This is a genomic window from Cnuella takakiae (assembly GCF_001953305.1).
Classification (GTDB): domain Bacteria; phylum Bacteroidota; class Bacteroidia; order Chitinophagales; family Chitinophagaceae; genus Flavisolibacter; species Flavisolibacter takakiae.
In genome coordinates, this window is sequence record NZ_MTFE01000010.1 from 3,263,776 (window position 1) to 3,320,765 (window position 56,990).

At 48.5% G+C, this 56,990-nt stretch carries 58 protein-coding genes and 1 other RNA gene (1 of these 59 running past the window's edge); 20 read left to right on the plus strand and 39 right to left on the minus strand.

Annotated elements, in window-relative coordinates; translation table 11 throughout:
• Positions 1–163: 163 nt before the first annotated feature.
• Positions 164–616 (minus strand): VOC family protein, encoded by a 453-nt coding sequence (locus BUE76_RS14200; RefSeq protein ID WP_073041026.1) that lies wholly within the window; start codon positions 614–616, stop codon positions 164–166.
• A gap of 83 nt (positions 617–699) precedes the next feature.
• Here BUE76_RS14200 and BUE76_RS14205 point away from each other — a divergent pair, with 83 nt between their 5' ends.
• Positions 700–1,602: a CPBP family intramembrane glutamic endopeptidase gene (locus BUE76_RS14205; protein ID WP_073041029.1), complete on the plus strand. Its 903-nt coding sequence runs from the start codon at positions 700–702 to the stop codon at positions 1,600–1,602.
• Positions 1,603–1,779: 177 nt separating this feature from the next.
• Here BUE76_RS14205 and rnpB read toward each other — a convergent pair.
• From rnpB to BUE76_RS14260, 11 genes are all read right to left on the minus strand, one after another.
• Positions 1,780–2,171, minus strand: an RNA gene (gene rnpB, locus BUE76_RS14210) — RNase P RNA component class A.
• A 254-nt stretch (positions 2,172–2,425) separates the two neighbouring features.
• Complete coding sequence (locus BUE76_RS14215; protein WP_073041551.1) at positions 2,426–3,442, minus strand: Smr/MutS family protein; 1,017 nt, start codon at positions 3,440–3,442, stop codon at positions 2,426–2,428.
• Between the two features lie 110 nt (positions 3,443–3,552).
• Positions 3,553–4,077, minus strand: a complete 525-nt coding sequence (locus BUE76_RS14220) for a hypothetical protein (RefSeq protein ID WP_073041031.1) — start codon at positions 4,075–4,077, stop codon at positions 3,553–3,555.
• A 90-nt stretch (positions 4,078–4,167) separates the two neighbouring features.
• Positions 4,168–5,901 (minus strand): amino acid permease, encoded by a 1,734-nt coding sequence (locus BUE76_RS14225; protein ID WP_083596395.1) that lies wholly within the window; start codon positions 5,899–5,901, stop codon positions 4,168–4,170.
• Positions 5,902–6,147: 246 nt separating this feature from the next.
• Positions 6,148–6,780: an NUDIX hydrolase gene (locus BUE76_RS14230; protein ID WP_073041035.1), complete on the minus strand. Its 633-nt coding sequence runs from the start codon at positions 6,778–6,780 to the stop codon at positions 6,148–6,150.
• A 10-nt stretch (positions 6,781–6,790) separates the two neighbouring features.
• Positions 6,791–7,756, minus strand: coding sequence for a polyprenyl synthetase family protein (locus tag BUE76_RS14235; protein ID WP_073041037.1), 966 nt, complete (start codon positions 7,754–7,756; stop codon positions 6,791–6,793).
• A 277-nt stretch (positions 7,757–8,033) separates the two neighbouring features.
• Entirely contained in the window at positions 8,034–10,154 is a 2,121-nt protein-coding gene (gene rnr, locus BUE76_RS14240; protein WP_083596396.1) for a ribonuclease R, read from the minus strand.
• A gap of 5 nt (positions 10,155–10,159) precedes the next feature.
• Positions 10,160–11,233: a tetraacyldisaccharide 4'-kinase gene (gene lpxK / locus BUE76_RS14245; protein WP_073041039.1), complete on the minus strand. Its 1,074-nt coding sequence runs from the start codon at positions 11,231–11,233 to the stop codon at positions 10,160–10,162.
• On the minus strand, positions 11,223–11,789 hold the full coding sequence (locus tag BUE76_RS14250; RefSeq protein WP_073041041.1) for a 5-formyltetrahydrofolate cyclo-ligase: 567 nt from the start codon (positions 11,787–11,789) through the stop codon (positions 11,223–11,225). The genes lpxK and BUE76_RS14250 overlap by 11 nt, the downstream gene beginning before the upstream one ends.
• A complete protein-coding gene (locus tag BUE76_RS14255; protein WP_073041044.1) occupies positions 11,782–12,345 on the minus strand; it encodes an RsmD family RNA methyltransferase in 564 nt (187 codons plus the stop codon). Before BUE76_RS14255 ends, BUE76_RS14250 begins: the two co-directional genes overlap by 8 nt.
• Positions 12,333–13,121, minus strand: a complete 789-nt coding sequence (locus BUE76_RS14260; RefSeq protein ID WP_073041045.1) for a DUF3822 family protein — start codon at positions 13,119–13,121, stop codon at positions 12,333–12,335. Before BUE76_RS14260 ends, BUE76_RS14255 begins: the two co-directional genes overlap by 13 nt.
• Before the next feature lie 87 nt (positions 13,122–13,208).
• On the opposite strand from BUE76_RS14260, the gene BUE76_RS14265 reads away from it, so the two are divergent.
• On the plus strand, positions 13,209–14,555 hold the full coding sequence (locus tag BUE76_RS14265) for an MATE family efflux transporter (RefSeq protein WP_073041048.1): 1,347 nt from the start codon (positions 13,209–13,211) through the stop codon (positions 14,553–14,555).
• A gap of 48 nt (positions 14,556–14,603) precedes the next feature.
• Here BUE76_RS14265 and BUE76_RS14270 read toward each other — a convergent pair whose 3' ends face one another.
• From BUE76_RS14270 to BUE76_RS14300, 7 genes are all read right to left on the minus strand, one after another.
• Entirely contained in the window at positions 14,604–15,353 is a 750-nt protein-coding gene (locus BUE76_RS14270) for a tetratricopeptide repeat protein (protein WP_073041050.1), read from the minus strand.
• Positions 15,354–15,362: 9 nt separating this feature from the next.
• The gene (gene folB, locus BUE76_RS14275) at positions 15,363–15,725 is read right to left on the minus strand and encodes a dihydroneopterin aldolase (RefSeq protein WP_073041052.1); all 363 of its coding nucleotides are present in this window, start codon (positions 15,723–15,725) and stop codon (positions 15,363–15,365) included.
• Positions 15,726–15,860: 135 nt separating this feature from the next.
• Positions 15,861–16,808 carry a thioredoxin-disulfide reductase gene (trxB, locus tag BUE76_RS14280; protein WP_073041053.1) on the minus strand — a complete coding sequence of 316 codons (948 nt, stop codon included), beginning with the start codon at positions 16,806–16,808 and terminating at the stop codon, positions 15,861–15,863.
• A 169-nt stretch (positions 16,809–16,977) separates the two neighbouring features.
• Positions 16,978–17,856: a DUF4249 domain-containing protein gene (locus tag BUE76_RS14285; RefSeq protein WP_073041055.1), complete on the minus strand. Its 879-nt coding sequence runs from the start codon at positions 17,854–17,856 to the stop codon at positions 16,978–16,980.
• 113 nt (positions 17,857–17,969) lie between these two features.
• Positions 17,970–18,827, minus strand: a complete 858-nt coding sequence (locus BUE76_RS14290; RefSeq protein WP_073041057.1) for a sigma-70 family RNA polymerase sigma factor — start codon at positions 18,825–18,827, stop codon at positions 17,970–17,972.
• Between the two features lie 217 nt (positions 18,828–19,044).
• Entirely contained in the window at positions 19,045–20,214 is a 1,170-nt protein-coding gene (locus BUE76_RS14295; RefSeq protein ID WP_073041059.1) for a prolipoprotein diacylglyceryl transferase, read from the minus strand.
• A gap of 79 nt (positions 20,215–20,293) precedes the next feature.
• Complete coding sequence (locus tag BUE76_RS14300; RefSeq protein WP_073041061.1) at positions 20,294–20,710, minus strand: BrxA/BrxB family bacilliredoxin; 417 nt, start codon at positions 20,708–20,710, stop codon at positions 20,294–20,296.
• 202 nt (positions 20,711–20,912) lie between these two features.
• On the opposite strand from BUE76_RS14300, the gene BUE76_RS14305 reads away from it, so the two are divergent.
• Both BUE76_RS14305 and BUE76_RS14310 read left to right on the plus strand, forming a co-directional pair.
• Positions 20,913–21,359 (plus strand): Hsp20/alpha crystallin family protein, encoded by a 447-nt coding sequence (locus tag BUE76_RS14305; RefSeq protein WP_073041063.1) that lies wholly within the window; start codon positions 20,913–20,915, stop codon positions 21,357–21,359.
• A gap of 301 nt (positions 21,360–21,660) precedes the next feature.
• Positions 21,661–22,929, plus strand: a complete 1,269-nt coding sequence (locus BUE76_RS14310; RefSeq protein WP_073041065.1) for a hypothetical protein — start codon at positions 21,661–21,663, stop codon at positions 22,927–22,929.
• Positions 22,930–23,033: 104 nt separating this feature from the next.
• On the opposite strand, the gene BUE76_RS14315 is transcribed toward BUE76_RS14310, so the two are convergent.
• Entirely contained in the window at positions 23,034–23,486 is a 453-nt protein-coding gene (locus BUE76_RS14315) for a nuclear transport factor 2 family protein (protein ID WP_073041067.1), read from the minus strand.
• Between the two features lie 55 nt (positions 23,487–23,541).
• Between BUE76_RS14315 and BUE76_RS14320 the strand changes: the two genes are divergently transcribed.
• Positions 23,542–23,970: a hypothetical protein gene (locus BUE76_RS14320; protein WP_073041069.1), complete on the plus strand. Its 429-nt coding sequence runs from the start codon at positions 23,542–23,544 to the stop codon at positions 23,968–23,970.
• 57 nt (positions 23,971–24,027) lie between these two features.
• Here BUE76_RS14320 and BUE76_RS14325 read toward each other — a convergent pair whose 3' ends face one another.
• The 6 genes from BUE76_RS14325 to BUE76_RS14350 form a co-directional block, all read right to left on the minus strand.
• Positions 24,028–25,434, minus strand: a complete 1,407-nt coding sequence (locus BUE76_RS14325; RefSeq protein ID WP_073041071.1) for a type III PLP-dependent enzyme domain-containing protein — start codon at positions 25,432–25,434, stop codon at positions 24,028–24,030.
• 125 nt (positions 25,435–25,559) lie between these two features.
• Positions 25,560–25,904, minus strand: a complete 345-nt coding sequence (gene rplT, locus BUE76_RS14330) for a 50S ribosomal protein L20 (protein ID WP_073041073.1) — start codon at positions 25,902–25,904, stop codon at positions 25,560–25,562.
• A 58-nt stretch (positions 25,905–25,962) separates the two neighbouring features.
• Positions 25,963–26,160 carry a 50S ribosomal protein L35 gene (rpmI, locus tag BUE76_RS14335; protein WP_073041075.1) on the minus strand — a complete coding sequence of 66 codons (198 nt, stop codon included), beginning with the start codon at positions 26,158–26,160 and terminating at the stop codon, positions 25,963–25,965.
• Between the two features lie 208 nt (positions 26,161–26,368).
• Positions 26,369–27,499, minus strand: coding sequence for a lactonase family protein (locus BUE76_RS14340; RefSeq protein ID WP_143157230.1), 1,131 nt, complete (start codon positions 27,497–27,499; stop codon positions 26,369–26,371).
• A gap of 156 nt (positions 27,500–27,655) precedes the next feature.
• Positions 27,656–29,452, minus strand: coding sequence for a MutS-related protein (locus BUE76_RS14345; protein WP_143157231.1), 1,797 nt, complete (start codon positions 29,450–29,452; stop codon positions 27,656–27,658).
• Positions 29,453–29,509: 57 nt separating this feature from the next.
• Complete coding sequence (locus BUE76_RS14350; RefSeq protein WP_073041080.1) at positions 29,510–30,556, minus strand: nucleoid-associated protein; 1,047 nt, start codon at positions 30,554–30,556, stop codon at positions 29,510–29,512.
• Positions 30,557–30,662: 106 nt separating this feature from the next.
• Between BUE76_RS14350 and BUE76_RS14355 the strand changes: the two genes are divergently transcribed.
• Complete coding sequence (locus BUE76_RS14355; protein WP_073041082.1) at positions 30,663–30,872, plus strand: hypothetical protein; 210 nt, start codon at positions 30,663–30,665, stop codon at positions 30,870–30,872.
• An 11-nt stretch (positions 30,873–30,883) separates the two neighbouring features.
• Here the strand turns inward: BUE76_RS14355 and BUE76_RS14360 are convergent, their stop codons facing one another.
• Positions 30,884–31,153, minus strand: coding sequence for an acylphosphatase (locus BUE76_RS14360; RefSeq protein WP_073041084.1), 270 nt, complete (start codon positions 31,151–31,153; stop codon positions 30,884–30,886).
• 146 nt (positions 31,154–31,299) lie between these two features.
• Between BUE76_RS14360 and BUE76_RS14365 the strand changes: the two genes are divergently transcribed.
• The 3 genes from BUE76_RS14365 to BUE76_RS14375 all read left to right on the plus strand — a co-directional run bounded on the left by BUE76_RS14365 (position 31,300) and on the right by BUE76_RS14375 (position 33,611).
• Positions 31,300–32,061 carry a TerB family tellurite resistance protein gene (locus tag BUE76_RS14365; RefSeq protein WP_073041086.1) on the plus strand — a complete coding sequence of 254 codons (762 nt, stop codon included), beginning with the start codon at positions 31,300–31,302 and terminating at the stop codon, positions 32,059–32,061.
• Positions 32,062–32,105: 44 nt separating this feature from the next.
• On the plus strand, positions 32,106–32,471 hold the full coding sequence (locus BUE76_RS14370) for a LysM peptidoglycan-binding domain-containing protein (RefSeq protein ID WP_073041087.1): 366 nt from the start codon (positions 32,106–32,108) through the stop codon (positions 32,469–32,471).
• An 84-nt stretch (positions 32,472–32,555) separates the two neighbouring features.
• On the plus strand, positions 32,556–33,611 hold the full coding sequence (locus tag BUE76_RS14375) for an endonuclease/exonuclease/phosphatase family protein (RefSeq protein WP_073041089.1): 1,056 nt from the start codon (positions 32,556–32,558) through the stop codon (positions 33,609–33,611).
• Positions 33,612–33,701: 90 nt separating this feature from the next.
• Here BUE76_RS14375 and BUE76_RS14380 read toward each other — a convergent pair whose 3' ends face one another.
• Together BUE76_RS14380 and wrbA are read right to left on the minus strand one after the other, a co-directional pair.
• The gene (locus BUE76_RS14380; protein WP_073041092.1) at positions 33,702–34,457 is read right to left on the minus strand and encodes an acyl-CoA desaturase; all 756 of its coding nucleotides are present in this window, start codon (positions 34,455–34,457) and stop codon (positions 33,702–33,704) included.
• Between the two features lie 211 nt (positions 34,458–34,668).
• Entirely contained in the window at positions 34,669–35,289 is a 621-nt protein-coding gene (gene wrbA / locus BUE76_RS14385) for an NAD(P)H:quinone oxidoreductase (RefSeq protein ID WP_073041094.1), read from the minus strand.
• Positions 35,290–35,408: 119 nt separating this feature from the next.
• Here wrbA and BUE76_RS14390 point away from each other — a divergent pair, with 119 nt between their 5' ends.
• The 7 genes from BUE76_RS14390 (at position 35,409) to BUE76_RS14420 (ending at position 41,179) form a co-directional block, all read left to right on the plus strand.
• Positions 35,409–35,672: a hypothetical protein gene (locus BUE76_RS14390; RefSeq protein ID WP_073041096.1), complete on the plus strand. Its 264-nt coding sequence runs from the start codon at positions 35,409–35,411 to the stop codon at positions 35,670–35,672.
• A gap of 109 nt (positions 35,673–35,781) precedes the next feature.
• Positions 35,782–38,172: a TonB-dependent receptor gene (locus BUE76_RS14395; protein ID WP_073041555.1), complete on the plus strand. Its 2,391-nt coding sequence runs from the start codon at positions 35,782–35,784 to the stop codon at positions 38,170–38,172.
• A 118-nt stretch (positions 38,173–38,290) separates the two neighbouring features.
• A complete protein-coding gene (locus tag BUE76_RS14400; RefSeq protein ID WP_076026738.1) occupies positions 38,291–39,082 on the plus strand; it encodes a hypothetical protein in 792 nt (263 codons plus the stop codon).
• Between the two features lie 18 nt (positions 39,083–39,100).
• Complete coding sequence (locus tag BUE76_RS14405; RefSeq protein ID WP_073041100.1) at positions 39,101–39,703, plus strand: hypothetical protein; 603 nt, start codon at positions 39,101–39,103, stop codon at positions 39,701–39,703.
• 160 nt (positions 39,704–39,863) lie between these two features.
• A complete protein-coding gene (locus BUE76_RS14410) occupies positions 39,864–40,175 on the plus strand; it encodes a hypothetical protein (RefSeq protein ID WP_073041101.1) in 312 nt (103 codons plus the stop codon).
• A 97-nt stretch (positions 40,176–40,272) separates the two neighbouring features.
• Positions 40,273–40,545 (plus strand): hypothetical protein, encoded by a 273-nt coding sequence (locus BUE76_RS14415; RefSeq protein ID WP_073041103.1) that lies wholly within the window; start codon positions 40,273–40,275, stop codon positions 40,543–40,545.
• Between the two features lie 73 nt (positions 40,546–40,618).
• Positions 40,619–41,179 (plus strand): YciE/YciF ferroxidase family protein, encoded by a 561-nt coding sequence (locus BUE76_RS14420; protein WP_216820665.1) that lies wholly within the window; start codon positions 40,619–40,621, stop codon positions 41,177–41,179.
• A 208-nt stretch (positions 41,180–41,387) separates the two neighbouring features.
• Here the strand turns inward: BUE76_RS14420 and clpB are convergent, their stop codons facing one another.
• Positions 41,388–44,012 (minus strand): ATP-dependent chaperone ClpB, encoded by a 2,625-nt coding sequence (gene clpB / locus BUE76_RS14425; protein WP_073041107.1) that lies wholly within the window; start codon positions 44,010–44,012, stop codon positions 41,388–41,390.
• A gap of 64 nt (positions 44,013–44,076) precedes the next feature.
• On the opposite strand from clpB, the gene BUE76_RS14430 reads away from it, so the two are divergent.
• Both BUE76_RS14430 and BUE76_RS14435 read left to right on the plus strand, forming a co-directional pair.
• Positions 44,077–45,135, plus strand: a complete 1,059-nt coding sequence (locus BUE76_RS14430; RefSeq protein ID WP_083596397.1) for a serine hydrolase domain-containing protein — start codon at positions 44,077–44,079, stop codon at positions 45,133–45,135.
• 80 nt (positions 45,136–45,215) lie between these two features.
• On the plus strand, positions 45,216–45,566 hold the full coding sequence (locus BUE76_RS14435) for a hypothetical protein (RefSeq protein WP_216820666.1): 351 nt from the start codon (positions 45,216–45,218) through the stop codon (positions 45,564–45,566).
• A gap of 24 nt (positions 45,567–45,590) precedes the next feature.
• Here the strand turns inward: BUE76_RS14435 and BUE76_RS14440 are convergent, their stop codons facing one another.
• Together BUE76_RS14440 and BUE76_RS14445 are read right to left on the minus strand one after the other, a co-directional pair.
• Positions 45,591–47,507, minus strand: a complete 1,917-nt coding sequence (locus tag BUE76_RS14440; protein WP_073041111.1) for a DUF3857 domain-containing transglutaminase family protein — start codon at positions 47,505–47,507, stop codon at positions 45,591–45,593.
• Positions 47,504–49,501, minus strand: a complete 1,998-nt coding sequence (locus BUE76_RS14445) for a transglutaminase domain-containing protein (protein WP_083596399.1) — start codon at positions 49,499–49,501, stop codon at positions 47,504–47,506. Before BUE76_RS14445 ends, BUE76_RS14440 begins: the two co-directional genes overlap by 4 nt.
• Positions 49,502–49,664: 163 nt before the next feature.
• Here BUE76_RS14445 and queG point away from each other — a divergent pair, with 163 nt between their 5' ends.
• Positions 49,665–50,627, plus strand: coding sequence for a tRNA epoxyqueuosine(34) reductase QueG (gene queG / locus BUE76_RS14450; protein WP_245798317.1), 963 nt, complete (start codon positions 49,665–49,667; stop codon positions 50,625–50,627).
• A 57-nt stretch (positions 50,628–50,684) separates the two neighbouring features.
• Positions 50,685–51,179, plus strand: a complete 495-nt coding sequence (locus BUE76_RS14455) for a CYTH domain-containing protein (RefSeq protein WP_073041117.1) — start codon at positions 50,685–50,687, stop codon at positions 51,177–51,179.
• Here BUE76_RS14455 and BUE76_RS14460 read toward each other — a convergent pair.
• From BUE76_RS14460 to BUE76_RS14490, 7 genes are all read right to left on the minus strand, one after another.
• Positions 51,169–51,735 carry a hypothetical protein gene (locus BUE76_RS14460; protein ID WP_073041119.1) on the minus strand — a complete coding sequence of 189 codons (567 nt, stop codon included), beginning with the start codon at positions 51,733–51,735 and terminating at the stop codon, positions 51,169–51,171. The genes BUE76_RS14455 and BUE76_RS14460 overlap by 11 nt on opposite strands.
• Positions 51,736–51,740: 5 nt before the next feature.
• Positions 51,741–53,009: an LVIVD repeat-containing protein gene (locus BUE76_RS14465; protein ID WP_143157232.1), complete on the minus strand. Its 1,269-nt coding sequence runs from the start codon at positions 53,007–53,009 to the stop codon at positions 51,741–51,743.
• 91 nt (positions 53,010–53,100) lie between these two features.
• On the minus strand, positions 53,101–54,324 hold the full coding sequence (locus tag BUE76_RS14470; RefSeq protein WP_143313425.1) for a hypothetical protein: 1,224 nt from the start codon (positions 54,322–54,324) through the stop codon (positions 53,101–53,103).
• A 64-nt stretch (positions 54,325–54,388) separates the two neighbouring features.
• On the minus strand, positions 54,389–54,955 hold the full coding sequence (locus BUE76_RS14475) for an RNA polymerase sigma factor (protein WP_073041122.1): 567 nt from the start codon (positions 54,953–54,955) through the stop codon (positions 54,389–54,391).
• Positions 54,956–55,030: 75 nt separating this feature from the next.
• Entirely contained in the window at positions 55,031–55,495 is a 465-nt protein-coding gene (locus tag BUE76_RS14480; protein ID WP_073041124.1) for a hypothetical protein, read from the minus strand.
• A gap of 102 nt (positions 55,496–55,597) precedes the next feature.
• Positions 55,598–56,698 (minus strand): ABC transporter permease, encoded by a 1,101-nt coding sequence (locus BUE76_RS14485; protein ID WP_073041125.1) that lies wholly within the window; start codon positions 56,696–56,698, stop codon positions 55,598–55,600.
• A gap of 171 nt (positions 56,699–56,869) precedes the next feature.
• Positions 56,870–56,990 carry the final stretch of a 3-keto-disaccharide hydrolase gene (locus BUE76_RS14490; protein WP_073041127.1) on the minus strand. 617 nt of this gene lie beyond the right edge of the window, so only the last 121 of its 738 coding nucleotides appear in the window; its start codon lies off the right edge, out of view; its stop codon occupies positions 56,870–56,872.

Sequence of the window (56,990 nt, forward strand, 5' to 3'; positions counted from 1 at the left end):
AGTTGTATTTACGAAATTATCAGTAGGTTGTACACTACCCCTATATGGTACTATTTATTTGATTTTCATCTTTATCCAGTTTCGTTTTTTGAGTAGTAACTACTCGAAAACGAAACTGGATTCTTTTCTTTTACTACTCAAAAAACGAAAGCTATTCTATACCCTATTTCTGTTCATCATTTACCTCAAGCCAATGTCCATCGAGGTCTTTAAAATATATCTGGTGTACACCGTCTATGCGGGTAGTAATGCTAGAGGATTTACCGGGCCAGTCTTCGTAAGGCACACCAGCAGCGGAGAGTTTGCTAATCAGCGGCTGCAACTGTGGTACCGAAAAACAAAGATGGGTGTTCTTGTTTTGGTCAACCGGTGCGCCCAGGCCTTCTATCAGGTGGAGGGCAGCGCCGCCGCTGCCAATGGTAAACCAGGTATGCTTACCATCGTGGAAAGGTTCCGGGATGGTATCCAGCCCCAGCAGGTCGCGGTAAAAGCGGGTACTCTTTTCCAGGTTTTGGGTATAAAGGGCGATATGGTTGATACGGGGCGCGGATGTTTTCTGGCTCAGCGCGGCAAACGAACACAGTACAAGGGCAAGCACAAGGGTGAAGGAGCGCATAAAATGGTTTTGCTAAAAATAAGGAATATAGAAACCAGCGGCTACGAAGTCTTGCTGCCGCTTTTATCCGACATTCGCCGCGCATGAAAGCCATCCTTGGGTATATACGCGCTTACCTGGTGCAGGCCAACTGGCCGGTGCACCTGCTTACCCTTGCGCTGCTGGCAATGCTGGTGTTGATCAATTACCGGTGGGGACTCAACCAATGGCTTTACCAGCACTCCCTTCCCGGGCAAATGGCCGGCTGGTTTTGCCTGCTGTTGATCTCGCTCGGGGTACCTTACCTGTTGTACCGTTGGCTCGAGCCCCGCTCCTATCACCGGCACGCCACCTTTGCGGGTTTGCTGCTGGCGGCGCCACTCCTCTTTGCCTGGAAAATGACCTGGCCCATACACCCGTTCAGCAACCAGCCACATAGCTTATTTTGGAACCAGGTTATATATTTCCCCGCCAAAGTGTTGGGCATCTGTCTGGCCCTTTGGGTGGTTTGGCTGCTGGCAGGCAAAGACGAACGCTGGATGGGTTTGCGTACCCCCTCCACAAGCATGCAAACCTATTGGCTGATGCTCCTGGTAATGGTGCCACTGGTAATGCTTGCCGCCACCCAGCCCGACTTCCAGACTGTTTATCCCAAGCTGCAACATGCCTTTCCAAAAGGCAGCACTGCCAACTGGTACCAGGTGCTTCTTTTTGAACTGGCTTATGGCAGCGATTTCATCACCATCGAACTTTTTTTCCGGGGCTTCCTGGTCATTTATTTTGCCCGATGGGCTGGTGCCCAAGCCATCCTGCCCATGGCTGCCTTTTATTGTGTTATCCATTTCGGCAAACCTTTAGGAGAATGCATCTCTTCTTTTTTCGGGGGCATGTTGCTTGGTATTGTTTCCTATCGCACCCAAAGCATCTGGGGAGGCCTGGTGGTGCACTTGGGTATTGCCTGGTTGATGGAGGGAGCGCCTGGCCTGATAAAACCCCTGCTCTTCTAAAACACCTCCTGTCCTCCTAAAAGTGGAATTTGAGACGGAGCCCCTGCCCTATTTACAAACAGCTTAAGGTAGGTTTGGTACAATACAACAGCGCCCCTCTGTTCAGGAGGGGCGCTGTTGTATTTGAGACTGCTTTGACCTAAGTTTCCCCTTTGGTGGGACAAGGAGTGTTGTTTTAAAAACTGCAAGCCTGTAAGCCGGATTCTGTCATCCCGTTTGCACGGGTCCGTTATCATTTATCTGCGATGCCTGTTGCCAGACACCTGTATCTGCCTACCCTGAACCGTGTGCCGCCCGAAGGCTGCAGCGGGAACGGGCCGCTCCCAACCAGTTCTATACATGGCATTTCAGCACGCCAGGTTTACCCCCAATGGCTGTCTCCAACCATTGCCGTGGGCTCTTACCCCACGTTTTCACCCTTACCCTTACAAGAAGAGCGGTAATTTTCTGTGGCACTGTCTCGATCCCGTTTTACCAGGATGTCCTGCCGTTAGCAGGAGGCGCTGCCCTATGCTGTCCAGACTTTCCTGACCCTGCGCTAGGCACGGCCCGATAACGCGGCTTGCAGTGGGGCAAAGGTAATGAGGAATGGGTGATGAGTGATTAGTGAAGCGTTATTGGTGAGAAAAGGAATCATGGAAGGCCAACTTATTAAAATTTAGACATGGGCATGTCTTAGAAAAAACATGAAGCTTTTACTATTGCTTTAAAATTGAAAAACCTTAATCATTTTGGTACCCGGATGACAATAGAGGTTCATCATATTCAATATCCGCTACTCATTTCTAAATACTCCTCACCCTTCACTTCTCACTCATTCCTCCTAAAAATATATCTCCGTTGCCCCATAGCCATAAGCCGGGTGGTATCGGTTTACAAAAGATTTTACTTCACGTTTAAGGCGGAGCGCATCGTGTATTTCATCGCGTAGTTTGCCCGTACCCACACCATGAATCATAATCAGGTGCGGCAGGTGGTGTGCTACGGCAAGCTCATACCATTTTTCAAATTCACGGAGCTGGATATCGAGAATTTCGGCATTGGTAAGGTACTCCCAACTGTCCTCCAGTTTTTCGATGTGCAGGTCCACTACGGAGCGGGCGGGTGGCAGGTGGCGGCGTGCTTCTTTGGCGTTGTACACCTTCACGCCTTTGGCTACCAACGAGGAAAGATCAAGGCCAACGGGTTCTTCTTTCACTGCCTCGGGATAGTGCTCAAACAAGCGGTACTTGAATGTAGGCTCGCCTTTTTCCTGGATCTGTTGAATCTGCTGGAAGATCTGTTTGCCTTTCAGCTTGGTATTGGTTTCAAAAAACGGCGCCTTTCCTTTTTCAGGTTCGGGTAAGGAGAACTCGAACTGGAACTGCGGGTTATCGCTCATGTCGCCAAAAGGAATATCATGGAGGTAAAAATCCTGTTGCGGGTTGATCTCACCTTTCAGCTCAAATTCATTGTCTCCAAAAAACTGGAGCTTGTATTTGAATTTAAAAGTTCTTTCGGTTCGGTTAATCAGGTGCACTTTCAGCAGCTCCACCACATCATCGCCAAATTCATCGGTGTCAAAAACAGGCAGGAAAGACAACCAAACCCCATCGATGATCCTGGGTCCTTTTACCTTGTCTTTTGGCAGGTCTTCCACGTAGCGCTTTTCCTTCTTGGCACCAAACATCTTCTTTTCGCTGAAGCGTTTGAAATAAGGAAAATCGAGCTGGTCGATATAAGCAGGAAAACGTACGCCCCGCACTTCCACCATCACCATTTCCTTGTTGATGATTTCGATTACCTCGCCTTCTTCGTTGCTGTGCTTCACCAAAACCTTATCGCCTACCTGGAATTTCATTGTATGCTTTTTCTGTTGTTTGCCGGTATGCAACCGGCCGGTAAAATTAAGCACAAAAGGAGCGCGGAATAACCCGCGCTCCTTTTGTAAATGCTAATAATATTTTGTGCTTAACGGAAAGGTGCGTAAAACACACCATCGGTTACGTTATGGATATTTCCGTTGGCATCTGCCATCTGTCCTTTGAAGGTGCCCCGTACGGTGCCCGAGCTGATCTGGCTGATGGTAAGTTCAAAACCGCTGGCGGTGGGTACAAACAGGTTGGTAAATACGGTACCTATCGAATCGGTAAAGGCCATTGCCGGCGCGTCCCTGCCTGGAACTTCGGGATAGGTTTTCGTTATTACAGGTGGTTGTTCAGCCAGCACCAGCAGCATACCCGAAGGGTCGGTTGAAAGATCGGCCAAGCCCTGGATGATGATGGTTTCCAGACTTGGTTCCAGGCGCCGCTCGGCAAGGATATTTTCCTTGTAATCCTTGGCCTGCCCATCGAGGGTAAAGCGGAAGAAATAGCCCGTATCCAATCCTTCTTCCTGCGACACTTCTTTGGAGCAACCCGTGCTGAAGAACAGGAGTCCGCAACCGGATAAAACCAAAATCAAGGGCAGGATCAATTTCCGTACAGTGTTTTTCATCATGGTAAGATTAGGGTTAATGGCTGCATGCAGCCACTGAACACAACAGGTAACCAAACGCTTCAGGCGCCTGTTTTATTATGCAGGTATTTAAGCCTGTCCCGGATGGAGCTTGCTGCGGCGGTAACCGTACATAAAGTATACCACCAATCCAAGGGCAAACCATATAAAGAACCATTTCCAGTTGGTTGCCGACATGCCGGTAAGCAGGTAGAGGCAGGTGGTCAGTCCAAGCAGGGGAATAAGCGACAATTTGCGCAAAAATGCAAGGGCGGCCAGCACCAGGCAAATAACCCAGAACACGATGGTGGCGATTTTTACCGCCCCGGTTTGAAAGAGGTAATCCTTTCCTGCGGCATCGGTATAGTCGTTGAAGTCGCCATTGAGCAGTTCAGAAAAATAACGGGGTGCAAGGCTGCCCACCAACACCAGCGCAAAGAGGATGATTGCGGGATAGATCAGCCGGGCATTGATAAAAGGCATATGGAATCGACCTGGCACCTTTTCTTTTTGTGGCAGCAACAAAACCCCACCACATACCAGCACAAAGGCAAAGAGGGTACCGATGGATGTAAAATCGAGGACGAAGGTTTTGTCGGTAAACAATATGGGCGTACCTACCATAAAGCCGGTCAGCACGGTAGAGAAGGAAGGCGTTTTGTAATTGGGGTGAATGCGCTGAAAGGCCGGCGGCAGCAAACCATCGCGGCTGATGCTCATCCAGATACGGGGCTGGCCCATCTGGAAAACCAGCAGTACGGATGTCATAGCCACAACGGCTACCAGCGATACCAGGAATTGCATCCAGGCAACACCTTTAACTTCAAAAATAAAGGCCAGCGGATCGCCGATGCCATCAAATTGCTTGTAATCTACCACGCCGGTAAGTACCAGCGCCAGGATGATATAGACTATCGTACAGATCACCAGGGAGTAGATCATTCCCCGGGGAAGGTCGCGTTGGGGGTTTTTGCTTTCTTCAGCCAGTACGCTTACCGCATCAAAACCAATATAAGCGTAAAACACACCGGCAACGGCCAGCATCACCCCGCCAAAACCATTGGGCAGGAAAGAGCGTACACCGGTTTCGTTCATAGGCGTCCAATTGGCGGTATCAATATAAAAAGCACCTACAATGATCACGATGGCGATCACGGCCAGCTTAAGTACCACCATTACATTGCTGAAATTGCGGGATTCTTTGATGCCGCGATATACCAGCAAAGTGATCATGGCATTGATAGCGATTGCGGGCAGGTCCACAATAAAGCGCATGCCGCCCACCAGTGGTGCGGTGTTCCATGCAGCAATGGACTCCTGGTGCGACGAACCAGCTTCAATGGCATGCTTTGCTTCGTTGTAGGAGGTGGACAGGTAAGCAGGTATGTGCATGCCCAGTCTTTCGAGCAGGGAAGTAAAATAGTCGCTCCAGGAAAAGGCCACATAGATGTTGCCAATAGAATATTCCATTACAAGTGCCCAGCCTATCACCCAGGCAAAGAGTTCACCAAAGGAAGCATAAGCATAAGTATAGGCGCTACCTGCAACAGGAATACGGCTGGCAAATTCTGCATAGCAAAATGCTGTAAAGCCACAGGCAATGCCGCAGATAATAAAGAGCAATACCACACCCGGACCGCCCGTAAAAACTGCTGCACCCAAACTACTGAACGATCCCGCGCCAATGATTGCCGCAATGCCAAAAAAGGTGAGATCCCTTACAGTAAGTACCCGGCTCAATCCCTCATGGGCATGCGCTTCTGCATCGCCCTTGTCGTGCATGATACTCTTAATGGGTTTTCTCCGGAAAATGGAATGCGACATTCAATGGATGATTTAAGGCGGCAAAATAAAGCAAAGGCGGGGAAGCGCACAAAGAATGTGCTACCAGAATGTAGGTTATCTCACATACATCAAAACGGGTTTATATACGTGGTTGTTCAGCTAGTTAACCTTTTCTTGTTTTTATAAAAGTGTCTTTGCCTACTGTTTTGATAATTTGGATGCTTTGCAAACAATTACTGGTACAAAGCTTATGGCGTACACCAGTGATGTTTGCAACACCCGGTCTTAATCAACTACTGGCACCAGGTTATTACTTTCCAGTTGCTGATACAATAAGTCGATCTGGCTTTTTAAAATGCGTACTTCAGAAAGCGGGGGCAGTTTGTCCCTGTCGAAATAAGCCACCTCCAGTACATCATGCCCAGGCTGCAGGGTTTGTGTTTCCGTGGTACAATGAAACATCAGTTTATAGATATAATAGGGTTCGGGCGGATGAGGGTGCATCTTTTTATCAAAGATGGCCAGCAGCCGACCCACTGTTACTTCAATGCCTGCTTCTTCGCGGCATTCTTTGATGACATTTTCCGCAGGGGTAAAACCTATATCGGCCCAGCCACCGGGGAGGGTCCAGCAGCCATCCACCTGTTCGCGCACCAGCAATACTTGCCCTTTATCATTCAGGATAAATGCGCGCACATCCACTTTGGGCGTGGGATAATCTTTGGGAGGCGGCAAAGCATGCTCCAGGGTACCCGAAGCAAAACCGGCTTCGTTTTCCAGGAGCCTTCCGCTGATCTCCCGCAACTCGGTATAGCGTTCGCGGTCAAATTCGTCTTTAGCATAGAGCAGTCCCGTGTCGGCCATGGCCCTGATCCTTTGCAAGCTTGAAAAAATGTTGGTGTTCGTGGTGGGTGTCATATACGGGTGTTTACTTGTCCCTTGATACCAGGTAATGAGCAAGGTCGGTAAGGGGTTGCTTGCGGTTGGATACTACAGCTACATCTTCCAGGTGCTGTAAGGCTTGTTGCAGGTACTGTTCTTTGAGGTGGCGAGCCCAGTCGTCCACGCCACATTTGCGGAAAATGGAGATTACTTCGGCTACTTTATGGTCACTGTTCGACAACAGCAATTGTTCCAGTGCTTCTTTGTCTTCCTTGGGTGCGGTTTCCAGGGCATGAATCAACAGGAAGGTTTTTTTATTGGCTAAAATATCGCCACCTACCTGTTTGCCAAATTTTTCAGGATCGCCAAATGCATCCAGGTAATCGTCCTGCACCTGAAAGGCTAAACCCACCTTGCGGCCGAACTCGTACAGCAATCCCTGGTTGCGATCCGATGCACCGCCCAGAATGGCACCCATCTTCAGGCTTGCCGCCAGCAATACCGATGTTTTAAGGCTGATCATGTGCTCGTACTCTTCGAGACTTACCTCATCGCGGCTTTCAAAGTCCATATCCAGTTGCTGGCCTTCGCATACTTCCCTGGCTGTTTTATTAAACAGCGGCAGGATGCGCACCAGGTACTTGGCATCGATTTGTTGCAGGTATTCGTAAGCAGCCACCAGCATCACATCGCCAGCCAGCAGTGCAGTGCTTTCGCCAAATTTTTCATGCACGGTTACCATGCCGCGGCGCAGAGGTGCCCGGTCCATGATATCATCGTGAACCAGTGTGAAGTTGTGAAACAATTCCACCGCCGTTCCCACTTTCCATGCATCAGGTACAATGACATCAAACAACTCATTTCCCATGAGGGTTAAAATGGGCCTTACCCTTTTACCTCCCAACTGTAAAAAGTAGCGGTTGGGATCGTATAGCGTTGCAGGTGTTTGCGGGAAATGATCGCGGTTGAAAAAACCGGTAAACTGGACAGAAAGCTGCTCGAATGTTTGCATGTGAAAATGGTAGAGGGCCAAAGATAAGGCCCCACCAATACTATTTCCACCTAGGTAGTGTGGTTTGTACAATAGGCGACTGTCATGCCTGACTTGTTTCGGCATGACACACTCCGATATTACTGTACTACCTACTTGAAAGTGGTATCATAGATTGTTGTTACGACAGGTTGCATAGAAGAAGCCCCGGAAGTGCCGGAGCTTCTTCTATATTTAGTTGCATACAGATAAAAGACCATTGAAGCTTGCAGCTCATAGCTTGTAGCTTTTACAAATGCTATTCTTCTTTTTTATTTTTGCGTTTGGGCTTTTCTGTTTTCTCCTTGGTGGCTTTAGTTGTTTTGGGTTTATCAACCTTTGCCTTAGGTGCCCGTGTCTTTTTGGCTTTTGGCTTTTCAGCTGCGCCTTCCTCGTCGGGTTCAGGAATGGCAGTAAGTACCCATTCGTAGTCCAATTGCCGCTTGGTAAGGTTAGCAGCCACTACTCGTATCCGTACTTTATCGCCTATGCGAAAGCGGCGGCCACTGCGGCCTCCCACCAGCATATAATCTGATTCTACATGCCTGAAATCATCATAATCTGAAAGGGAGGCAATACTTACCAGGCCCTCACATTTGTGCTCCACGGTTTCTACCCAAAAGCCAAAAGAAGAAACCCCTGAAACCACCCCGTCAAATTCATCGCCCAGGAACTGCTGCATAAACTCTACCTGCTTGTATTTGTTGGCGGCACGTTCTGCTTCCATGGCGGCACGTTCTCTTTCCGAACAATGCTTACACTTTTGCTCCAGCTTTTTGTCGATATGTATATCGCCGTCAAGCACCTCCTGAAGGATGCGGTGGGCCAGCACGTCGGGGTACCGGCGAATGGGCGAAGTAAAGTGGCAGTAATTTTCGAATCCGAGACCGTAGTGCCCTATATTTTCAATGGTGTAAGCAGCTTTTGCCATGGTGCGGATACCCAGTTGCTCCAGCACGTGTTGCTCGGGTTTGCCTTTTACATCTTCCAGCATGGCGTTGAATGATTCGGCAATCTTATCCGGCGTACTGAGGTCGAACTTATGGCCAAACTTGCGGGCAAAAGCAATAAAAGGCGTGAGCTTTTCTTCCGATGGCAGGTCATGTACCCGGTAAGGGAAAGGAATGGGATCCTTGTTCACCTTTACCTTGGATACCACCGTTGCCACCACCTGGTTGGCCAGCAGCATAAACTCTTCGATCAGCTGGTGCGATTCCTTGCTTTCTTTTACAACAATACCAATTGGTTTGCCGGTTTCATCGAGCTTAAACCGCACCTCCTGGGAAGAGAAAGAGATGGCGCCATTTTCAAAACGCTTCTTGCGGATGCGCTGGGCAATGCTGTGCAGGATCATCACTTCATCGCTATACAAACCTTCACCCTTTTCGATGATCTCCTGTACGTCTTCATAAGTAAAGCGGTGATCGGAGTGGATGACGGTGCGACCTACCCAGTGTTTTTTTACCACACCCTTGGGTGTCATTTCAAAAACAGCGGAAAAGGTAAGCTTGTCCTCTTTGGGCCGAAGCGAGCACAATACATTGGAAATATGCTCGGGCAACATGGGGTTCACCCTGTCGGGCAGGTACACCGATGTGGCCTTGTGGTAGGCTATCTCGTCCAATGCGGTATTGGGCGTAACATAGTGACTTACGTCGGCAATGTGCACGCCTATTTCATAGTTGCCGTTGGGCAACACTTTTATGGAAAGCGCATCATCAAAGTCTTTTGCATCAACGGGGTCGATGGTAAAGGTGAGGATGTTGCGAAAATCGCGGCGTTTATCAATTTCACTTTGCGGGATGGTATCCGGTATGCGGGCCGCCTCTTCCATGGCATCATCCGGGAACTCGAGGGGAAAGCCATTCTCCAGCAGTATTTCCTTCATGGCCACTTGGCCCGGGTTTTCGTTGAGTACGGTTACCACTTCACCCTCCGGCCTTTTGCCGCTTTCCTCGCTCCACTTGGTTAGCCGTACCACTACCCTTTCGCCATCTTTGGCTTCGTTAAAAGCGGATGAGGGAATAAAAATATCAGGCATCCTGCGTTCTGAATCGGCTACAAAGAAGGCAAAGCCTTTATTCATTTGCAGGGTACCTATAAACTCTGTTTGTTTGCGGTTAACCACTTCCGTTACCACGCCCTGCACCCTGCGGCCTTCCCGGCTGCTGTTGATGCGCACCTTAACGGTATCCCCGTTGAGGGCGGTATTAAAATCGTTGGGTTTAACCATGATGTCGGCATCAACGCCTTCCACCACCACGAAACCCATACCCGAACGGGTTACTTCCAATCGACCCTGCACCTGCTGGCTGCCACCGCCACCACCGCTACCCTCTTTCCTGTTGCGTCCTTTCTTTTGGCTATTTTTTCGTCCCATGCGTTCTACTCCGGCTTTTTAAAATTCTTAATGAATGTAACGACTGTTTCTATAAACCGATGCTCACCTTCAAAAAGAAACCGGTGTTCAATAGGCAGGACTGAAAAAGGCATGCCATTGATTTCGCTGGCAAATTTTTCCAGGCGCATGGCATCCTTCTCTGTAGTGAGGATGATCTTTTTAGGGTTGGTGAGGTTTTCAAAACGTTTTTTTATATCCCTGAAATCATCAATGGTAAAAATGTGGTGGTCGCCATACTGCATCAGGTGGTAAGTATGTACCTGGTCTTCCAGGTAGGTTTTCAGCGGCTTTGGATTGGCAATACCCGTTACCAGCAATACTTCGGTGTCGGCATCAATGATAACCGGTGCCATATGGGTGATATGGTACGGCATGCCATAGGCGATGGTCGTAAAATATAGCTGCTGGTGTTCCCTGGGGCTTATTTCCCGACGTATGGCTTCCGCCTCGCCAGTACCCATTTGGGCCGGGCATTTGGTAACGACAATGATATCCGCCCTTCCGGCAGCATGGCGGCTGTCGCGGAGGTCGCCGGCAGGTAAAAAGAAATCGCGGGTGTACAGGTTGCCGCAATCGGTAAGCAGGATGTTCAGCCCGGGCTTAATGGCGCGGTGCTGGAAGGCGTCATCCAGGATCACCACTTCCGTATCAGGCCGGTCGTGCAGCAGTTGTGGAATGGCTACAATGCGCTCCTCGCCTACTGCCACCGGTACCCCGGGGAATTTGCGGTGAAACTGCATGGGCTCATCGCCAATATCGATGGCGGTAGTGTTTTCGGTAGCCAGGGCATATCCCCTTGTTTTCCGTTTATACCCCCGGCTAAGGGTGGCCACCTTAAAGTGACGGGTTAGCTGGCGCACCAGCAGTTCTACCATGGGCGATTTGCCCGTACCCCCAACAGAAAGGTTACCCACACAAATGAGGGGCAGACCAAAATTTGCTGAGCGCAATATTTTTTTATCGTACAGCCAGTTACGTATCACTACGATGAAACCGTAGAGCAGGGCAAAAGGCAGTAAAAGAATGCGGAAGGATTTCAGGAACCAGTCAAAAAACATAAACCTTTGAAGGAGTGATACAAAGGTCTAAAGGTATGTCAAATTCATGGGTGTCTTCCAGCAGCGACACAGGCTCGAAATAACTGAGGCCAACCTTGAGACAATCCGGCCGGCAGGCTGCCAGAAACCGGTCGTAATAACCTTTTCCGTACCCTGCCCGGTTTCCCTGAAGGTCATAGGCCAGCAGCGGCACCAGCACCAGGTCTACTTCTTCTGGCTCCAGCTTCAGCCCCGTTGCAGGCTCCAGGATATCGTAAGCATTGGGCACAAAGTCCTCTTCACTATCCGGCACGATGGCATCAATCCCGAAATCTGTTGTGATGCGGGGAAAGGCAATAGCCACGCCCGGGTTGGAAAATGCCAGGTAGCGCGTCAGCAGGAAAGTGTCCACTTCCCCTTTTTCGCCCGATGGGTAATAACTCAGGACCTTCGCTACAAAGGGCAGCCCCGCCTGTTGAAAGGAAATCAGGAGCAGGTCATTCCAGCGGTTTGCCTCCGCATCAGTGATTGCCGCCCGTTTGGCACGAAACAAGGCCCGTGCTTCTTTTTTACGCATGCTTATCCTCGTTGGCCGCTTTGTTTTCGAAAAAAGAAAATACGGTGGTGCCGTAATTCTTCATTTTAAAAAAGTTAGGATGCTGTTGGTAATCGTTACGGGGCGTATGCTCCAGCACGAAGATGCCACCAGGCTTTAGCAAACCGTGTTCAAAGATTTTTACCGGCAACTCATCAATGGTGGTAAGCGCATAGGGCGGACCGGCGAAAATAAAGTCGTATTGTTCGCGGCAGGTTTCAATAAAGCGGAAGACCTCCGATTTGATCACCTTAAAATTCTCGAGCTTTAGTGCCGTTGCATTTTTCTGGATAAATGCATGCATCTGGTTGTCGCGTTCCACAATGGTTAGGTCGGGCACGCCGCGGCTGGCCAGTTCGTAAGAAATGCTTCCGGTACCGCCAAAGAGGTCGAGGGTTTTAAGCTCCTCGAAGTCCAGGGTATTCTGGAGCATATTGAACAGCCCCTCCTTGGCAATATCCGTTGTGGGCCGGGTGTGGGGCATATGGGCAGGTGGGTTGATCCTTCTGCCGCCATGATTTCCGCCTATGATGCGCATTGGGCCAGGTTGAACAGTGAAGAAAAGAAGTGTTTGGGCAAATCTGTGCCGCCGGAGTGTACCGCATCCCCGTGGCTGAAATGGATGTTCAGGAAGTATTGGTGCAGTTCCTGGTACAAGGCCGAGTCGGGAGCAATAAAACCGGATAGAGCTAGCCCGGTAGTTTGTTGGCTAAAGCCAAACTCGGTACAGATCTTCAGCAGGTAATACACAACATCGAGCGACGACTTATAGGCATACTGCTGTTGTAACAGGAGCAGCCCATCGTTATGTACCGATACCCTTATTTCATTGTCGATAAAAAAAGCCTGGATGGTGGGACCGCTTTCTTCCGCAGCTGCAGTACAGGCCAACGCAGGTACAAACAGTACTTCGTTGAACTTATCGTGTAATAGGGCATTGAGGTGGCGGGGCACTACAAAAACATAGTGGTGCCCGTTGGAATATACCCTTGCCTCGCTTCCCTGCCCCGGAAAAAGGGCGTCCAGCAGCAGGTCGGCCTTGCCATCAAAACGATGGGGCAAAAGGGTGGTTTGCGGCAGGGCCAAAGCCACGCGGATCTTATTGCGGCTGATACCAGCGGCATCCACCGTATCCATGATCTTTTGCAGGCTGCTATCCTGGTCTTCGGGACTGAATTGCCAGAGCCTTGCAAAGCGGGGCTCCGCACCTTTTCCATCCAGCTGTGATAAAAGGCAATAACCTGTACCCAGCTCCATCAGCAGGGGTGCGTTGCCTGCATCACTCAGGCTTCCAGATTCGAAAAGGGTCCTCAATACACGTGATTTAAGGCGCGCAAAATACAGATTCCCAAAGAATTTGACCGATTCATCTTGCCGCCTTCGTAGCTTGCAGCCCTTCGCATGGAAACGAAATTACAGGTGGCTACCACCAACCGGCAGATCCTGAACATAGCGCTGCCCATCTCCCTGGCGATGATGGTGCCGCAGCTTAATTTTATCATCAATAATGTTTTCCTTGGCCACCTCAACGAGCAATCGCTGGCGGCAGCCAGCATTACGGGGGTGTATTACCTTATTTTCGGCTCTATTGGCTATGGACTCAATAATGGGCTGCAGGCGCTTATTGCCCGGCGTGCCGGCGAAAACAAGCCCGATGAAATTGGCCGGATCTTCAACCAGGGTATCCTGATGGCCCTGCTGATTGCCGTTGCCGCCATCCTCATCACCTATTTCATTGCGCCGGTTATTTTAAAAGCCAGCCTGCATTCGGAAGAAACCTACCGCATGTCGGTCGACTTCCTGCGCATCCGGATATGGGGTGTACCCTTTCTGTTTGTGTACCAGATGCGGAACGCCCTTCTTGTAGGTACCAACCAAAGCAAGTTCCTGGTTATCGGCACCCTTGCTGAAGCATTGGCCAATATCTTTTTTGACTACACGCTGATCTTTGGCCGGCTGGGCTTCCCTGAACTGGGCTTTAATGGCGCTGCCTATGCCTCCGTGATTGCGGAATTCATGGGTATGTTCATTATCTACCTGGTCATTCATTTTAAAGGCATCAGCAAGCGATTTTCGCTTTTCAAGGGGTTTCGTTGGGACGGCCATAATGCACGACTCATTGCCGACATGTCGGGACCGCTTGTTTTCCAGCACGGCATCGCCATCGTTAGCTGGGTATTTTTTTACATCCTGGTAGAGCACCATGGCCAAACCAGCCTTGCAGTAAGCAATACCATGCGCAATGTGTTTGGGTTCTTCGGGGTTTTTGTTTGGGCTTTTGCAGCTACCAGCAATACCATGGTGAGCAATGTAATTGGGCAGGGCAAGAAAGAAGAAGTGTTGCCTGTGGTAAAAAAGATCATGCGGCTTAGCCTGATGATGGCTGTTGGGGTGTGTATCCTGCTCAACCTCTTTCCGCATGTTTACCTCGGCCTTTTTGGCCAGGACGAAGCATTTGTGAGTATGGGCACGCCGGTACTCCGGCTTATAGCATTTGCTATGATCATCATGTCCATGGCTACGGTGTGGCTTCAAGCGGTAACCGGCACAGGTAATAGCCGGGTTACGTTCCTGGTTGAAGTGGCGGCAATCGTTGTGTATTGTGCTTATGTATACCTCACCCTCGAGGTTTATTTCCTGCCCATCATCTGGGGTTGGGCTTCCGAAATGCTTTATTGGATCGTGATGCTCAGCCTATCCTATTGGTACCTCAATAGCGGCAGGTGGCAAAAAAAGGAAATCAGGTAAGCGTACAAGTTCCCTGGTTTTTTTGGCATGCACTTTCCTTGCACCAAATCATTCCAGTTCTTTCATCAAAGCCTTGCCTTCCGCTTTAATGCGGTTGTCATCACCGGTACGGGTAGGAAGGGAGGCCAACTTTTGCAACAGGGTCCGCGCTTTTGCATCCTGGCCTGTTTGGTGGTAAGCCTTGGCGAGTTCCAGGTAGTTGAGCGCAAAGTTGGCTTCCAGTTTCTGGGCTTTTTCGTAAGCCTGTATGCTATGCTGGTAGGAAGATTCGGGGAAGCCGCCGTAAAATAACTTAACAGCGGTACGCTCTACAAAATTGAGGCTGCTGATTTCGTAATGCCATTTCCCGAGCACATGCCAGGCGCGACCGTGGTTGGGATTGTACCGGATGGCTTTTTCCGCATTGGTTTTGATGGCTTTCACTGCTGCAATCTTTTCCTTATTGGGACCTGCAAGGGCAAGTCTGCCCATGGCAACCGAAAGCACATAATACCCATCTGCTTCATTGGGCTGCACCCTGATGGCCTGCTCGGCAGATTTTTGCGCAGCCCTGTAAAAGGCAAGCATGTTATTCTTATCGCGTTGCGAAATGCCTAAACGGCTGTACAGTTCGCTCGACTTCCACAGTGCGTAGTAGTTATTGGGTTCGGTGCGGAGTACCTGTTTCAATTTATCCAATGCAGCGGGTTCATTGGCATTTTGTTCCAACTGAACGGACTCCTGGATCAAGGATGCATTATTTTGGCCGGCTGCCAGCCAATGTACCAGGAAAAGGGTTAGGGTGAGCAGAAATCGCATGGTTTGTATTTAGTATTCACGGGTATAAGAAACACCTACCGAACCGGTAAAGTTGGTGATGGGAGGCGTGGTTTTGCGAATGCTGATAAATGCCTTTTTTATCCTGGGGAAAACAGGCAGGAGGTCGTCGCAAATACGCATGGCACAGGTTTCCAGCAATTGCTTGCGGTCGCTCAATTCTGCAGCTACAATGCGGTACACTTCCACATAGTTCACCGTGTCTTCTATACGGGTAATGGGCACTTCAGGAGCCTGGTAGCTGATGAGCACATCCACCTCAAATTCATTCCCAACTTTTTTTTCTTCGGCATACATACCATGCTCGCCAAAAAATCGCAGGCCACGGAGTTCAACGGTCATTATTCCAGCCATCAGGGTTCAGTCTTTAGTTAAAAAAGGCAAGCTATGGAACGCTGGGGCAATATAGGGTGTAAAAACAAAAGCGGACCACTCGTGTGATCCGCTTTTATATATGAGTTGGGTTCAAAAACCAGAACTATCAATGTATTAATGCAGTCCCTTCTCGCTCAGGTAACGTTCGGCGTCCAGTGCAGCCATACAGCCACTGCCTGCAGCGGTTACTGCCTGGCGGTAAATTTTATCCTGCACATCGCCTGCAGCAAATACACCTTCCACATTTGTTTTTGCGGTACCGGGTGTGGTTTTAATATAACCGGCTTCGTCCATTTCAAGGAATGGCGCGAAAATATCTGAGTTGGGCTTGTGGCCAATGGCTACAAAGAACCCTTTGATGGCAACTTCCTGCTTTTCGCCGGTTGCGGTGTTGTGAATACGTACCCCTTCTACCGCCTTTTCACCGATGATCTCGTCGGTGATGCTATTCCAGTAAATCTTGATGTTAGGGGTAGCTTTTACTCTTTCCTGCATCACCTTGGAAGCACGCATTTCCTCACGGCGTACAATCATGTGCACGGTGGTGCACAGCTTGGAAAGGTAAAGAGCTTCTTCGGCAGCGGTATCTCCGGCACCAACAATGGCTACTTCCTTGTTGCGGAAAAAGAAGCCATCGCAAACGGCACATGCACTCACACCATAACCGTTCAAACGCTGTTCGCTTTCAATGCCCAGCCATTTGGCTGAAGCACCGGTGGATATGATCACAGCATTGGCTTCTATAATTTTCTCTTCGTCAATCCAAACCTTGTATGGCTGTTGGGAAAAATCGACCTGTGTAGCCAGCCCATAGCGAATATCGGCACCCATACGATGAGCCTGCTTTTCGAAATGCACCATCAGCTCAGGACCCTGGATGCCTTCGGGAAAACCAGGATAGTTCTCAACTTCTGTGGTGATGGTCAGTTGCCCGCCGGGTTGGATACCCTGGTACAATACAGGTTTCATATTGGCACGCGCTGCGTATACAGCTGCGGTATAACCCGCAGGGCCGGAACCTATGATGAGACAGTTTACCTTTTCTATATTGTTTTGATCCATGCTCAAAGGGGACTTTAATTTTTGCCGTGCGAAGTTAAGGAGGAAACGGTTGCTGCCACCCTTACATAGAAGGATGTTGATAGAAGATAGATAGGTGTGAATAAGACCCTGGTGGGCGGACCATGGTCTATAATCCATGATCCATGGTCAATGATCCCTCTATTATGGTCTATTTGGGAATTATCATTGTTCGGTACTGGGCAGCATAGCCGCCAAAATAGCCCAGTGCACCTCCGCTTATATTGCTCAAAACCCGCACGGGCGTAGAAAATGGATTACCGATTGAGCTGTAGTTGTATTCCATGGTGCGCCAGAAATCATAGGTAGCCTTGTCGATATTGGCCAGCTTTAAACCCACTGTATCCCCGCGGCGGAAAAAGTAGGTGTCATCGTCAAAATCAGTATTTCGGTTGAAGCCAGGTTCCACCTGAATTTCATAGGTGGTGCCATCTATAACAAAATCATCGAAAACGGAAGTAAACGGCGGGTAAAATGACTGCCGGTTGCGGCGGGTAAAATACCGGATATAATCGCCATAACCCTTCTTATCAGTTGCCCGTACATAAATCTGGACTTCATTATCTGTTGAATTGGGCACGGGCCGCCACCATAGTGAGTCCACCCTGCGGGTGGTATCCGGAATGGTGGTTTTGGCGGAGTACTCCTGTCCTTCTGCAACAATGCGGAGGCTGTAATCCTTTCTTAATTCACCAACAAAAGCCGTTGCAGGCTGGCTGCTGTCGTTGGTGTAATAGCGCAGGTTGAAACCGCCTGCAGACACCACGTATTCTTTAAGTTTATGTTCTTTTTGGCCGTTTGAAACATAAACTGCTGCACCCTTTACAAAGCTTTCATTGAGCAGGTCGGCCGAAATTTGCGAGAAATAGCTTTGGGAGCGGGTAAGTACCACCATGGGGGCCTGCCCGTTTTCAATGGTTGCTTCCACCACCAGGCGGGGTTCCGATTTTTCCAGGTCGAAACTGACGGCTTTATCACAGCCATACAGCAGCATCAGTAGAGGCAAAAGGATGGAAAGGCTTGATTTCATTGCAGCACGAAGGTACAAACAAGCTTATCTAAAATGGTAGCTACACCAAGCGCAAAAAGAAAAGCCGGCATTTGCCGGCTTTTGTAAATTCTGGTGTAAAACCAAGGTATGTGTTAACCCAGGTACGCTTTCAGCGCATTGCTGTAGCGGGCCTTTTGCAAACGTTTGATTGCACGTTCCTTGATCTGGCGGATACGCTCCTTGGTCAGGTCATATTTCTGCCCAATCTGTTCGATGGTAGTACCGTTTTCACCGTCCAGTCCGAAATATGCGTTTACAATTTCGGCTTCACGGGGGCTCAGCGATTTAAGTACGCGGCGTATTTCAGCACGCAGCGAATCTTTCATCACGTCGTCATCGGTATCGTCGCTACCTTCCAGCAGGTCGCCCATAGCTACGTCTTCAGCTTCGTGCACGGGTGCATCCAGCGAAGTGTGGCGGGTATTGCTCTGGAAGATATTGTTGATCTCGGTTTCGCTCATTTCCAGGATGTCGGCGAGTTCTTCGGTAGAAGGCTCGCGTTCGTGCTCCTGCTCAAATGCCATATATGCCTTATTGGCCTTATTATAGGTGCCGATTTTGTTCTGGGGCAAACGCACCAAACGACCCTGTTCGGCCAAAGCTTGGAGGATGCTCTGACGAATCCACCATACGGCGTAAGAAATGAATTTGAAACCCTTGGTTTCATCGAAGCGTTGGGCAGCCTTGATCAGACCCAGGTTACCCTCATTGATCAGGTCGGAGAGCGAAAGACCCTGGTGCTGGTACTGCTTGGCCACCGATACCACGAAACGTAAGTTCGCCTGTACCAGTTTGTCCAAAGCACGTTGGTCACCCATCTTGATCCGCTGGGCCAGGGTGGTTTCCTCTTCGGGGGTGATCATCGGTATCTTGGAAATTTCCTGCAGATACTTCTCGACCGCCTGGGAATCCCTGTTGGTGATCTGGGTGGCAATTTTAAGCTGCCTCATAATTGATTATTAGTTGTTTATTATATGATACGAGTAAAAGATGCAAAATGGTGGAAGGATGTAGCCAAGATTTCGTTAAGCTTGGAAAACGATCTGCAAAGGTAACATTCCTCCGTCAAATTTCATAGCCAATTCAGCCTTAATTACCTGCGCAAAAAGCATACTTGTTTGAGCAGTAAGGCTTTTTATTTATGCAGCATATGTGCAAAACCTTAAATCAGGCCTGGCGGGAAGCGGTAACCGGAGCTGTTTTCCTGCGTAGATAAATCCAAAGTCCAATGCCAACCAATACCAACCCTGTGGAAATCACTTCTGCCTGGGTAGGGTGCAACCCAAATAATTCCATCCGGTTATTAACCCGGATCTTTTCAATAAAAAAGCGTTCCAGCCCATTTAAAATCAGGTAAAGCGCGAAAAGGGCTCCAAAAGGCCTGATTTTCTTGCGCAGCGCCCACAATACACCAAAAAGCAGGGTGCAAACCACCGTTTCGTAGAAAGGAGTAGGAAAATGGCCGGTAGGCAGTTGGGTACAATAACGGCCATTGCAGCCCGGTATGGGTACGCCAACCTCATTTACGTTGTGTGGATAATTGTAGCTCCACATCCAGTCGGGCAGAAAGCCAAGAGGATTGGGACTGGTATTTTCAATACCCCAGTCCCCATCGCCAGCCACCTGGCAGCCAATCCGGCCAATAGCATAAGCCAACATCAGGGCAGGCGCCAGGCTGTCGGCAAGATGACGTAAAGGGATTTTATGTTTGCGGGCAAAAATGATAATGGCAATGGTGGCGCAAATAAGTCCGCCGTAAAAGGTAAGTCCCCCGCCGGAAAGGATATAGGCCATGGGGCGAGTGAGGAAATCGCTCCAGTTTTCAAAAATATCAAACAACTTGGCGCCCAACAGGCCAAATACCAGGGCCAGCATGGTGATCTCTCCTACCCTGTCTTGGGGCCAGATCCGCACTTTTCGGGTTTCTGGCTTTTCCAGCCTGGTTTTGTTTTTCTCCTGCCATTTCAAAAAAGCAAACAGCGCACCCGTGGCCAAGCCTGCCGGCCAGGAACCTGCACTTGAAAAAATATAGGCTTGCGGATCGGCACTGGCTTCAGGGCCCAGGAAAAAGAGGGCTATGATTTTGTAACCCACAATAAATCCAAGGAAAAAATTGAGCAGCAGTTCGGAAATGCCTGCCGGCTCTCCTACTGTAATGCTAGTTTCGGAAGGCACCAACAGGCCGGCCTTGCTTTTACGTTTCAGTTCAGCCGTAACAAGTGCAGCAGCTACAATAAAGCAGAGGGCCACAAAGAAACCAAAGGAATTAATAAATCGCAGGGGGGTGAATTCAATACCGAAGAGGTCTTTGAAAGCGTAGTAAAGGTTTGGATACATGCAGGGCAAATCGGTTTAGGAAAAGGCAGGCAATAAAAAGCCTCCCGCCTGCTGAGACGGGAGGCTACCAATATAGGTATTAATTGCAATGCTGTTCGAATGCCCCGATCAGGTTCTGGGCAATCATCTGGGCAGAGCGGCCTTCAATCATGTGGCGCTCTACAAAGTGTACCAACTGGCCATCTTTAAACAGGGCGATGCAGGGTGAAGAGGGCGGGTATGGCAGCAGGTGCTGGCGGATAGCCTGTACCGCTTCGGTGTCGAAACCAGCGAAGGTGGTAGTGAGAAAATCAGGCTTTTTAGCCGAGTTGTGCACTGCCATCAGGGTGCCGGGACGGGCGGTGCCAGCCGAACAGCCGCAAACCGAATTAACCATTACCAGGGTAGTACCGAATTTAGCCAGTTGTTCATCAACAGCTTCACGGGTCAGCAATTCAGAAAAACCGTAGTCTGTCAGTTCTTCCTTCATGGGTTGCACGATCTCTATGGGATACATATGTTATCAGTTTTTGGGATGGCAAAGGTAAGCAATTGTCATAATTGCACCTATCCTTCACCTTTATCTAACATTTTGTCACACAGAAAACTTATTTACTGCATAACTGTCATGATTATTAAGGTTTTAAGCCATTGGAACAAGGTTTGAAATTAGGTGTGCGTACTTCTATAAAACAAGTAAAATTTTAAAACAAAATACTATGGCACTGGTGAAATTTCAACCGCAAACCTTTGAACAAACTTTTAACAACCTCGTTGACGACCTTTTTTTCCAATCGCCGTCTTTATATGGTAACGGGGCAACAAACAGGACAGTGGGCACCGGCGTACCGGCCAATATCCTGAAAACAGAACAGGGCTACGAGTTGCAACTGGTGGCTCCCGGTTTTGAAAAAGAAGCGTTTCAAATCAACCTCGACAAAGACCTGCTGACGATATCGGCAGCACATAAAGCCGAGGGGGAAGAAAAGCAGGAAAACTTTGTTCGCCGCGAGTTCCGTCAGCAGTCGTTTAAGCGCTCCTGGACTTTGGACAAGATCATCGACGCTGAAAAGATTGAAGCCCGTTATAACAATGGCGTACTATCGGTAGTACTGCCTAAAAAGGCCGATGTAAAAGAGCCTGTAAAACAAATTTCGATTCTCTAAAAGTTTCTCATAAGCAGTTGGTTTTGGTTTACGCCCCTGGTTTCCACCAGGGGCTTTCTTATTAGCCAGTGATTTGGAGGATTATCAAAAGATTTACAGGACGGTTTAATATTTTCAAGGCTTGCAGCGTTTGATCCTTAGCACCTGAAACTTATTATTCAACGCTGTGAAGAGCAAATCAATTGGTTTTTAATGGGTTGGAAAAAATAGTTTTAGCACTGGTGTTCTTATAAATCCCTCCAAAATCCTGCAAATCACCTGTTCCCCTTAATATTGCAACCTTAATCACCCACCTGCAAAGATGTTGAGATATATTTCTGTTGCCCTTTTGCTTTGTTTGCTGCAGTTGGTGGCTCATAGCCAGGATACTACAGCCATTGTACCGGCTACCGACAGCAACCAGGTTTATCATCCCGATTCTACCCTTCGGATCATCAACCTGAATCCATTTTTTACCCTTCATGTTGATTCGAGCCTGAGCTACCAGTTGCAGATCAACAAAAACCCTGAGCAATATTTCTGGTACCTGCGCAACTCGCCTGTGGGGCTGCGGATCAATAAGGACAATGGCAACCTGAGTTTCAGGGCCGACAAGTCTTTCTTCCTTTCGGGAAAACTGAAGTATGATGTTAACTACCGGGTAAACCTGGGCGTCCAAAATCTTTCCGACCCGAAAGAGAAGGTGGATACCAGTTTTACCATTGTTTTTTACAATACCGAAATCATCCGCTCCGAAGTGAAGCCCACCGTTAGCGGTACCGTAACGGTAGATGAAGGGGAAGAACTTAAGTTCCGTGTACTCTGCGAGAACGGCTCCTTTCCGATCGACAATATCATTATGAGTGCAACGGCGCCGCTGGGTACTTATAACGAGGTAAAAAAATGTGATGACGAATTTCGCTGGGTACCCTCCTATGATTTTGTGCGGGAAGGCAAAGATTCGGGTAACCAACGCACCGTGGTGCTCAGTTTTATAGGTACCACCCGGTTCCAGGCAAGGGATACCACTGCGGTACGCGTGATCGTGCGCAATTCACTGAATTACCCGCTGGCCAAAACGGAGTACGATCAGGTAGTGCGCAATATCCAAACCTATATCTTGAAGCTGAAATATACCTTCCTGGTGTTGGATAAAAGGCTAAAAAAGACCAAGAATGCCCGCACCACCTTTGACCTGACTTCCACCACCACTTCTTTAACTGGTACCATCCTGACCACTTCTACCAGCCAGGCGCAGCAAAGAACCGGTAAAATCCTTCCAAGCGTAGGCCTTGCCATGGTGCCCATTAAAGAGGCATCCGTTCCCAACAGGTCGGTTGATCAAAACCAGGCATCTATGATCCGTGGTTCCATCAAGCGTTTGGAGTATATCCTCCCCGACAATATGTTGTTGGGTGAACGCGACTGGGACATTGTTCGCAAAACCAACAAGCTCCGCGATGAACTGAAGGCAGTACAGGTACAGTTAATTGATGTGCCTATTGAGATCACAAACAATATGTCGGAGGAACAACTGAACCGTTATTTCAACAGCCCTAAGGTGACCAAAAAGTACAGGCTGAAAACGTAAAATATATCCAAGCCATAAACAGGAAAGCCGGGACTTTGAGTTCCCGGCTTTCCTGTTTATGGTACAATTGTGAACCAAATTTTATTCTAATGTTCGGTTGCTTATTACTCGCAACCTTCTCTCCTCCGGGTATCAATCAGGTATTGGATTTTCCATTTTCCCTCCAGTTTTACCAACTGGAAAGAGTTGACGCCACAATGGCTGAACTTTTCTCCTACATAAAACTTATAGGGCGTCCAAACAGATGCCATATCTCCATCTATAAGCACCTGCCCGAAACTGATGCGCTCGTCGTACACTTCGGCATGTGGCTGTCCAACTGACTTAATAAAAGCCGCCACTTCGTCGGTGCGCACCTGTGTACCGCCTGCTTTTGGTTTGGCTATGGTTTGTAAAATGGCCTGGGGCGTAAAGGCTGCTTTCAGCAGGGCTGTATCCGACTTGCGCATACCTTCAAAAAGCTGGTTTACCGTAGCTTTAACCGCATCCGCTTCTGTTTGGGCTTGTGCCTTTAGTGTAGCAATTGTTAATATCAATGCAGCGATACGCTTATACATTTTCTTAGGATTTGTTGGCTAACATATTGCATTTCAAGGGAAAAACAACCAAGAAATGAAACAAATCAATATCGTACCGATGGCGTTGATTGCTGTGTTGATGATATTGGCTGTAAGCTGTACGCCGCTGCAACAAACCCAGGGCGGTTACGAGGAAGCACCCGGCAGCAGTCGTGTGTATCGCAATGCACCTTATGGCAACCAGCAGGTAATTGTTGTGGAGCGTGATCCTTATTCAGGTCAATACTTTGAAGTTTCGCCTTATGGCTATTATGGAGGCACGCCTTACTATGGCAGTCCCAGGGGATATAATTATGGTTATGGCTATCCAAGTGGCGGTTATAGCCGTGGAGGTAATGTAAGAGGCGGATACAACCGCGGTGGTAATGTTGGCACCAGCCGTCCAGCTCCGAGGCCTTCTGCTCCTTCCAGACCCAGCAGCCCTACTACCCAAAGAGCGAAAGACGCGATCAGAGGCAACTAGTAGTATGCAAGCCTCCGATTTTAAATAAAAAAGCCCCGCAATGCGGGGCTTTTTTATTTAACGGATATAACCTAAAATCTTGAGCATGCTCTGGGCGCTCTGCTCTTTAGCGTACACCCAATCTTCCAGCTTACCGTTTTTATCGTATTCTACAATAATGTGCTTTGGTGAAGGAATCAAACAGTGTTTGATGCCTCCATAGCCACTGATCTGGTCCTGGTAAGCTCCCGTATGGAAAAAGCCTACATACAAGGGTTCTTCAGTGCCTTTATCTGCCTTGGGGAGGAATACTTCGTTGATGTGCTCCTCCGAGTCGTAATAATCATGGCTATCGCAGGTGATGCCACCCAAGACGACTCGTTGGTACTCCTCGTTCCATTTGTTGATGGGCAACATCAAAAACTTTTCACCAATACCCCAGGTATCAGGAAGGGTGGTAATAAAGGAAGAATCGATCATGTACCACATCTCGCGGTCGTTCTGGGCTTTCTGGCCAATTACGCTGTAGATATGCGCCATGCTCTCTCCAACGGTGTACGACCCAAACTCAGTGAAGATATTGGGCATGGGCACCTTGTTGCGCTTGCACGCAGCCTTTATATTGCCCACGATCTCATTGATCATAAACTGGTAGTCGTATTCAAAACCCAGCGAGTGCTTGATGGGAAAGCCACCGCCGATATTGATGGAATCCAGTTCGGGACAGATCTTTTTCAACTGGCAGTACAGGTTGATGATCTTGTTCAGTTCCGACCAGTAATAGATATCATCCTTAATGCCTTTGTTCAGGAAGATGTGGAGCATCTTCAGCTGGAACTTGTCTTCGTACCCTTCTATATTGTCTACGTAAAATTCCAGGATATCCTTTGCACGGATACCCAGGCGGGAAGTATAGAAGGGGAATGTGGGTTCTTCTTCAGCAGCCACGCGGATACCGAGCTTAAACGTGCCCTTTACCGAACGCTTGTATGCGTTCAGTTCATCCTTGTTGTCCAGAACAGGAATGACATTCTTGAAGCCGCTGTTGATCAGCTGAACGATCCGGCGGGTATATCCTTTCTGCTTGAAACCATTGCAAATGATATGGATGTCCTTATTGATCTTGCGCTTCTCGTAGAGCTTCTTGATGATCTCTATATCGTAAGCGTAAGAAGTTTCCAAGTGGATATCATGTTTGAGGGCTTCCTGCACCACGAAAGAAAAGTGTGAGCTCTTGGTGCAGTAGCAGTAATAGTACTGACCCTCATACTTATGCTTCTTTATGGCATTGGCAAACATCTGCTTGGCCTTGTTGATCTGCATCCCGATCTTGGGCAGATAGGTAAGCTTCATAGGCGTACCGTATTTGTCAATCAAAGCTTTGATGTCCAGTCCATTGAAATGGAGGTAACCATCTTTAACATTGAGTCCCTCTTGGGGAAAATTGAAGGTTTGCTCAACGAGGCCGAGGTAGGTATTGTTCATTGACGATTAAAAAGGGAGTACAGTGAACAGGAAATTTTTTTGCAAAAGTATACCTTATGGATACACAAAAAGAAACCGGGTGCAAAAACTGCACCCGGCTTACTATAATGTTAACTGTCTGTTGGTTATTTCACCTGAGCAACCAGCGCTTTGAACGACTCGGGGTTGTTCATAGCCAGGTCGGCCAGCACCTTGCGGTCGAGGGTGATGCCCTTGTTCGACAGCAGGTTGATGAATTGCGAGTAGGTCAGACCTTCTGCGCGTACAGCAGCGTTGATACGGGCAATCCACAGAGCGCGGTACTCACGCTTCTTCAGTTTGCGGCCTACATAGCTGTAGGTCATACCCTTTTCAACAATGTTCTTAGCTACGGTATATACGTTTTTACGCTTACCATAGAAGCCTTTGGCTTGTTTCAGGATTCTTTTGCGACGTGCCCTGGAGGCAACGGCATTAACGGAACGAGGCATATGTAATCAGTTTAGAAGTCTTAAGTAAAAATTTCAAAGTCGATGAATGCGCGACCGCTTATTTCAGGCGGAGCAAACGCATCACGAAATCCTTGTGCGACTGGGCTACTACGCCGTCAACACGCATACCGCGCTTGCGCTTGGTGGATTTTTTGGTGAGGATGTGACGTTTGAAAGACTTCTGGTGTGTGATCTTACCGGTGCCGGTTACCTTGAAACGCTTCTTGGCACTCGAGTTTGTTTTAACCTTAGGCATTGTTTGAATGCGGTTTGTCGTGATTCCCTTAAGGCGCGCTCCACAGGGAGCAACTTATGGAGCCTGTTCGGAAAATACCCGCCCTTTTTTGTGCTGGCGGGCCGCAAAAATAGGAAGGTTTACTGAACTGGCAAAAGATAACTAACCCTTAAGCCAGGTTTTATGATTTATGTTCCGCTTTTCTATTTTGCAGTTGTTTTGCCAGCATTTACCTGAACAAGAGGCAAACGGGCCTTGGTACTGCTAATTCCTCCCCGGTTGGTGTCAGTTTGCCGCTTACCGCATCGCGTTTCATCACCACAACATTATCGGTATCCTGGTTGGCTACCAGCAAAAACCTCCCGCCAGGTGCCAGCGTGAAGTTTCGGGGCGCTTTGCCACCTGAGGACTGATCGCCTACCCATTTTAATTTGCCGTCGGCCGCAACCGAAAAGATAGCAATGGTGTTTGCATCGCCCCTGTTGGAGGCATAAAGAAACTTGCCATCGGCGGAAAGATGTATATCCGCACTGCCCCTGGTTCCGGTAAAATTTTCCTTATGGGCAGAGATATTTTGAATGGGCGTGAGCTTACCATCCTGGTAGCGGTACACGTTTACCGTCCCGCCCAGTTCCTCCATCAGGTAAGCAAAACGTCCATTAGGATGAAAAGTAAAATGTCTGGGACCGCTGCCCGGAGCGGAGGCTACAAAAGGCTGGGCAGCCTCTTTCAACGGTTCGATGGCCTGCCCGTCAAAGCGGTAGATGTAAACCTTGTCTGTACCCAGGTCGGGAACAAAAACAAAGCGGTTGGCAGGATCAAGAATGGTTGCATGCACGTGGGCTTTCTCCTGGCGGGCAGTATTAGGGCCTTTACCTTCATGCTGAATGACCTGCCGGGCTGGTTCCAAAGTTCCATCACCTTTAACCGGGAAAACGCCAAAACTGCCACCGGAATAATTACCAGCCATCACCCACTTACCATCCTTGCTTACCGATACATGACACGGGTGGTCGCCTCCGGAACCAACTTTATCAAGGAACAACAAGGTGCCATCGGGATCAACGCTGAACGCACTTACGGCACCCTGGGTACGGCCACCCGTTTCCGTAACCGCATACAGGTGTTGCTTGTCGGGTGCCAACGCCAAGAAAGAAGGATTTTCTACTGAACCGCTATCGGTGTGGCTTACCAGCCTTGCCTTACCGGTGCGGGTGTTGAACATATAGGTATAAATGCCCTTGCTCCCGGTGCCGGTATAAGTGCCCACAAAAAGCGGAACTTCCTGCGCATTTACCCATAGGCAGGATACAAAGAATATAACGGTTAGGGAAAGACGAAAAAATGTAGTTCGGTTCACTTGGTTAATCATTTTTGAAAGTAAATAAACCTTCGCCTGCAATTATCAATATCCAGTTTTGCGGCAAGCGTTAGGGTTTCAATTTACATATCCTAATGATTACTCAGTTGCAAGGCGTAGAAAATGCATCCAAGTTTTTATACACTCCCTACCAGGCTATAGTTCAATACCGATCTTCTGCATCAACACCGATGCATTGAGGTTAGTGCAAACGCCCTGTTTCAGCTTGTAGTCGAAGTAAAGCTCCTGCCCTGCCACCTGCACATCAAAATGATAATTGGCCAACTGGTTGGGATAAAGGCTTTCCAACCTTGCCAGTTCCACATCATGTGTTGCCAACACTGCTACACGCTGTGCTTTGAGTAATTGCCCGATCAGCGCTTTAGAACCGGTATGCCGGTCCAGTGAATTAGTGCCGCGTAGTATCTCATCCAGTAAAATGAAAAGTGGCTGCCCTTCTTTTACCGCATCGATGATGCTTTTTAATTTTTTTAGTTCGGCGTAGAAGGTAGAGGTGTTTTCGGCCAGGTTGTCTGCAATGCGCATGGAGGACATCAATACAACTGGTGACAGGCTGAGTGACTGTGCACATACCACGGCACCCATCTGCGCCAAGACCGTATTTACACCCAGGCTACGCAAGAAGGTACTCTTGCCTGCCATATTGGACCCGGTGATGAGGGCAACCTGCCCTTTTCCTGAAAGGGCAAAATCGGAACAAACCCTTTGTTCTTCCTTGAGCAACGGGTGGCCAATGGTTTCGCCTTCCCATTCAAAATATCCGGATACAAATTTAGGTTGCGCCCAACCCGGGTTATTGAACCGGAGGGTAGCAAGGCTAGTCAGCACTTCAAATTGGGCAACTGTTTCAAACCATATGGCGGCCTGCTGTTCATTGGATCTGCGCCAGCGCTTGAGAGCCAGCAACTGGCGAATGTCCCACAACAAGAAGCTGTTGATAAACAGGAATACAAAGACATTCAGGCGGAGGTCGAACCGGTTGAGAATTTCCTTCAGCGATCTGATCTGGCTGGATGCACCAGTGCCAGACACCTGTAAACCCGATTGCAACTCCCGGAGCAAAGGGCTACGGAATGCAGGTTCCTCCACAACGGTAAGTACCTGCTGCAAGGTTTCCAATTGAGCAACCACACCCGACAGCTGGGCGGCAACGGGTGTGGCCCTTCTACCCACCGTAAATGAAAACAGGATAAATGCGATAAAGCATAAGGAAAAAAGGCTCCCGGATACCAGGTCAAGTATGGCCGCAAGAGCAACACTGCAGGCGAGCAGGCTGTAAATGGGTACAAACACCGACCAGAATCTTTCATTCATGGTGGCAGATGGTTGCGACAACCAGTTCTTCAGTTTTTGCTCCGTTGTTGTGGTCAGGGGATTTAATGCAGCAGATGCCTGCAATTGCTGCCGCCATGCTATCATCGATGCTATTTCATTGGCTGCTTCCTGTCGCCGGAGCACTTCAGTGATTCCAAGTGCCTGGAGAAGGTTATTGGCCAACAGGGCCCTGCCCTGTTCTCCCGAACAACGGTTGATCAGTTGGTACAGGCTGTAGGTGCCAAACAGGTCCAGGTCATGTGCATAGGGGTGTACCGAAGGCAGGTAGGCCAAACCATCTGGCCTGTGGGCAAAATCACCAGCAAGGATTCGTAATTCTTCTTCATTGAGTAATACCAATTGCTTCAGGTACCCGATTTTCCGGTTGTTTTCCGCATCTGCCGACACAAGCCAAAGGAATAAGGCTATACCCATCCCCACCACCAGCCATGCCCAAGCGCCGGCAAGGGCAAAAACCTGGTAAGCTGTAATAATGATGATCAATATCAAGGCAAGCCTTAGCCAACCCAGGCGGTTGTGTTTTTTTTGAAGTACCTGAAGCTCACCCGCATATTGGTTTTTACGGGACTGGTAAATGGAGTGCAGAGTGGTTTGCATGGCTTGTTTGGAATTGATGAACACTGTCCTTATGCTGGGATTATTCGAGCAGGTTGCCTACGCTTCATCCTGGTAATAGATCTTGTAAAATTTCCTGCCGTCATCATCAATACCTTTTTCAATCAGGTCGGTGTTGCCATGGATATAGATATGGAAGTTCTTATCCAGTTTCAACACACTTTTATAAATGCGGGTTTGTTTTTTCACCGCCATTGGCGAAATATCAAAAGAGTCTGCAATATCTACATTATTCTGGGTTACATACTGCGAACCAAAACTGCGGAACGATTCAATTCTTTCTTCATCGCCAAACACTTCATCCTGGAATTCATTGATGTCAAATGATTCTTTTTGTTTGAAGTATTCGATTGATTTATTCAGCAGTTCAATTTGTTCATTCTTTTCCAATCCAAATTCCTCTTCCAGCTGGTTGGTGATGAACTGCTTGGTAAGGGTAAGGAACTGGTTGGTATGATGGTATTCTGTTTTTTGTGCGGTTACATTCAGGAATTGTTCTTTCCAGTACAGCGCCTCTTCTCCCCTGTTTTGATTGTCGAACATCATCACGTCAAATCCTTCATCGGCATTGCTGTTGATGATCAGACAGCCTTTATCCATCTTATTCAGCTCCACGCCTTCTTTCATCTCCACAGCCAGCTCGCCGGCGCTCTGGGCTACATCCAGGAAAAGGGACTTGTTTTCTGTTTTAAAGAGGCCGATGGCTTTGTGCATCCTGCCTTCAACTGGCAGGCCTTCCAAAAAGCCCACATACAGCTCACCAGCTTTTACCTTGGGGTGGGTAGAACTTTCGTACAGGTGGCGGGCAATGGCGCCACCGTTGGCTTCAAATTTTTCGCGGTTTAAAAAACTATCGGCTACAAAATTGTACACCTCGTTAAACTGCAGGGAACTGGGGTGGGTAAACTGGTAGTACTCCTCTGAATTTTTAAACCTGTTCAGAAAGGACTCACCAATTGCCTGGAGGCTTTCTTCATCCAGTTCCAGACAGTGGGGCGAAACATGCAGGGGTTCAAGGTTGTTCTTGCTGCCCACATAGTGTACCATCAGTTGTTTCAGTGCGGCGCTTTTCAGTTCCAGTTCCATATCACAGTTGGCTTTGAGGCCGCGAAGTTAGGCTGCAGTGGCTTGCGGCAGGGCATTGTGGAGAAATTGAAAGCTGGCATAATCTTTTGACCTTTTTGGAAAAAACATGCAAGACGAAAGAAAAGATAACCCACCAGTAAACGAGTCGCCAGCGGTACACCAGCAACCCAATGTTGCCCAAAATGAAGGCTTACAAGCCAACCTCAACGAAAATCCCAGGGCCAATGAAAACATTGCCGATACATCGGGCAACCAGGTGGTGAAAGGTGACGGCCAGGGTGTGGGCAGCGAAATTACCGACGGGGAAGCCGGGTGATGGTTACCAGACTACCGGACCACTATAAAATTTTCAAACTCCTGCTCCGGTAATTCCATTTTTACAAGCTTTGATACTTCGGCCCCTCGAGGGCCTTTTTTACACCATGCTTCCAGTGCTTTTAATTGCGCAACTGTGCCACTGGCATGCAAAAGCACCGTGCCATCGGGCATATTGCGCACCCAACCGGTAAGGCCAAGCGCTAAAGCCTGGTCACGGGTACTGGCCCGGTAATAAACACCCTGCACTTTTCCATAAACCTGCAGCGATATGGTGGACATGTCGCAATATAAGTTTTTTGAAATATGTGTTTGGATGGTTAAACGAAAATGCATGCGCGTAAACAAAATCTTTTATCCCACTTCAAAAGTCTTGCTGCGCGGTTGGCATAATATTTTTCACAAATCATCACTTAAACGGCATAACCATGGAACAAGGACAAACGACCATACTTTCCGGAGCACCTGACACTGAAAAAGGAGCTTACCTGGCAGTAATTGCATCTTTGGCTACTGCCGACAGGCAGGCTTCCGAAGAAGAAACAGAATACCTGACCGCATTGTGCGAGTCGGCGGAACTATCGGAAGCACAGACACAGCAGGTACTCGCCGCGGGTAGAGAGACAAACGACAGCGACCTCCAGCGAAACCTTGATGTACTGAAGCACAGCGACCTGCGCTTTTCGCTGGTTACCGACCTGATCACTTTTGCCAAAGCCGACCAAAGTTATACGCAAGGTGAACAACAGCATATTCAACTGATCGCCAATCACCTGGGCGTGGACCAGAACCAGTTTCAGTTGCTGAATCAGTACTCCGACCAGGCCGCACAACTGGAAGACCCGCAGGTGGCTGCAAGCCCCAACTTCCTGGCTAATAACGGTATGCAACAAAAAATGCAAAATGCAGGCATTAATACCAATGGCCTCCTGAAAGGCCTGCTCAGTTTTGCCGGTCCTATGATCCTGGCCAGCATGCTGCGCCGCAGGGGCGGTGGTATGATGGGAGGCGGCATGATGGGTGGCGGCCTTGGTGGCATGTTGGGTGGTATGTTAGGCGGTGGCGGTGGAATGATGGGCGGAATGGGTCGCGGTGGTGGCCTTGGATCGCTCATCGGAATGCTTAGTGGCGGACGAGGTATGAGTGGTGCCGGTGGCATGCTTGGCCGCGTTTTCGGCAACCGGTTTTAAAAGAATCTCTTTTTCAAAGCATAACAAATAGCAAAATCATTTTTATGTCAGCAATCCAAACAAAATACCAGCAGGTAATAGACATGGCCCGCAATGCAGGCGTGAAAGATCTAACAGTTAGGGAAGAGGGAAATATCCTGTACATCGATGGTACTGCCCCAGATGAGCAGTCCAAACAAAGGATCTATGATGTATACAACACCCTGAACCCAGGTTTCAAGTCGGCAGATGCCATCATCAATATTAAAACAGGTGGAAAGGAATATGAAGTAAAACCTGGTGACACCTTATCCAAGATCGGCCAGCAACACGGCGTGGATTGGAAAACAATTTACGAAGCCAATAAAGACAAGATCAAAGACCCGGATATGATCCAGGCTGGCTGGAAATTGAAAATACCTCAGGCCTAAATGTCGGTAAGGGCCCGGCTAGTGGGCCCTTAGTTTTTCACGCCACGACAATGGTTTTACAACAGTACTGGTATTTTTTTTCACATGATTACGGCACTTTCAATATTAAGTTTATTGCTGATCATTACGGCAGCCCTTACACTAGTACGGCACAACTTCTGGATTTTCAAAGTATTTGAGTATCCAAGGCTGCAAAAGCTTTTCCTGATGGTAGGTTGCCTTGTTGGCTGGATTGCTGTTTGGCCGGCACTTACCACATTCCACCTGGTGCTGTTTATCCTGCTGCTGGCATTTTCCCTATTCTATTGTTCCCGCATTTTGCCCTATAGTACTTTATGGCCCAAGGAAATCAAAAGAATGCCGCCTTCGGCAAAAAATGTTGACCTAAAGTTGTTTGCTGCCAATGTACTGCAGGACAACCGGGAGTACCACCGCCTGCTGAAACAGATAAAAGACATGGATGCCGACATCGTGTTTTTGCTCGAAACAGACGAAGGCTGGGCACAGGCGATGAAAGAACTGGAAGCAACTTACCCCTACAAATTGCTCCAGCCAATTGATAATACCTATGGGCTCCTGTTCTACAGCCGGCTAAAAATTCTTTCCGGTAAAGTTTTGTTCCGGGTAAAAGAAGGTGTGCCCTCGATTGATGCCATTGTGGAGCTACCCAACGGCCGCCCCATACAAATATGGGGGTTGCACCCCGAACCTCCTGTGCCGGGCGAAAACCTGTTTTCTACTGCCAAGGATAAAGAGTTGATGAAGGTGGCCCTGCTGGCAAGAGAGTGTAAATTACCCTGTATTGTTTTTGGCGACCTCAACGATGTTGCGTGGAGTCATACCACAAAACTGTTCCGCAAAACCAGTGGCCTGCTCGATCCCCGCATTGGCAGGGGCTTTTACAGTACTTTCTCTGCACACCATTGGTGGGTGCGCTTCCCGCTGGATTATATTTTTTGCTCTACCGATTTTGGTTTGGTGCGTATGAAAAGGCTGCCGCCAAATGGCTCCGACCATTTCGCCACTTTTGTGCACCTTGTTTATGAACCCAGGCTGGAACCTGTTCAGTCGGGATTGGAAGCCAGGAAAGAAGAAATCAAGGAAGCCCGCGAAATGGCAACACAGGAAGTGGAACAATAGTTTTGCAACATAAAAAAAAGCGCATCCAAACCTGACCGTGTTTTCAAGGAAACAAGTCAGCCTGGATGCGCTTTTTTATGTGTATACCTGCTACCCTACAGCAACAGGCTCTTCAACTTTGCGGACAATGCTGATGATCCGCGCTTTATCCATCAATTTAATTACTGGATAACAAGGATCAAACTCGCCTCGCTTCATGGCAAAATTGCTGCGCGATGGATATTTATGGTGGTTGTTGTGGTAACCTTCACCCAGCATCAGCCAATCCAAACGAAACAGGTTGCGGCTGGTATTATCCGTTTCAAAGTTCACTTCGCCATACTTGTGGGCAAACCAGTTGATGATCACTCCGTGAATGGGTCCCATGAAAATATGTACCGGGATGAGCAGGTACCACCAGGCACTGGGGGCAAATGCTACATAAAACCAGGTATAAATGCCCGCCCATAAGATCCTGCTGTATATGGTATTACCCCAGGTATCAAACCAGCGCCAGGTAGGCAGGTTTTTCAAAAAGCGGTCTTCAAGCGGTACCCGGCTCTTCAATATATCTACATATGTTTTACTGGTACGCAACATCATGCTGAACAGGTTCTTGTCGTATGCAGGCGAATGCGGATCCAACTCCGTATCGGTGTAGGCATGGTGCATCCGGTGCAGAATGCCGTACACCCGAGGGCTCATATAAGAAGAACCCTGAGTAATATAACAGTAGAGGTAAAAAAACTTCTCCCAACCTTTTCCCATGGTAAAGGCCCGGTGGGCTGCATAGCGATGGTGAAAAAAGGATTGGGCAAAAAGAGAAAGGTACCAATGCAGGACAAAAAATAAGAGAATAGCTACCACGCTGAAAAATTAACCGGTTTTGTAAAAATGCAATAATAAGCCTAAGGGGCCAGAACCAAATACTGAAACCCTTTCCAGGAACTGTATGGCCACTTGCCTACAAACTCCTGAAAAGGGCATACCACCATCCTTGGTCCGAAAACTAAGGTGGTTGCGGGGCAAATTGTACCCCAATTTTATATTTACCGGCAGTAAGATGCCGATTTTGCCTTTATTGCTGGGTGAGTCCGTTTTTAACTGCCGCAGCAATCATTACCGTACGCCTTGCCTGGTGTGCTACCGCTTTTCTTACGGCCTCGGCATTTTGGATTTGACCATCTACAACAGATGCGCTGGCACCATAGGGGTTACCGCCTGCGGCAAAAATATCGGGTGAAGTATAGCCCGGGCCGGCAATGATGCATCCCCAATGGAACATGGTGGTGTACAGGTTCAACAGGGTTGATTCCTGCCCGCCATGTGGATTTTGGGCCGTGGCCATGGCACTTACTACCTTATTGGCCAGCTTGCCATGGTACCAAAGACCACCTGTGGTATCAATAAACTGTTTCATCTGTGCGGCCATGGCCCCATAGCGGGTAGGCACGCTGAAGATATAAGCATCAGCCTCCTCCAGGTCGGAAAGCTGTACTACCGGAATCCCGGCGGTTTCAGCCACATGCGCCTTCCACAAGGGGTTTGAGTCGATGGCACCCTGTGGGGCCAGTTCGGGAGCTTTGCAGATTTTCACTTCCGCACCTGCTTCTGTTGCGGCCTCAGCGGCCCATTGCGATAATTGGTAGTTCGCTCCTGTAGCGCTATAATAAACGATCGCAAGCTTGATTGCTGCCATAAATAGAAGTTTTGCTTAAGGTTGCAAAAATTGATCCGCTGGTGTTGAAACATCAAAATAGGCCTGATCAGAAATCGCTCATGGCAGGGATATTGTAACTTGCCAAAAAACGATTTTATATGTCTGCTTGCAATTTCACATTCCCGCTTAATGGCTCCCCTGCAACCATGCTGCAAAAGGCCCGTACTGCTGTTACCAGCCAGGGCGGCAATTTCCAGGGCAACGAAGACGCCGGCAATTTCAGCCTTACTGTATTTGGCAATACCATTGCCGGGTCGTATTCGATAGCCAGCAACAATATGGACATCATTATTTCCGAAAAGCCTTTCCTGCTACCTTGTGGTACCATCGAAGGTTTTCTGAAATCCCAACTGGGTCTTTGATTGAATAGGTTGACCAACAAGCGCCCCGGTACAATGCTTTTTGCATCGTACCGGGGCATTTGCATTTTACAAACCAAGGCCAAATAACCGGCACCTTACCTTTGCGGCAATGAAATGCATCATCGCCGCTTTTTTTTGCCTCACCGCTTTTGTTTCCTCCGCACAAAACCTGCACCTGAAGATTATCAACCCTGCGCAGCAGCCGGTTCCTTTTGCAACCGTTACCCTTTTTCCCGAAAAGGACAGCACACAAAAAAGCACCAACAGGTCTGATGCAGCGGGTATGACCAACTTTACCCTAGCGCCCGGAACCTACCAGGCGAGGGTCAGCTCCGTTGGCTATATCAATATAAACCAGATGATTGTTGTTGAGCAGGCAACAGAACTAACACTGACCTTGCAACCAGAAACTAAAGCTTTGAAGGGCGTGACCATTGTGGCTTCCAAACCCCTGGTGCGGCAGGAAGATGATAAAACCATTGTAGACCCTGAGCCATTGGTCCCAGCTTCTACCAACGCCTATGAACTGCTGGAAAAAACACCGGGAGTATTTGCCGACCAAAATGGCAATGTCTTTCTCAGCAGCACCAGCGCTGCCGCTATTTTCATCAATGGGCGGGAACAAAGAATGAGTGCAGCAGATATTGCCACCATGCTGAAAAGCCTGCCTCCAAACGCCATCGCATCCATTGAAGTGCTGCGTACGCCCTCTGCTCGCTACGATGCATCCGGTGGAGGCGGCATCATTAATATCATCCTTAAGAAAGGAGTTCGCATAGGTATGACCGGTAGTGTAAACCTGGGCATGAACCAGGGCCGGTATGGCAACCAGTTTGCCGGCCTAACCCTAAACAACAACAATCGCAAGTGGAGCAGTTTTGCCAACCTGCAATACAACCACCGCAACAATTACGAACAGCTCAATACCGACAGGGTGTTTGGCGGCGATACCCTGCTGCGGCAGGCTGCTCGTACAAGTTACCCTGCCCAGTCGGTTTATGCCGCCTTCGGTACCACCTTTAGCCCAAATAAAAGGGTGGACCTTTCCTATGATGGCCGCATTACGTTGAACCAATCAGATAACCGGAGTACCAATTTGTCGGTGATAGAGGCAGGCAACACCAAAAACCAACTGGCCAAGAATATAGCGGATGTAACAACAGGCAACAAAGGACTGGTATTGGTACAGGGGCTTTCTGCCAAACTGAAAGGGCGCAAGGAAGGAGATGAATGGACAACCGACCTGAGCTATACCCTCCTGCCCTCTTCCCTGCACCAGGATTTCCTGACCACCTATCTTTTGCCCCAGCGGCCGGCTCTGCCTGCCAATGGCAAACAGGAAAGAGGCGTTCAGCAATTTCAGGCGCAAACCAACCTGGTCCATAAAATTGCAGGTGGCATCAGGCTGGAAACAGGCCTGAAAACCACGAATATCTGGCTGGACAGCAAAGCTGATTTTGCATACACCATTAATGGCAATATGGTTCCCGATAAGCTGCGCACCAACCGATACCGGTACGACGAACACATCCATGCAGGTTATTTACAAGGCTCCAAAAATCTAAAAGGCATTGTAGTGAAGGCAGGTGCCAGGGTAGAGCATACCCGTATGGAAGGCCGTCAGCAGGTGCCTTACGATACCGCATTCCGCATCCAGCGCACCGACGCATTTCCGTATGTATACCTTAGCCGCAACCTGATGCGGATAGCTGGCTACGACCTGAAAGCCTACCTGGTGTACCGCCGCACCATCAACCGCCCGGCATACGAATACCTGAACCCGGCACCAAAGGTGATCGATCCCTACTTATATGAATCAGGCAATCCGGCACTCAGGCCCCAGTTCACCCAAAACTTTGAGGCCAATGTATCGGTTGATGAACGGCCCATCATTGCCGTTGGCGTAAACAATACAAAGGATATCTTTTCGCAGGTAGTGTACCAGGCCGATACAAGCAGTGCGCTTACCTACCGTACGTACGACAACCTAGGCACCAACAAGGAAATATACTTCAGGGCACTGGGTGCCATACCGCCCGGCAAGCGCTACTTTTTTGTAGCGGGTGTACAGTACAACCACAACCTGTACGCTGGTTTGTACGAAACCAAGCCCCTGAGCTTTAGCCGTGCCAGCTGGACGGTGTTTACATTTCATTCTTTCAAAATCAACAAGCTGACAACCCTCAACATGAATGGCTTTGCCCGGTTTAAGGGCCAGTTGCAGTTTTATGAACTGGGGTCCTTTGGTGCACTCAACTTCAGCCTGAACAGGCAACTGCTGCAAAAGAAAATGACCCTGGGTTTCAGCATCAACGATGTATTTTTCACCAACAACAACAGCTTTGTACTCCGGCAGGGATCCATTAATGCAAAAGGTTACCGGGAGAACGATTCGCGCCGTTTTGGAATAACGCTGCGCTACAATTTTGGCCTGCGGAAAAAAGAAGAAAACGGTTTGATGAACATGATGACCGCAGAACCGAATACCACGGGTAATTAACCGCTTGTAATGTTGCGCATAGTAAGGGTTGCTTTGCCGGATATCTTTACCACCCAATTAAGTCGTCCCCTTGAAAAGCAGCCTTTTCAAAACTAATTTGCTGTTTAAATCCCTTACTATGCACCCCTTAAAATTAGCCTTTGGCAGTTGTATCCTGCTGGCTATGGCTGCCCCTGTCCATGCACAAGGTAAGTTTCTCAAAAAAGTATCTAACGCTGCCAACAATGTACTTAACACGGTAAACAGCGGCGGCAACAACAGTTCGCCTGCTGGCGGAACACCTGCCGGTGAACTGCCGAACGCTTCACCTTCCAGCAGTGGCCGGCCTACCAACAAGGCCGGCCTGGGACTGATTGCCACGCCCCCTGATGTGGCGGCCAATCTTACTACTTCAGAGTCTGCTTATGCCACCAAAAATTATGGAGAAGCCAGGTATGCCCTGCAACAGGCCATGCTGGGTGTGGAACTCCAGATCGGCCAAAGCATCCTCAAAGCTTTGCCCGAAGAAATCTTAAGCCTTCCAAGGCAGGCACAACAGGACCAGGTAGCCTCTACCGGATGGGGCTGGGCCGGGCTCATCATTAAGCGCGAATACCAGAAGGAGGACAAAGCCCTTACCATTAATATTACCAACAATGCCATGTGGATGCAGGCCATCAATATGTACTTAACATCCGGCATGATGAACCAGTCGATGGGTGGCCAGCAAAACTGGAAACAAACAAGGCTGAAGAACAATCGTGCGGTGATCGAGTATGATGAAAGTTCGGGTTACAAACTCAGTGTGCCCCTTGGACAGTCCACCCTTTTCATGCTAGAAGGCGTCAACTTTGCCAATGAACAGGAATTCATGAAAGCCGCCGAAGCGGTGGACATTGAAAAGATCAAAGACCTGCTAAACGAAAAATAAAACCCTCAACTTTTTTATATGAAACTGCTTATAGTAGCCCTTGGCCTTTTGCTGGGCAGCAGCCTGCAAGCCCAGGATTTTGCCAAACACCTTACCGAAGCCCGCACCGCCTATACCGGTGGTAAACTTGAGGATGCCCGCTTTGCCATGCAGCAGATGATGCATGAACTGGACATCATTACCGGTAAAGAAGTCCTGACCCTGCTGCCACAAAAACTGGATACACTTTCTGCCAATATCCCCCACGATGAAGTAACAGGTGCTTCTGGTTTTACCGGTGTGGTTATTCACCGCGACTACGGGAAAGCAATTGCCCAGGATGGAAGTGAGGACAAGGTCAGCCTGGAAGTAATTACCAATTCACCCCTGCTTGGAGCCCTCAACGGCTTGCTGGCCTTGCCGATACTGGGAAATAATCCTGACCAGAAAGTGGTCAAAATAAACGGGTATAAAGCCCTGGTTACAAAAGTGAGCAGCACGGGAGAAAAAGATGCATTCGAAGTACAACTGCCCTTGAACAATAGCCTGATCACCCTGAAGGCACCCGGCTATAACCAGGACAAAATAGTAGCTATGGCCAATACCATCCCAGTTGCAGCTATTGCTAAAGCTATTCAATAACAAGTCAGAAAACTTAAAAACAAGCCGGAAGCAAGCGCTTCCGGCTTTTTTTTGCCCTTTGTAGAATTGGGGTGCATCGTTGCCCCAAAGTTTACACTGGCACTGTTTTAGGAGCACTACTGAACCTTGACATCATTGTTAAACCCTTAGACAAAACACTATGAAAAAGATACTTTCCATTGCAGCAATCCTTGCTGCCACAAGCCTAACGGTACCTGCATTTGCACAAAACAGTAAAGTGGAGAAAGTGGGCCAGGACATAAAGAAAGGCGCAAAAAAAGCGGGCAACAAAACTGCAGAAATTGCCTCCAAGGGTAAATCTCGGGTTACCGATACCGAGCACAAGGACAAGGTTGGCCCCAATGGTGAAAACATTTTTATAGATAACCACTCCCGTTATTACTGGGTAGACGATAAAGGCAAGCGCCACTATGTTACTGAAGGACAATTAAAGGACAAGCCCAAAGATTAATCATCGGTATAGCACTACATGGTGCTTCAGAAAAGGCCTCAATACTAAAAGTTGAAGGTGCTTAGGCACCATACTTGTGCACCCTAAAAAAAAGATTATGAACAACCAACCACAGGAAGGAAGCGGCAGCGCCGAAAACCAGGGCCGCAGCCGCATTGAGCAAAGACAGCCTATGCGGGATGTAACTGAGGAGCAAAAGCGCGACATAGAACAGGAAATAGGCACCGGTAGTGGTTCAGTAGCCGGCATCGGCGAACTGGGCGGCAACAGTGGTCGCGATGATGCCTCAGGTGGCAGTGGCGATGGTATGGAAAACCAGCATACCCGGCAGGCAACCGACGGACGACCTAGCCAGGAAGATATCAGTTAAAGCTTTTCACCCTTAATCGTTTGAACGGAACAAATTATACCCGTTCAGGCACAAATAAACCGTTATGGAAAAAATGCGTGATTTAAGAGACCTGCTTACCCATGAAGTAGCAGATCTTTATTCGGCAGAAACACAGATTATTGAAGCCATGCCCCAGATGATTGCCAAGGCACACAACCCCCAACTGCGCCTGGCACTGGAGCAACACCTTCAGGTTACCCGCAACCAGGTAGACCGCCTGACACAGGTGCAATCCATTTTGGGCGACCACCAGCAACAGGATGATGGCGGCTTGCTGGGCAACCTTTTTGGAAAAGGCGTAAAGTGTAAAGGCATGGAAGGCCTTATTGAAGAAGGTCAAAAAGTGCTTGCAGAAGACATGAACCCCGAAGTGCTGGATGCGGCTATTATTGCCTGCGCACAAAAGATTGAACATTACGAAATCTGTGGTTATGGTACGGCACGAGCCTATGCCCGCCAACTGGGGTTGCAGGAAGCAGAACGACTGCTGGAGCAAACCCTTGATGAAGAGCACCAGGCCGATGAGCTGATGACCTCTATGGCCCTCAACAGTGTAAACCTGATGGCCGAAACAAGTGGCGGCAGCACCGGCACACAGTATAACAGTTTATAGTTTGTAGCAGGCAGGGCAAGTTTAATATCAGCAAGGCAGTAATAAAAGCAAGGAACAGTTACAACCTGAATTTGCCGGACTCTACAATATCAAAGATCCGCTACCCATTTAATCTGGTTCTTTTCACACAGCAGCACACAAAATGGCCTTCCAATTGGAAGGCCATTTTGCATTTGATCCTTACTCCGTTCTTACCCCACTTCACGCATCACTGCTCACTCATCACCCCTTGCTCTACATCATTCCGAAACACCACTACGCCATCAAACACATCTACCAGTACGGGGTGCGATTTATCTATATCTCCTGCAAGGATCTTTTTACTCAGGCCATTCACAATTTCCTTCTGGATCAAACGCTTTAACGGGCGTGCTCCAAACTGCGGGTCAAAGCCATTCTCCGACAGGTAATCCAGCAGGTAATCGGAGAACTGTAGTTGGATGCCATTGCGGCCGACCAACTCTTTAAGGTTGTTCAGCTGTATGCGAATGATACCTTTTATCTCGTTCCGCATCAGGGGCTGGAAAAGAATGATCTCATCTACCCGGTTTAAAAACTCGGGACGGATGGTTTCTTTCAAGCGGCTCATCACTTCAGTTTTGGTACGCTCCAGCACCACATCCAGGTTACGCTCCGTAACATCGGCGAAGTTTTCCTGGATAATGTCCGAACCCATGTTGGAGGTCATAATGATGATGGTGTTTTTAAAATTCACCACCCTGCCCTTGTTATCTGTAAGCCGGCCATCATCCAACACCTGCAACATGATATTCCACACATCGGGGTGCGCCTTTTCAATTTCGTCGAGCAGTACCACCTGGTAGGGCTTGCGCCGTACCGCTTCGGTAAGCTGCCCTCCTTCGTCATAACCAACATATCCGGGAGGCGCACCAACCAGGCGGCTTACGGTATGTTTTTCCTGGTACTCGCTCATGTCAATGCGGGTCATCATGTGCTCGTCGTCGAACAGGTATTCGGCTAAAGCTTTGGCCAGCTCTGTTTTACCTACACCAGTGGTACCCAGGAAGATAAAGGAGCCTATTGGTTTCTTGGGATCCTGCAAACCGGCGCGGCTGCGGCGGATGGCATCCGCAACGGCTGTTATGGCTTCTTCCTGTCCCACCACGCGGTGGTGCAGTTCGGTTTCTAGGTGCAGCAGCTTTTCGCGTTCGCTCTGGAGCATTTTACTCACAGGTATTCCCGTTGACTTGGCAATACTTTCAGCTATATCTTCTGCATCCACTTCTTCCTTCATCAGGCGGCGGCTGTTCTGGCTCAACTCATTGAGTTCAGATTGCAACCCGTTGATCCTGGCCTCCTGCTCTTTCACACGGCCATACCGGATCTCGGCTACGCGGCCATAATCTCCTTCCCTTTCCGCCTGTTCGGCCTGCAGCTTCAGGCTTTCAATTTCAGCCTTGGCATTTTGGATTTTCTCCACCAAGTCTTTTTCTTCCTGCCATTTGGCTTTCAGGGTATCCCGCTCCACGGCCAGGTTGGCAATGGATGTATTCAGTTCCTTCAGCTTCTCTTCATCGTTCTCGCGCTTGATGGCTTCCCGTTCAATCTCCAGCTGGCGGATGCGGCGCTCCAGTTCATCCAGCTCTTCGGGCATGGAGTTCATTTCCAGGCGCAACTTGGCGGCGCTTTCATCGATCAGGTCAATAGCCTTATCGGGCAGAAAACGGTCGGTAATATAACGGCTCGACAACTCCACAGCAGCAATGATGGCTTCGTCCTTAATGCGCACATGGTGGTGCGTTTCATAACGATCCTTCACTCCGCGCAAAATGGAGATGGCATCTTCCATGGAAGGCTCTTCAATCATTACCTTCTGGAAGCGACGCTCCAAGGCTTTGTCTTTTTCAAAATACTTCTGGTATTCGTTAAGGGTGGTGGCGCCTATGGCACGCAGCTCGCCACGGGCTAGTGCTGGCTTAAGGATGTTGGCGGCATCCATGGCACCCTCACCACCACCGGCACCTACCAGGGTATGTATTTCATCAATAAAGAGGATGATCTCGCCTTCGGATGTAGCTACTTCTTTCACTACTCCTTTCAGACGCTCTTCAAACTCTCCCTTGTACTTGGCACCTGCAATGAGCTGGCCCATATCAAGGGCATAAATAATTTTTGATTTCAGGTTTTCGGGCACATCACCATTTACTATGCGGATGGCAAGGCCTTCGGCAATAGCTGTTTTACCCACACCAGGCTCTCCCACCAGGATAGGGTTGTTCTTGGTGCGGCGCGAAAGGATGTGCAGGGTGCGGCGGATCTCTTCGTCGCGCCCAATCACCGGATCCAGCTTACCCTGGCGTGCCATTTCATTAAGGTTTTTGGCGTACTTTTTCAGGGTGTTGAACTGGGTTTCCTGTGTTTGGCTGGTAACGGTGTTGCCTTTGCGCAGGTCATTGATGGCGGCAACCAGGCTTTTTTCGGTGACGCCAAAATCTTTTAGCAGCTTGGCGGTATTATCGTTGCCCTGCACAATGGCCAGCAGCAGGTGCTCAGGCGTAATGAATTCATCCTTGAACTGCTTGAGTACGGCACCGGCACGCAATACCACGTTGTTGCCATCACGGCTGATTTGCTGGGCGGGCTCACCACTCACCTTTGGCAAACGCTCAAGTGCCTGGTCCAGTCTGCTTTCCAGTTGCGGAATGTTCACCGCATTTTTCTTCAACAGGTATTCCACCGGCGAATCTTCCTGGTCGAGCAAAGCTTTAAGGATATGCTCCGTTTCAATCTGGCTGTTGCTGCCATTAAACGCAAGCTGTTGCGACTGCTGGATGGCTTCGGCGGCTTTTATGGTAAAATTGGATAGGTTCATACCAATAGTTTTTTGTTTTACGTTGTATGTTTAGCAAACCATAATCCATTTCATTTTTCCCGCAATGATGTCAGCTAAATTCCGTACTAACTGCCTGAAAGCCAGTCCCGCTTTGCTTTTCCTGTTATTTTTTCAGTTTGCAGGGGCCCAAAACCGCTTTGAAGGGGCCGCAGCCATCATAGACCAACAGGCAAAAACCCTGAAACAGGAACTTGTGCTGGTGGTTGCCAGCAAAGACACCACGCTGTTTACCAAAGACAGCAAAACCTTTAGTGCCCTGCGAGGCCAGGCCGACCTGGGACAAAGCAGCCAGTGGCTGACCGCAGCACTGGTGATGGTACTGGTAGATGAAGGCAAAATATCGTTGGACGATAAGGTGAGTCAATACATTCCAGCCTTTGCTTCTTATGGTAAAAGCTATATTACTATAGGCAATTGCCTGTCTCACTTTACCGGCATCCACAATGAGACGAATAAAGCAATCAAATTTTTTGAAAAGAAGAAATTTGCCAACCTGGAGGAAGCGGTGGCGGGTTATGTAAAAAAAGAAATCCAAAACAATGCAGGCGAAGCCCATCGCTATAACACCATGGGACCAGATATAGCCGGTAGGGTACTGGAAATTGTGACCAGGAAAAAATTTGATATGCTGGCACAACAAAAACTGCTGCGGCCGCTAGGTATGCGCCAAACTACCTTCAGCACGCTGGATGGATCGGCGCTTTCCCCTGCAGATGGTGCACGCGGCACGGCAGCTGATTATACCCGGTTTTTGCGCATGCTACTAAACAATGGTATGCACAATGGCCAGCGGATACTTAGTGAAGCATCGGTGGCAGCACTGCGAAAGATTATGACCTCACCAGCCAACCGCAAGTTCAGCCCGGAAGGGATGCAGGGTTTTGAATATACATCTGGAGCCTGGTCGGTGGGCACGAACCCGGGAGCGGTGGCCGATGTGCTATCGGCACCATCTTTTGGCGGTACTACGCCATTGGTTGATTTCTGCCGGGGCTATGCATTTATGTACCTGCAAAAAGAAGCCACGGAGGAAGCCAAGGTGCCGGTGCGGAACCAATTGCGTGCAGCACTCGAGCCCCTTTTTCCAGGTAAATGCCAATAATCAGGAAGTTGAAATAAAATAAGGGATGATACCACGCCGGTATCATCCCTTATTTTTAGGGTCCACCATTCCTGCTTTAGATGATGTACGAACATAAAACAGACCCGATACTTCCTGCTCCCTTGTACTACAAGCGTGTAGCCTGGAATTTTGCCGTGGCCATGGGCATCCTGATGAACTGTATCATCATCGGAGTGTTAGGCTACCACTACCTCGCTGGCTCAAGCTGGATTGATGCTTTTCATAATTCCAGTATGCTGCTGAGCGGTATGGGCCCGGTCATCACCATTGAATCTTATTCAGGGAAAATCTTCTCTTCCCTATACGCTTTGTTCAGTGGTATCGTGTTTGTAACTACCATGGGCTTTATACTGGCACCTTCCATTCACCGCTTTTTTCACAAGCTGCATCTGGAAGAAGACAACAAGTAAGGGGCAGTTCCTGATACAAGGTTATTATTCCTGCCGTACCAGCACTACCCTGCTGCGGTCGGCTTTATATACGGCATCCCAAAACTGCACCAGCTCAGGACCTTCAGTTGCGGGCACCCTAATTGCAAAGCGTTCTACTTTCCTGCTAAACTGCAGTTTGTTACCCGCCAATTGCACTGCAAATTGGTAAGTTCCGTATTTAGTATGCAAGGTCACCGGCTTGGGCATGGCTTCGGGCATGTACCCTTCGGGCAGTACCAGCTCCAGGCTATCCTCGTCGTGGTATGGATCATCAAAAACATAATCACAGGTACGGCTGGTATCCATGCTCATTTTCATTGTGCTTTGCGCCAGCAGGTTTGGTTGTATAAATATGCGTTTGCCACTGATGGTTGCAAAACGGGGAATATCGAGGTCCAGCACTTCATCCACTTCCGGAAGGCTGCCATGTTTTTGTTGGTAACTGAAGGCCGTTACCTCGTAAGATGGCAGGTCATATTCTTTATTTAGTTCTTCGATCACTTTTTGTTTATCCGGGTTCCGGGCCAGGGTCCTTTTTTCATCCTGCTGTATACCAGTATAGCGTGTATTGATCTTGAGTGTGAGGTTACCTTCTTTATCCAAACTCCCTTTCATTGACCTGAGCAAGAGGTTTTCGGCAAGGCCATACACGGGTGTAGGCACCAGTTTGCCCCCCTCTGGTGTAATGAGCAGGGCTTTACGGTTGCCCGTGAAATTGCTCATATAACCGGGTTCTTCTGTTTGGCTGGTACATTCCAGCCAGATGGTATCCTTGCCGTTGGGTACGCATAAAACGGCGTGGTTGAACTGGAAAGCCGGAAAATCTTCCATGATGCGGTGTGCATCGCGGCTACCCCCTGCTTTTACCAAGGCAAAGTGGGAGGTAATTCCAGCTTCCTTGAGCAGGCTATACATATAATTGGATAGTGCCTTACAATCTCCATATCGGTTCTTTGATACATAGGCTGCATCAAAAGGTTGCCAACCGCCAACACCTATCTGCACACTGATATAACGGGTGTTATTTTGCAGGTACCGGTATAGAGCAACAACCTGCTCCTGCTCACTTTTTGATTCTTTGCAGATCTCCTGCACCTGCAGTTTTACCTGTTCGGGTAACAGGTCCTTGCCAGCGTTGAGCTGGTGTTGAAAGCGCCCTAACTCCTGCCAGCTTTCCATGTTTCCTTCATAGCCCGCTACCTGGAAAATGGTTGGACCTATAAATACAACCGGCACCAACTCATACCAGGGCGGTGCTGCATAAGGCCTTATTACCGGTGCCTTTTGCTTTACCTCCCATTGGGTAATTTGACGTCCATTTTCCTGCCTGGTAGTGGGCGGCATGGATTGGTTATAAGTCTTAGTGCGCAGGGCATAACCAACAGGGTGCACCAGGGTAAACCTGCTTTCTTCTACGGCTACACCTTCTGCCTCCTGGGGTGTCCAGGGTTCGAAATAAAAGGTATGGTTGAAACGAATGACCACTTCGTAAGCAACAGTGTAAGGGTACTGGTGATAATCGAAGCTGTGGCGCTTTACCCGGCTGTCTTCGTATATACTGCTATTAGAAATGGCACTAACATCCTTTACATCTTTATTCCTAAAGGTTCTTATTTCCTTTCCGCTGGCATCCAGCAGGCGGCCTTCTATGCTTTTTACCTGGCGCAAACCATCATAGGACTCTTCCAGTTCGGCCAAGGCTGCCCCCTCTTCGTCCAGCACCGTATAAACGTATTTCTTGTGCAAAACCGTTTCTTTCGGGCTAATGATTTCAAAACGGATATCCTCCATCCTTTTTACCAGGTGGGCATTTTCTTTTAATGCAGGGGCAATGGTACTGGTGGGATATTCGCCGGCCTGTGCCGCCATGCAAACAAGGAGCGCTAACAACACCTGTGCGCTTAAAAATAAGTTCCTCATTTGGCTGCTTTTTTAAATACCAGTTGCTCGCTTTGTTTGGCAACAACATGTTTGAAAAACTCCCGGAGCATATCATATTCATCAGGGGAAAACCAGGTGCGTTTTATTTTGAGCACCATCTGCATGCTGACAACATTATTGGAGTAAGAAATCAAGTAATCTAGCGTCGCATCCCTGTCTTCGTTCATAGCCATTCTTATTTGCTTGGGCATTTCATCCAGCACATACCCTTCCGGAACGGTGATGTTGGCTGTGTAGGTTTTCTCAAATGCATAGGGCATTTCAACAGGATAGGAACGGGAGGCCGCTTTAAAAGGATTTTCAAAATACCGGTCACTAAATAAAGGATTGACATACAGGATATCCTCACCGTTCATCTTCAGGTCGAACTCACATTTGTATAACAAAACTGCATCCTTGTTGTCCAGCGAGTCAATCGTGATTTTATTGATTGTTGCTACCGATTCAAAATCAGTCTGCAATTCCTTTTCAAAAGCTTTTCTGCCCTTATCACTAATGGTTTCCCGGATGTTGAGCGACTGGTAGTATCCGGGGGCCTGTTGCAGCATGCCAACCCATTTACCACCCACATTGTTCAGGGCTACATAAGTCAGTTTGCGCTCCAGCAAAGAGTCGGGGGAAAGCTCCAGGGCCGTGCCTAAGCCATCAAGCTGCCGGGCCGCTCCATTGTAGCAATACGAAGGCATCCTGCCAAAACTTAAATGAGGCAGGGTGGCATCCAGCAAGGTTTCTTTTTCACCAAGCCTGGCCTTTGCTACCACATAATTGTATTTGCTCAATTGCGGGTAAACTACATTGGCCAACCCGTTATCCCTTGTGCTTAAGATTACGGGGTTGGCCTCCAGGCCAGCATGTCGCATCAGGGTAACAAGTAAAAGGTTAAGTTCGCAAACATTGCCCTTCCCGGTTTTTACCACGTTGCGCAAGCTTTGTTCTGCAAAAAGAGCCCGCCTGTCGGTACAGGTGAAATGATCCCTTACATAAGCAAAGATTTTTTGTGCCTGCTCCTGCTGGCTGGTCGTACCATCAAGGATTGGTTTTAAAATATCATCCAGCCAACCGTTGTTGGCATTTACCAATTTGCCAAAATCATCACGCTCCATGAGGTTTTTACTTACCGTAGGCCAATCGTTCAATATGGACTGGTGGCTTAAAGGTTCGCGGTAACCCGACAGCTGAAATTCAATCTTGGCAATATGATTTTCGAGCGTTGAGGTAAAATTTTCGTCCTTCAGTACGCCTACCTCTTTCATTACCCAACGGTATTCGCTTACGCCTGCACTGAAGGATTGTCTTTTAGAATCTATCCCATTGGATGTAACAGAAAAGAAGTCCACCCTGTCTTTTTTTTCTTTTATATGAAAGGGCACATATCCCTGTGCAAAAAACAGGTAGTCCATGAACTGCGGTACCGCAAACTGGTATTCACTCCAGAGCCTTGGTATACTTCCCTGGAACTCCCAGGGCATCAGAGAAAAATAGAAGTCGGAAAGAATGGTATATTCATATTCCACAATAGATCCTTCCTTAACGGCTGGTGCAGTAAAACGAACACGTTTCCGGTTTTTGTCTACCTGCTCTTCAAACACCTGGGATTTCTCCAGTTTGGTTTCTACCACCTTGCCATCTTCCAAATTATAGGTAGCACACTTCAGGTTTTGTAAACTGGTTTCACCGTCGTTGTCTTTGTACAGGGCAACCATTTCCTTGGCGTGGTCATAACCATCTTTTTTTAAGATATGTACCCTGCGCCTGTGGGTGTGGCGCATACTAAACCATCCTTTCTGGTTGCCTTCAATTTCGGTGCGGCCGTGATCAAATAAAATCACAGCACCCGCGCTGCTATCTACGGAATAGGCTTTAGCGGCAAAGGTGAGCGGATCGATTTTTCCAAACTTCGTAATGGGGCTGTTCTGGGCTTTACTGGACAAAAGGCACGAGAATAATAAAAAGGTAGTAAGCAGGTTTCGCATGCAGTGAGTTTTGTTAGTTAGTGGTCAGGGGATAATGATCAGCTTGCAAAATATTCCGTTTGTACAATCTTTCCTACATATGCTTTTAATTAGGAATGCATGGGCAACAAACTGCAGAACTCCGTTAACAGTTTATTCGGCCAAATAGCTAGAACTTTGCGTTGTGAATAAGGCACTACAAACGCGGATGGTGAAAGACCTGGCAAAGCAATATGGCTTTGACCAATGTGGTATTGCGCGTGCCCAGGTGTTGGATGAGGATGCCCGCCGGCTGGAGCGCTGGCTGCACCAGGGACTGCATGGAGGAATGCAGTACATGGAAAATTATTTCGATCTCCGGATTGATCCAACCAAACTGGTTCCCGGCGCAAAGTCGGTGATCACGTTTCTGAAAAACTACTACCCGCAGCAAACAGCGGAACACACAGCGACAAGGGTATCGAAGTATGCTTATGGCGTTGATTACCACACGGTAATTAAAAATGCATTGAAAGGCATGATGGCCGAACTGCAAACGGCAGTTGGCCAGGTGGAAGGTCGTGGATTTGTGGACTCTGCACCGGTTCTGGAACGCAGCTGGGCACAACGTAGTGGCCTGGGCTGGCTGGGCAGAAACGGCAACCTCATTACCAAGGACAGCGGTTCCTTTTTCTTCATCGCTACCCTCATAGTGGACCTGGAATTGGAATACGACGACCCATATGCCAAGGACTTTTGCGGGTCTTGTCGTAAATGTATTGATGCCTGTCCTACACAGGCCATTGGTCCGGATAAAGTAATCAATGGCAGCCAGTGTATCTCTTATTTCACCATTGAGTTGAAAGATGCGCTTATCCCCGAAGAGCAAAAAGGCCGTTTTCAAAACTGGATGTTTGGTTGCGATACCTGCCAGGATGTTTGCCCCTGGAACCGCTTCAGCAAGCCACACCAGGAAGCACAGTTCAACCCCATCCCGGAAATCCTCAATTTCACCACCCGCGACTGGGAAGCCCTGAGCGAAGAGGCTTTCCGGAAAATATTTAAGCAAAGCCCCATGAGCCGCGCCAAATGGAAAGGCATTCAACGGAATGTAAAATTCCTTCAGGACGAAAAGACCCTTATACTTTCCAATGAAAAGGAAGGATAACTCATTTGGAACGGAACTCCCTTATTTTATTCCCATCGTTTTTCGTAGCTATGCACCATGGGTGTAGAGATAGAAAGGAAGTACCTCGTCAACAAAGCTATTTGGAACAATACCGATAAAGGCGCCGGCGAGTTGTACAGCCAGGGCTATATGCTTACCACACCTGAAAAGACCATCCGGGTAAGGCTAACTGAAACAGGAGGGTTCTTAACCATAAAAGGCATTTCCGTGGGTGCCAGCCGCGCAGAATACGAATATGGTATTCCACAAACAGAAGCCAGCGAATTGCTGGCTGATTTTTGTTCCGGTGTAATAGAAAAGCGGCGCTACAAACTGGTGTATGCAGGCATGGTTTGGGAAGTGGATGAATTTATGGGAGCCAACGAAGGACTGGTGTTAGCAGAAATAGAACTTCCTGATGCAGACAGCATTTTTAGTCTTCCCCCCTGGATTGGTGTTGAGGTAACCGGTCAATTGCCTTACTACAATTCCTATATCTCGGAGCATCCCTATTCAACCTGGCCTGACCAGGAAAAAAATCCTACAATTTAATACCAGCCTTGAGCGAAATTCTCCGGTAAATGTATTTGTACGCAGTGTGGTAACCCGGGCAAGGTGCACGTACACATTGCACATCCATGTTTTCTTCCCATCCATAAGTTTTCCCGGAGTAACCCAGGCTGAATACAGGACCGGCAGCCCTTTTTCCTTTGAATTGGTATTGCAAACCTGCATCCCAGTACCAGCCGTTTTGCTCCGTAGCATATGCTCGTTGCAGGCTTTGCTCCGGCCAGGTAAAGCTGCGGCCACCATCGAGGTATACAGAAAAGCTGCGGTCCAAAACGGGTAAGCCATATTGCGCCTGTACAAATACCGGCACACTCCTGACGCCATATTTATCGATACCGGTACCCAGGCCTAATTGCCAGGGCCCAACAGCAATGCCGTTTACTGTTTGCACCTGGAAGGCCAAGCCTGCCTGCCCTTCCAAAAGGCCAATTTGGGTAACAGAGGAAAAGGAAATTTTATGCTGCCTTGCCAGGCTGCTGTCCTGTGCCTGCAACCAAACGAAAGGAAAAAGTAAAAGCAAAAGAATAAAAAGACGCATAGCAGTTAGTTGAGGTTGATTTTGCTGATTTGTTTGATTGCCTGCAGGTTGCTGTAATCAAACTGGAATATGCCCTGGTCGGATACAACCAGCGCGATTTTATCCTGTGCAATGACATCGTAAGTAGTACCCAAGCCGCCAATAGTTTGAACTAGTTTAGGGTCCCGCTCGTCCTGCACATCAAAAATTTTAAGCCCTGCCAAACCATCGCAAACAAAAAGCCTGTTGCCATCTTTTGAAAGGCCATGCGGGTTTTGCAAGGCGATGGTTTTTACCAAGAAAGGCGTTTGCAGGTTGTTGATATTGATTACATCCATTTGGTTGGAAGTGCCACCGCACATGGTACCGCCAGAACGTAGGGTTACATAGGCCGTAAAACCATCAGCAATTACAGGATCGCAACTGCGTACATGGCTAAAGGCACCCTGCCTTGCGGGGGTGGCTGGATTGCCCAGGTCAAAAATAAACATGCCGGTATTGGAACCTACAAACAACTTGTTCTGAAATGGATATATGGTTTCAATGCCCCACCCCAGGTTCTGGGTACTACTTTTAACCGGGTTGAGCGGATCGGTAACCTGGAAGGCCGAAAGTTCGGATTGTGTAACGGTATAGAGGTAATCATTCACCATTGTAAAGCGCGCCATGGAGCCCCCTACTCCATTCACTGGTGCTGCAGCTGCCGCATTTACAAAAACAGGACGGCCACCTGCATCAGCAACCATGCAATTGGGGCAACGCGACCATGTAGTATAAGTGGCGCAATCAACAATAGTGTCGCGCTCCACGTAATCAACGATCACCTGAACCGAGTCGGGGTTGGTTTGATTACCCCAGGAAACAAAGCCGTCGTTGAAAACTTTATTGCGGAACGTCACTGGCTTTGCCTCTGTCCAGTTACTGACCGGTATAACGGCCAGGTCGCTGTACGAATCAGCGTAGAGCACATTGTTGCGGATGGCAATATCTACATTGCCCAAGATATTGATAAACCCAAGTTTCCGCGGGCTTGCAGGATTGGTATTGTCAAATACATGAATGCCCTTCCACAGTTCGTTTACGAGCAGGTAAGCACCATACTGGTATATTTTGCCGGGCCGTTCCATCTTGCGGGCTTGCGTAAAACCCATCTCCTTACGCACCGAGCTAAGGCTTTTGTAAACGGGTTGGTAAATGGTGAACTTGTTGCGGCATTCATCTTTTAAACAACTGGTGAAAAGCAAGGGAAAGCAGAGCAGCACCAGTAGCTGTACAGGGTTTACACGGGTGGGCATAAGCAGGAATTTAAAAGCTGACAAGTTGTGCAACCTTTCCGTTGCACGGCGGAGTGTAAAGAATCGAATACTTATAAAGGAGTAAAACAAATTATTTAACCTGCAACTGTATACCGGCACCAAAGGATGCCAGATGGCGGTCATTGTATTTTCGGTTAGCCATTGGGGTAATATGGTAGCTGGCAAAAGGCCCGGCAAGCAACTCCCAATTTTTTGTCGCCCCTATCCTGTACTGCAGACCTGCATGTACTGGCAATTGCCATCTTTGTACAGCCGGCACTACTTCCCTGAAATAGGTTGTCCCCGGGAGATATTGCAAGGCTTTATTCCGGACCAGGTAACCCGGCGCTACTCCAGCCTGCACAGAAAGGGGAATACTCCGGACAGGTTTCAGTTCCAGGGCCAACGGAACACTGATCATTTGAAACTTGTTGTGGTAGGAACCCTGCCCGCCGTTGGCTTCGTACAATTCTATTGCGCGAAAGTTGGCATTACTGCTGGCACTAACTAAAACCTTCCTGCCTACGGCAACCTTCTGGGTGTACAACGCATACTGCAGCCCTGCCGAACCTTTCAACCGGCTGCTTATATTCTTTTTGAGAAGCACCCCTGCGGAAAGGAACGGTCCACCTGTGATATTTGCCTGCACATTGCCAAACACAGGATTATTGGAAGGTGATGGATCAGCAGCAAAATTGAGGCTTGCTGCACCTTGCATACCATCTGCACCCGCCCAGGAGCGGCCATATCTTAACTGAACAATCCATGCTAACCGGGTAAGTTGTTTCTCCACTTTTTTAATAGCCACTGTTTTGAACAGTGCGCTATCCGGCTGGCGATTGCCTATTGAATAAAACCTTTCTGCCGGTAAGGAAGATATGGCTTCAAAACTCTTATCGTTTTTTTCAATAGTCGATTCTAAACCCGCTGATTCAGAAAAAATATCCGTATTTGGTATAGCAGGTTCTATATTTAAAAATGCGATTTTGTTGGACAAATCACTGGATGATTTGCCCCGCATATATTTTGAATTTTCACCAACTTGAAACTCCTGATTGCTCGGCTGCCTGCCAGGATCATTTGTTTTAGCTGCACTGGTTTCAATTTGGTTTGCACGATTGCTTTCCTTCTTTGAGGTAATAGCATCTGCTGGCCGATTTATTTCCTTTTGCCTGGTATTGAGGCTTTCGTTTACCGATGTATTTCCCGCATTATACAACCATAGCACACCTGTAACACCCATTCCTACACCAAGGAAAGCAAGCCATAATACAATGCGCCGCTTTTTCCTGGGTGCACGAATCTTTGCCTCCACTTCCTCCCACACAGGTGGTGAAGGTGTGAAGGACAGCTCCTGCATTTTCTGCTGCACCGAGCGTTCAAATTCCTGATCGTGCATAGCTGCCTGGTTTATGGTCCAACATTTTTTTTTCGATCCAGGTTATAAGCAGGGCACGGGCACGGGCATACTGCGACCTCGATGTGCCTTCATGTATACCCAACATCTGCCCGATCTCCACATGAGTGTATCCTTCCACTGCGTGCAAATTGAAAATGGTTTGGTAGCCAACCGGCAATTGCCTGATCAGTTCTGCAAGTTCTTTTGCCTGCAGGCTTACCTGTGGGTCATCGGTGCTTACGGGGTGCAGGTGGTCCGATTCAAATGCCAGCTCCGATTGGTAGCGTACATGTTTTTTCAGGTAGTTGAGTGCCGTTGTCACCATGATGCGCCGTATCCAGGCGCCCAGTTCACCTGAACCCTTGTATTGGCTTAAGTATCGGTACACTTTTACAAAACCCTCCTGCAACACATCTTCTGCATCACCCATGGACTTGGTATACCGGTAACATACGCCCAACATGGGCCCGGCAAATCGGTCGTACAGCATTCGTTGGGCTGCCGGCCTATGTTTTAAACATTCCGCTACCAATTGGTGATCATCCATACAGCCCGGGGGTTAATGGGCTGACAATGGTTAGTTGCATATCGTTGCAGGCTGCCGTAAAAAAACATGAAAAAATTAGGGTGCCTGCTGCTGGCCTGCTTTGAGGTTGCGCAATCCCTGCTCCATCATGCGGCCATAAGTGCCTTCATAAAAAAGACTGCTGAAGCGGTGCCAGGGCAAAGGGGAAAGCTTGAAATCCATATACCATTGCAGCGTAAGCGAGTCGGCAGCACCAAATCGGTGCAGCTCCCAGCCATTGGAAACGGATTTGCCCGAGGCATGGGTTATATCCATAATCACCACTGAATCGTTTTGGGTACGCAGGGAAACTTTTTGTTTTGCAGGACTGCCATTGGCATATGCAGGGTGCCAGCTGGGCCACATTGCCGTATCCCGCACTTTTTTCAAAATAGCCGTATCATTTGGCGCAAAATTGATGGCTTTGGAAATGCGCACCTCCGAAGGCACGAGCTGCGCCATGAGGAAAAAGAGCACACCAAAAAATAAAAATGATAGCAGGGCCAGTTTGATGATACGCATATGCAAAGAAATAAAAACCGCTTTTAACCCTGTTGGACAGGAAGAGGGTTTGATAAAATGTGTGCATCCGATAACCTTAGCAAAGCTAAAGAGCATCTGCCCTTATTCCCACCGGAACACTTTGATGGCTACGGCATAAGCTACAATACCCCAGCCGGCAAGTACCGCCAGCTGCAACCCGCAATCGGTAAGGTGTGCGCCTTCAAAAGAAATTTTGCGCATGGCATCGTTGAAATGCGTGAGCGGCAATGAATAGCTGATAGGTTGCAGCCATACCGGGAAAACATCCACGTTGAAAAAGGTACCCGCCAACAGGAATTGGGGCAGGGTGATCATATTGGCAAAGGGCGGAATAGAACTTTCTGTCTTTGCCAACCCGCTTACAATAAAACCAAAACCCATAAACACCAGCAGGGCAAGAAAGGAAAGCACCATGATCTCCAGGAATGTAACCCAACCGTTGATCAGGGTAAAGCGGAAAGCAAAATAACCTAAACCAACAATGATGATGGCCGTAATCAACTGGAAGATCACCCTTGCAAGGCCTTCACCCAGCAGGATATATCCACGGCGGATGGGAGTAGCATAAAAGCGTTTGAGTACCAGTTGCTGCCGCAGGCTGTAAAACAAAAAAGCAACACCAAAAACACCGGCACTCAACAAGGAAAAGCCAAGCTGCCCAGGCAGGATAAAGTCAATGGTTCGGTATTCCCGCACCTGGTTAATCTGTGATTGTAGCTGGGCATAGCTGGCCTTATAAGGATTGCGTTCTTTGTCAATTTTATTAAGGGTATTCTCCAACAGGGGCAGGAAGGTTGCAATCTTATCACCACTGGCTGTTGTTGATGTAAACAGTACCTGGTAGGCAGCAGCACTGTCTTTTCCGGGGCTTACGGCAATAACACCCGTAATCCTGCCTTTTATCAAATCGGCATTCAGGGCGGCAGTATCGGCATAATCGACAAAGCGGATACCCCTTGCTTTGCGCAGGGATTGCACCACGGCATTTGTGGTATCACTACCGGGTTGCAGATATAAACGGTAAGAAGGTCCGCCATTGTTGCCTAGAAAGCCAAAAACTACAATCAGGATCAGTGGAAAAAAGATGCTGAACAGAACAGAAGAAGGGCTACGGAAAATGGCTCTCAGGCTACCTTTTGTTACGGCTAAAAGGGCCCGCAACTGGCTATATTGATCAGGCATTGATGTTGTTTGGTTCGCAAAAGTAGGTATTGGGAAGCCGCAGCAAGGGAAAATTTAAAAAGGGGTAAATTGATTTTCGGTTGTTTGTTGCTGGTTTGTTTCAGGGTATCATTTGGAGGCAATCAAAACTGGGTTCCTGCAGCTTGGCTTATGCCAAAATAAAAAGGCTCCTTAGAGCCTTTTTATTTTGATGTCTTTGAACCAGACTGCATCACCATGATCCTGTAAAGCGATATGTCCGCTCCGGTTTTTAGCAAATGCCTGCCAGTCCTTGAACTTGGAGCCAGCAATA

Bases quoted from the DNA above. Each gene is read 5' to 3' on its own strand.
- BUE76_RS14395 (WP_073041555.1), top strand. From the start codon at position 35,782: ATGAAATGCATCATCGCCGCTTTTTTTTGCCTCACCGCTTTTGTTTCC.
- BUE76_RS14440 (WP_073041111.1), bottom strand. From the start codon at position 47,507: ATGAGGAACTTATTTTTAAGCGCACAGGTGTTGTTAGCGCTCCTTGTT.
- BUE76_RS14220 (WP_073041031.1), bottom strand. From the start codon at position 4,077: ATGAAAAACACTGTACGGAAATTGATCCTGCCCTTGATTTTGGTTTTA.
- BUE76_RS14345 (WP_143157231.1), bottom strand. From the start codon at position 29,452: ATGCAAACCACTCTGCACTCCATTTACCAGTCCCGTAAAAACCAATAT.
- BUE76_RS14375 (WP_073041089.1), top strand. From the start codon at position 32,556: ATGATTACGGCACTTTCAATATTAAGTTTATTGCTGATCATTACGGCA.
- BUE76_RS14215 (WP_073041551.1), bottom strand. From the start codon at position 3,442: ATGAAATTCCAGGTAGGCGATAAGGTTTTGGTGAAGCACAGCAACGAA.
- BUE76_RS14435 (WP_216820666.1), top strand. From the start codon at position 45,216: ATGATGTACGAACATAAAACAGACCCGATACTTCCTGCTCCCTTGTAC.
- BUE76_RS14465 (WP_143157232.1), bottom strand. From the start codon at position 53,009: ATGCCCACCCGTGTAAACCCTGTACAGCTACTGGTGCTGCTCTGCTTT.
- BUE76_RS14205 (WP_073041029.1), top strand. From the start codon at position 700: ATGAAAGCCATCCTTGGGTATATACGCGCTTACCTGGTGCAGGCCAAC.
- BUE76_RS14285 (WP_073041055.1), bottom strand. From the start codon at position 17,856: ATGAAATCAAGCCTTTCCATCCTTTTGCCTCTACTGATGCTGCTGTAT.
- BUE76_RS14390 (WP_073041096.1), top strand. From the start codon at position 35,409: ATGTCTGCTTGCAATTTCACATTCCCGCTTAATGGCTCCCCTGCAACC.
- BUE76_RS14315 (WP_073041067.1), bottom strand. From the start codon at position 23,486: ATGTATAAGCGTATCGCTGCATTGATATTAACAATTGCTACACTAAAG.
- BUE76_RS14325 (WP_073041071.1), bottom strand. From the start codon at position 25,434: ATGAACAATACCTACCTCGGCCTCGTTGAGCAAACCTTCAATTTTCCC.
- BUE76_RS14410 (WP_073041101.1), top strand. From the start codon at position 39,864: ATGAAAAAGATACTTTCCATTGCAGCAATCCTTGCTGCCACAAGCCTA.
- BUE76_RS14370 (WP_073041087.1), top strand. From the start codon at position 32,106: ATGTCAGCAATCCAAACAAAATACCAGCAGGTAATAGACATGGCCCGC.
- BUE76_RS14320 (WP_073041069.1), top strand. From the start codon at position 23,542: ATGAAACAAATCAATATCGTACCGATGGCGTTGATTGCTGTGTTGATG.
- BUE76_RS14355 (WP_073041082.1), top strand. From the start codon at position 30,663: ATGCAAGACGAAAGAAAAGATAACCCACCAGTAAACGAGTCGCCAGCG.
- BUE76_RS14250 (WP_073041041.1), bottom strand. From the start codon at position 11,789: ATGCGTAAAAAAGAAGCACGGGCCTTGTTTCGTGCCAAACGGGCGGCA.
- lpxK (WP_073041039.1), bottom strand. From the start codon at position 11,233: ATGTTTTTTGACTGGTTCCTGAAATCCTTCCGCATTCTTTTACTGCCT.
- BUE76_RS14230 (WP_073041035.1), bottom strand. From the start codon at position 6,780: ATGACACCCACCACGAACACCAACATTTTTTCAAGCTTGCAAAGGATC.
- BUE76_RS14255 (WP_073041044.1), bottom strand. From the start codon at position 12,345: ATGCGCATCATAGGCGGAAATCATGGCGGCAGAAGGATCAACCCACCT.
- rnr (WP_083596396.1), bottom strand. From the start codon at position 10,154: ATGGGACGAAAAAATAGCCAAAAGAAAGGACGCAACAGGAAAGAGGGT.
- BUE76_RS14235 (WP_073041037.1), bottom strand. From the start codon at position 7,756: ATGCAAACATTCGAGCAGCTTTCTGTCCAGTTTACCGGTTTTTTCAAC.
- BUE76_RS14350 (WP_073041080.1), bottom strand. From the start codon at position 30,556: ATGGAACTGGAACTGAAAAGCGCCGCACTGAAACAACTGATGGTACAC.
- folB (WP_073041052.1), bottom strand. From the start codon at position 15,725: ATGGCTGGAATAATGACCGTTGAACTCCGTGGCCTGCGATTTTTTGGC.
- BUE76_RS14455 (WP_073041117.1), top strand. From the start codon at position 50,685: ATGGGTGTAGAGATAGAAAGGAAGTACCTCGTCAACAAAGCTATTTGG.
- BUE76_RS14400 (WP_076026738.1), top strand. From the start codon at position 38,291: ATGCACCCCTTAAAATTAGCCTTTGGCAGTTGTATCCTGCTGGCTATG.
- BUE76_RS14460 (WP_073041119.1), bottom strand. From the start codon at position 51,735: ATGCGTCTTTTTATTCTTTTGCTTTTACTTTTTCCTTTCGTTTGGTTG.
- BUE76_RS14265 (WP_073041048.1), top strand. From the start codon at position 13,209: ATGGAAACGAAATTACAGGTGGCTACCACCAACCGGCAGATCCTGAAC.
- BUE76_RS14310 (WP_073041065.1), top strand. From the start codon at position 21,661: ATGTTGAGATATATTTCTGTTGCCCTTTTGCTTTGTTTGCTGCAGTTG.
- BUE76_RS14430 (WP_083596397.1), top strand. From the start codon at position 44,077: ATGATGTCAGCTAAATTCCGTACTAACTGCCTGAAAGCCAGTCCCGCT.
- trxB (WP_073041053.1), bottom strand. From the start codon at position 16,808: ATGGATCAAAACAATATAGAAAAGGTAAACTGTCTCATCATAGGTTCC.
- clpB (WP_073041107.1), bottom strand. From the start codon at position 44,012: ATGAACCTATCCAATTTTACCATAAAAGCCGCCGAAGCCATCCAGCAG.
- BUE76_RS14445 (WP_083596399.1), bottom strand. From the start codon at position 49,501: ATGCGAAACCTGCTTACTACCTTTTTATTATTCTCGTGCCTTTTGTCC.
- rplT (WP_073041073.1), bottom strand. From the start codon at position 25,904: ATGCCTCGTTCCGTTAATGCCGTTGCCTCCAGGGCACGTCGCAAAAGA.
- BUE76_RS14485 (WP_073041125.1), bottom strand. From the start codon at position 56,698: ATGCCTGATCAATATAGCCAGTTGCGGGCCCTTTTAGCCGTAACAAAA.
- BUE76_RS14360 (WP_073041084.1), bottom strand. From the start codon at position 31,153: ATGTCCACCATATCGCTGCAGGTTTATGGAAAAGTGCAGGGTGTTTAT.
- BUE76_RS14305 (WP_073041063.1), top strand. From the start codon at position 20,913: ATGGCACTGGTGAAATTTCAACCGCAAACCTTTGAACAAACTTTTAAC.
- BUE76_RS14365 (WP_073041086.1), top strand. From the start codon at position 31,300: ATGGAACAAGGACAAACGACCATACTTTCCGGAGCACCTGACACTGAA.
- BUE76_RS14420 (WP_216820665.1), top strand. From the start codon at position 40,619: ATGCGTGATTTAAGAGACCTGCTTACCCATGAAGTAGCAGATCTTTAT.
- BUE76_RS14480 (WP_073041124.1), bottom strand. From the start codon at position 55,495: ATGCGTATCATCAAACTGGCCCTGCTATCATTTTTATTTTTTGGTGTG.
- BUE76_RS14290 (WP_073041057.1), bottom strand. From the start codon at position 18,827: ATGAGGCAGCTTAAAATTGCCACCCAGATCACCAACAGGGATTCCCAG.
- rpmI (WP_073041075.1), bottom strand. From the start codon at position 26,160: ATGCCTAAGGTTAAAACAAACTCGAGTGCCAAGAAGCGTTTCAAGGTA.
- BUE76_RS14270 (WP_073041050.1), bottom strand. From the start codon at position 15,353: ATGCGATTTCTGCTCACCCTAACCCTTTTCCTGGTACATTGGCTGGCA.
- BUE76_RS14295 (WP_073041059.1), bottom strand. From the start codon at position 20,214: ATGTATCCAAACCTTTACTACGCTTTCAAAGACCTCTTCGGTATTGAA.
- BUE76_RS14475 (WP_073041122.1), bottom strand. From the start codon at position 54,955: ATGGATGATCACCAATTGGTAGCGGAATGTTTAAAACATAGGCCGGCA.
- BUE76_RS14415 (WP_073041103.1), top strand. From the start codon at position 40,273: ATGAACAACCAACCACAGGAAGGAAGCGGCAGCGCCGAAAACCAGGGC.
- wrbA (WP_073041094.1), bottom strand. From the start codon at position 35,289: ATGGCAGCAATCAAGCTTGCGATCGTTTATTATAGCGCTACAGGAGCG.
- BUE76_RS14405 (WP_073041100.1), top strand. From the start codon at position 39,101: ATGAAACTGCTTATAGTAGCCCTTGGCCTTTTGCTGGGCAGCAGCCTG.
- BUE76_RS14300 (WP_073041061.1), bottom strand. From the start codon at position 20,710: ATGTATCCCATAGAGATCGTGCAACCCATGAAGGAAGAACTGACAGAC.
- BUE76_RS14225 (WP_083596395.1), bottom strand. From the start codon at position 5,901: ATGTCGCATTCCATTTTCCGGAGAAAACCCATTAAGAGTATCATGCAC.
- BUE76_RS14200 (WP_073041026.1), bottom strand. From the start codon at position 616: ATGCGCTCCTTCACCCTTGTGCTTGCCCTTGTACTGTGTTCGTTTGCC.